The organism is Aquimarina acroporae, assembly GCF_023195925.1.
Taxonomy (GTDB): domain Bacteria; phylum Bacteroidota; class Bacteroidia; order Flavobacteriales; family Flavobacteriaceae; genus Aquimarina; species Aquimarina acroporae.
Genome location: NZ_JALPRE010000003.1, coordinates 172,148 through 229,818, shown reverse-complemented (window position 1 = coordinate 229,818; position 57,671 = coordinate 172,148). Strand labels below are relative to the sequence as shown.

At 34.8% G+C, this 57,671-nt stretch carries 41 protein-coding genes and 1 tRNA gene (2 of these 42 running past the window's edge); 2 read left to right on the top strand and 40 right to left on the bottom strand.

Annotated elements, in window-relative coordinates; translation table 11 throughout:
- The 3 genes from M0D21_RS05620 to M0D21_RS05610 all read right to left on the bottom strand — a co-directional run.
- Window positions 1-164: the 5' end (the start) of a M56 family metallopeptidase gene (locus tag M0D21_RS05620; RefSeq protein ID WP_248327471.1), read on the bottom strand. 1,708 nt of this gene lie to the left of the window's left edge; the window shows 164 of its 1,872 coding nt (coding positions 1-164); its start codon is at window positions 162-164; its stop codon lies off the left edge, out of view.
- A complete protein-coding gene (locus M0D21_RS05615; protein ID WP_248327470.1) occupies window positions 161-532 on the bottom strand; it encodes a BlaI/MecI/CopY family transcriptional regulator in 372 nt (123 codons plus the stop codon). Before M0D21_RS05615 ends, M0D21_RS05620 begins: the two co-directional genes overlap by 4 nt.
- A 115-nt stretch (window positions 533-647) precedes the next feature.
- Window positions 648-2,036 carry a dipeptidase gene (locus M0D21_RS05610; protein ID WP_248327469.1) on the bottom strand — a complete coding sequence of 463 codons (1,389 nt, stop codon included), beginning with the start codon at window positions 2,034-2,036 and terminating at the stop codon, window positions 648-650.
- A gap of 150 nt (window positions 2,037-2,186) precedes the next feature.
- On the opposite strand from M0D21_RS05610, the gene M0D21_RS05605 reads away from it, so the two are divergent.
- Window positions 2,187-2,268: transfer RNA gene (locus M0D21_RS05605), tRNA-Leu, on the top strand.
- Between the two features lie 72 nt (window positions 2,269-2,340).
- On the opposite strand, the gene M0D21_RS05600 is transcribed toward M0D21_RS05605, so the two are convergent.
- The 3 genes from M0D21_RS05600 to M0D21_RS05590 all read right to left on the bottom strand — a co-directional run bounded on the left by M0D21_RS05600 (window position 2,341) and on the right by M0D21_RS05590 (window position 6,903).
- Window positions 2,341-4,005: an alpha/beta fold hydrolase gene (locus M0D21_RS05600; protein WP_248327468.1), complete on the bottom strand. Its 1,665-nt coding sequence runs from the start codon at window positions 4,003-4,005 to the stop codon at window positions 2,341-2,343.
- A gap of 283 nt (window positions 4,006-4,288) precedes the next feature.
- Window positions 4,289-5,959 (bottom strand): tetratricopeptide repeat protein, encoded by a 1,671-nt coding sequence (locus M0D21_RS05595; RefSeq protein ID WP_248327467.1) that lies wholly within the window; start codon window positions 5,957-5,959, stop codon window positions 4,289-4,291.
- Between the two features lie 176 nt (window positions 5,960-6,135).
- On the bottom strand, window positions 6,136-6,903 hold the full coding sequence (locus M0D21_RS05590) for an N-acetylmuramoyl-L-alanine amidase (protein ID WP_248327466.1): 768 nt from the start codon (window positions 6,901-6,903) through the stop codon (window positions 6,136-6,138).
- A gap of 314 nt (window positions 6,904-7,217) precedes the next feature.
- Between M0D21_RS05590 and M0D21_RS05585 the strand changes: the two genes are divergently transcribed.
- Window positions 7,218-7,781, top strand: coding sequence for a hypothetical protein (locus M0D21_RS05585; protein ID WP_248327465.1), 564 nt, complete (start codon window positions 7,218-7,220; stop codon window positions 7,779-7,781).
- Between the two features lie 119 nt (window positions 7,782-7,900).
- On the opposite strand, the gene M0D21_RS05580 is transcribed toward M0D21_RS05585, so the two are convergent.
- The 34 genes from M0D21_RS05580 to M0D21_RS05415 form a co-directional block, all read right to left on the bottom strand.
- Window positions 7,901-9,397 (bottom strand): eCIS core domain-containing protein, encoded by a 1,497-nt coding sequence (locus M0D21_RS05580; protein ID WP_248327464.1) that lies wholly within the window; start codon window positions 9,395-9,397, stop codon window positions 7,901-7,903.
- 97 nt (window positions 9,398-9,494) lie between these two features.
- Complete coding sequence (locus M0D21_RS05575) at window positions 9,495-11,267, bottom strand: eCIS core domain-containing protein (protein ID WP_248327463.1); 1,773 nt, start codon at window positions 11,265-11,267, stop codon at window positions 9,495-9,497.
- A 172-nt stretch (window positions 11,268-11,439) separates the two neighbouring features.
- Complete coding sequence (locus M0D21_RS05570; protein WP_248327462.1) at window positions 11,440-12,843, bottom strand: ATP-binding protein; 1,404 nt, start codon at window positions 12,841-12,843, stop codon at window positions 11,440-11,442.
- A 25-nt stretch (window positions 12,844-12,868) separates the two neighbouring features.
- The gene (locus M0D21_RS05565) at window positions 12,869-14,470 is read right to left on the bottom strand and encodes a contractile injection system tape measure protein (RefSeq protein ID WP_248327461.1); all 1,602 of its coding nucleotides are present in this window, start codon (window positions 14,468-14,470) and stop codon (window positions 12,869-12,871) included.
- A gap of 11 nt (window positions 14,471-14,481) precedes the next feature.
- On the bottom strand, window positions 14,482-16,932 hold the full coding sequence (locus tag M0D21_RS05560) for a hypothetical protein (protein WP_248327460.1): 2,451 nt from the start codon (window positions 16,930-16,932) through the stop codon (window positions 14,482-14,484).
- A gap of 67 nt (window positions 16,933-16,999) precedes the next feature.
- Window positions 17,000-18,112, bottom strand: a complete 1,113-nt coding sequence (locus M0D21_RS05555) for a phage baseplate protein (RefSeq protein WP_248327459.1) — start codon at window positions 18,110-18,112, stop codon at window positions 17,000-17,002.
- Between the two features lie 56 nt (window positions 18,113-18,168).
- Window positions 18,169-19,353 carry a phage baseplate protein gene (locus M0D21_RS05550; protein WP_248327458.1) on the bottom strand — a complete coding sequence of 395 codons (1,185 nt, stop codon included), beginning with the start codon at window positions 19,351-19,353 and terminating at the stop codon, window positions 18,169-18,171.
- Between the two features lie 34 nt (window positions 19,354-19,387).
- On the bottom strand, window positions 19,388-23,587 hold the full coding sequence (locus M0D21_RS05545; protein ID WP_248327457.1) for a baseplate J/gp47 family protein: 4,200 nt from the start codon (window positions 23,585-23,587) through the stop codon (window positions 19,388-19,390).
- A 28-nt stretch (window positions 23,588-23,615) separates the two neighbouring features.
- Window positions 23,616-24,038 carry a hypothetical protein gene (locus M0D21_RS05540; protein ID WP_248327456.1) on the bottom strand — a complete coding sequence of 141 codons (423 nt, stop codon included), beginning with the start codon at window positions 24,036-24,038 and terminating at the stop codon, window positions 23,616-23,618.
- A gap of 30 nt (window positions 24,039-24,068) precedes the next feature.
- On the bottom strand, window positions 24,069-24,485 hold the full coding sequence (locus tag M0D21_RS05535; protein ID WP_248327455.1) for a GPW/gp25 family protein: 417 nt from the start codon (window positions 24,483-24,485) through the stop codon (window positions 24,069-24,071).
- A gap of 5 nt (window positions 24,486-24,490) precedes the next feature.
- Complete coding sequence (gene vgrG / locus M0D21_RS05530; protein WP_248327454.1) at window positions 24,491-26,173, bottom strand: type VI secretion system tip protein VgrG; 1,683 nt, start codon at window positions 26,171-26,173, stop codon at window positions 24,491-24,493.
- Window positions 26,174-26,176: 3 nt separating this feature from the next.
- On the bottom strand, window positions 26,177-26,893 hold the full coding sequence (locus M0D21_RS05525; protein ID WP_248327453.1) for a CIS tube protein: 717 nt from the start codon (window positions 26,891-26,893) through the stop codon (window positions 26,177-26,179).
- 3 nt (window positions 26,894-26,896) lie between these two features.
- Window positions 26,897-27,061, bottom strand: coding sequence for a DUF5908 family protein (locus tag M0D21_RS05520; RefSeq protein ID WP_248327452.1), 165 nt, complete (start codon window positions 27,059-27,061; stop codon window positions 26,897-26,899).
- 2 nt (window positions 27,062-27,063) lie between these two features.
- Window positions 27,064-27,591: a phage tail protein gene (locus M0D21_RS05515; RefSeq protein WP_248327451.1), complete on the bottom strand. Its 528-nt coding sequence runs from the start codon at window positions 27,589-27,591 to the stop codon at window positions 27,064-27,066.
- A gap of 11 nt (window positions 27,592-27,602) precedes the next feature.
- Complete coding sequence (locus M0D21_RS05510) at window positions 27,603-28,046, bottom strand: phage tail protein (RefSeq protein ID WP_248327450.1); 444 nt, start codon at window positions 28,044-28,046, stop codon at window positions 27,603-27,605.
- A gap of 83 nt (window positions 28,047-28,129) precedes the next feature.
- Window positions 28,130-28,603: a phage tail protein gene (locus M0D21_RS05505; RefSeq protein ID WP_108805100.1), complete on the bottom strand. Its 474-nt coding sequence runs from the start codon at window positions 28,601-28,603 to the stop codon at window positions 28,130-28,132.
- Between the two features lie 43 nt (window positions 28,604-28,646).
- Window positions 28,647-30,278: a phage tail sheath family protein gene (locus M0D21_RS05500; RefSeq protein WP_248327449.1), complete on the bottom strand. Its 1,632-nt coding sequence runs from the start codon at window positions 30,276-30,278 to the stop codon at window positions 28,647-28,649.
- A gap of 72 nt (window positions 30,279-30,350) precedes the next feature.
- Complete coding sequence (locus M0D21_RS05495; RefSeq protein ID WP_248327448.1) at window positions 30,351-31,127, bottom strand: hypothetical protein; 777 nt, start codon at window positions 31,125-31,127, stop codon at window positions 30,351-30,353.
- 66 nt (window positions 31,128-31,193) lie between these two features.
- On the bottom strand, window positions 31,194-31,787 hold the full coding sequence (locus tag M0D21_RS05490) for a DUF4255 domain-containing protein (protein ID WP_248327447.1): 594 nt from the start codon (window positions 31,785-31,787) through the stop codon (window positions 31,194-31,196).
- A gap of 338 nt (window positions 31,788-32,125) precedes the next feature.
- The gene (locus M0D21_RS05485) at window positions 32,126-32,743 is read right to left on the bottom strand and encodes a copper homeostasis protein CutC (protein ID WP_248327446.1); all 618 of its coding nucleotides are present in this window, start codon (window positions 32,741-32,743) and stop codon (window positions 32,126-32,128) included.
- Between the two features lie 49 nt (window positions 32,744-32,792).
- Window positions 32,793-33,713, bottom strand: a complete 921-nt coding sequence (locus M0D21_RS05480; RefSeq protein ID WP_248327445.1) for an ROK family protein — start codon at window positions 33,711-33,713, stop codon at window positions 32,793-32,795.
- Between the two features lie 85 nt (window positions 33,714-33,798).
- Complete coding sequence (locus M0D21_RS05475; RefSeq protein ID WP_248327444.1) at window positions 33,799-36,456, bottom strand: glycoside hydrolase family 3 N-terminal domain-containing protein; 2,658 nt, start codon at window positions 36,454-36,456, stop codon at window positions 33,799-33,801.
- Between the two features lie 32 nt (window positions 36,457-36,488).
- Window positions 36,489-37,904 (bottom strand): sugar MFS transporter, encoded by a 1,416-nt coding sequence (locus M0D21_RS05470; protein WP_248327443.1) that lies wholly within the window; start codon window positions 37,902-37,904, stop codon window positions 36,489-36,491.
- A gap of 43 nt (window positions 37,905-37,947) precedes the next feature.
- Complete coding sequence (locus M0D21_RS05465) at window positions 37,948-41,265, bottom strand: VCBS repeat-containing protein (protein ID WP_248327442.1); 3,318 nt, start codon at window positions 41,263-41,265, stop codon at window positions 37,948-37,950.
- Between the two features lie 167 nt (window positions 41,266-41,432).
- A complete protein-coding gene (locus M0D21_RS05460) occupies window positions 41,433-42,956 on the bottom strand; it encodes a SusD/RagB family nutrient-binding outer membrane lipoprotein (protein ID WP_248327441.1) in 1,524 nt (507 codons plus the stop codon).
- A gap of 21 nt (window positions 42,957-42,977) precedes the next feature.
- Entirely contained in the window at window positions 42,978-46,079 is a 3,102-nt protein-coding gene (locus M0D21_RS05455) for a SusC/RagA family TonB-linked outer membrane protein (protein WP_248327440.1), read from the bottom strand.
- A 265-nt stretch (window positions 46,080-46,344) separates the two neighbouring features.
- Window positions 46,345-47,310: an endo-beta-N-acetylglucosaminidase H gene (locus M0D21_RS05450; protein ID WP_248327439.1), complete on the bottom strand. Its 966-nt coding sequence runs from the start codon at window positions 47,308-47,310 to the stop codon at window positions 46,345-46,347.
- 248 nt (window positions 47,311-47,558) lie between these two features.
- Window positions 47,559-49,868, bottom strand: a complete 2,310-nt coding sequence (locus tag M0D21_RS05445; protein ID WP_248327438.1) for a GH92 family glycosyl hydrolase — start codon at window positions 49,866-49,868, stop codon at window positions 47,559-47,561.
- Window positions 49,869-49,874: 6 nt separating this feature from the next.
- Complete coding sequence (locus tag M0D21_RS05440) at window positions 49,875-52,214, bottom strand: GH92 family glycosyl hydrolase (protein ID WP_248327437.1); 2,340 nt, start codon at window positions 52,212-52,214, stop codon at window positions 49,875-49,877.
- 39 nt (window positions 52,215-52,253) lie between these two features.
- Window positions 52,254-53,246 carry a type I phosphomannose isomerase catalytic subunit gene (locus tag M0D21_RS05435; protein ID WP_248327436.1) on the bottom strand — a complete coding sequence of 331 codons (993 nt, stop codon included), beginning with the start codon at window positions 53,244-53,246 and terminating at the stop codon, window positions 52,254-52,256.
- A 7-nt stretch (window positions 53,247-53,253) separates the two neighbouring features.
- Window positions 53,254-55,344, bottom strand: a complete 2,091-nt coding sequence (locus M0D21_RS05430) for a c-type cytochrome domain-containing protein (protein ID WP_248327435.1) — start codon at window positions 55,342-55,344, stop codon at window positions 53,254-53,256.
- Window positions 55,345-55,347: 3 nt separating this feature from the next.
- Window positions 55,348-56,175, bottom strand: coding sequence for a chitobiase/beta-hexosaminidase C-terminal domain-containing protein (locus M0D21_RS05425; RefSeq protein WP_248327434.1), 828 nt, complete (start codon window positions 56,173-56,175; stop codon window positions 55,348-55,350).
- Window positions 56,172-57,215, bottom strand: a complete 1,044-nt coding sequence (locus M0D21_RS05420; protein ID WP_248327433.1) for an NHL repeat-containing protein — start codon at window positions 57,213-57,215, stop codon at window positions 56,172-56,174. Before M0D21_RS05420 ends, M0D21_RS05425 begins: the two co-directional genes overlap by 4 nt.
- 14 nt (window positions 57,216-57,229) lie before the next feature.
- Window positions 57,230-57,671, bottom strand: the end of a protein-coding gene (locus M0D21_RS05415) for a DUF1501 domain-containing protein (protein WP_248327432.1). 1,031 nt of this gene lie beyond the right edge of the window; 442 of the gene's 1,473 nt are visible here — the last part of the coding sequence; its start codon lies off the right edge, out of view — the gene reads right to left on this strand; the stop codon is at window positions 57,230-57,232.

Below are 57,671 nucleotides of genomic sequence, written 5' to 3'. Positions count from 1 at the left end.
TTTTCATAGGTAAAAGTGATAAGAGGAATACTATATGCGAAAACAATACTACATATAAGAAAATACCTCTTGAGATTGTGCACCTTCTCCTTTTCAAGAAATACCTTATAAAAAGATCCCAATAGTAATAGGCAAAGTGATGATTTGATAAGATAGGCTATCATTGTTTTTGCTTTTTTATTTGTTGATCTACAATATTTTTAAGCTCTTCTAATTCTGAAGTTGAAAGATTGGTCTCTGAAGTAAAAAAAGATGCAAATTGTGAAGCCGAATTATTAAAAAAGTTTTTAATCAACCCGTTAACATGTTTAGAAAAATAATCTGTTTTTTTCACCAAAGGATAATATTCTCTTGATTTACCGTAAAGCGTATAATCTACAAAACCTTTATCCTGCATTCTTTTTAACATTGTTGCTACTGTAGTCGTCGCAGGTTTAGGATCAGGAAAAGCATCTAACAAATCTTTCATAAACGCCTTTTCTAATTTCCAAAGGTATTTCATAAGTTGCTCTTCGGCTTTTGATAATTGCATTGCTCTACTTAATTAGAATTAACTCTACAAATGTAGAGTAAAAATTCAGAAATACAAATTCCAAAGGCTTAAAAATAAAAAAACCACTCATTTTGAGTGGTTTATTATTATTTTCCTAAACACTTAATTCGGTAAAATATTTATAAAAATAAGGAATGGTTTCTATTCCTTTTAAATAATTCCACACTCCAAAGTGCTCATTGGGTGAATGAATAGCATCACTATCTAGTCCAAATCCCATCAAAATTGTTTTGCTCTTGAGTTCTTTTTCGAATAGGGATACAATTGGTATGCTACCACCGCTTCGCTGTGGTATTGGAGTTTTACCAAATGTATCTTCATAAGCTTTGCTTGCTGCTTGATATCCAATATTATTGATTGGTGTCACATATCCTTGACCTCCGTGATGAGGAGTTACTTTTACGGTCACAGCTTCTGGAGCTATACTTTCGAAGTGTTTTTTAAAGAGTTCTGTAATTTCTTCCCAATCTTGATTTGGAACCAAACGCATTGAAATTTTGGCAAAAGCCTTGCTTGCAATTACCGTTTTTGCTCCTTCGCCAGTATAACCACCCCAAATACCATTTACATCAAGTGTAGGGCGTATAGAATTTCTTTCATTTGTTGTATAACCTTCTTCTCCGTATACTGCATTAATATCTAATGATTTCTTGTAATTCTCCAAAGAAAAAGGAGCTTTGGCCATCTTTGCCCTTTCATCACTCGATAATTCTTCTACTTTATCATAAAATCCTGGAATTGTTATATGATTATTTTCATCATGTAAAGAGGCGATCATTTTTGTGAGTATGTTTATTGGATTTGCAACAGCTCCCCCGTATAGCCCACTATGTAGATCTCTATTTGGACCTGTAACTTCCACCTCAACATAACTTAAACCACGTAATCCTGTAGTAATAGAAGGTACATCTTTGGCGATCATACCTGTATCACTAATTAAAATAACATCATTCGAAAGTTTTTCCTGATTTCGCTCTACAAACCATCCAAGACTTTCACTCCCTACCTCTTCTTCACCTTCGATCATAAACTTTACATTACAAGGCAATTGATTTGTCTTGGTCATCAGTTCTAATGCTTTCACATGCATATACATCTGACCTTTGTCATCACACGATCCACGGGCAAAAATTGCACCTTCAGGATGAATTTCAGTCTTTTTTATTACAGGCTCAAAAGGAGGACTATCCCATAAATCTAAAGGATCTGGTGGTTGTACATCATAATGACCATAAACTAAAACCGTAGGTAGGTTTGTATCAATTATTTTTTCACCATATACGATTGGGTATCCCGGAGTTTCGCAAATTTCGACCATATCGCATCCTGCATCTTCTAAGCTTTTCTTTATGGCATCAGCTGTTTTGATAACATCATTCTTATAGGCCGAATCGGCACTTATTGAAGGTATTTTGAGTAGTTCTACGAGCTCCTGAATAAATCGATCTTTGTGCTCCTGAACATAGGATTGAATTTGTTGCATGAGATGAGTTAATTTTTATTCAAAAGTAGTAAAAGTTTATATTTTTCGAGAAGGTTGTTTTTATTTTAAAACTATTGTTTATATTTGCACCCGCTTACTAGTAAAAGTGAGCTTGTTTGTACTGAGTCCTAAGTGGTACAAATAATACATGCGGGCGTGGTGGAATTGGTAGACACGCTAGACTTAGGATCTAGTGCCGCGAGGTGTGAGAGTTCGAGTCTCTCCGCCCGCACGACAAAAAACAAAAACCGACTTTAATGAGTCGGTTTTTGTTTTTATTGGGTTTATTCATCTTAGTTTTTTGCTAACAGTGTACTAAAGCAGAGGGACTTACATCAAATTCTTTTTTAAAGCATTTAGAAAAATAAGAAGGACATGAAAAACCTGTTTGAAAAGCAATTTCAGCAATAGTACTCTGCTTACTTATTAATAATTCTTTTGCCTTATGTAAACGAACATAAGCTATCAATTGATTTGGAGATTTATTCGTAATTACTTTCAATTTGCGTTGTAATTGTCGTTCACTCATGCCTATTTCCTTACATAACATTGCAACTCCATAATAATCATTACTCAAATGGTTATTTATATTTTGTATCACTTTTTGTAAGAAGGAGTCTTGCTGGAGGCGTTCAGGCCGAGTAACTTCAATAGTATTCCCGCCTAATTTTGACTTCTGAGAAATCACAAATAAAAGCAATGAAGTTCCCAACTCTGTTTTAAACATTATTTTACTTGGTATAAAGTTCAAAGGCATGCCAACCAATAAATTTTTAACTGTTTGTGTAAGAATAATTTGATTAGGTATCGATTGGTTTTTAATGAGTAGAACAAAGTCTTTTGTATCTTCATAAATATTATCTTTTATAGAGCACTCTTTAACATCAATTCCTACTGAAATTTGCACGTTAATATCCTTAGCTTCTTCAATTAGTCCTGTACTACAATTTACGGCTTTACTAGGCCCTTCAAAAGTAATGACAAACGAGCTCTTATCTTCAAAAACCAGATTTCCATTGTATCGATTTACAAACTTTTTAATTCGTTTTTTTGTATTTAAAATCTCCGGTTCCTTATTATGAATATAAACAACCATAAACGTATATAATTTTTTGTCATATACCGGTTCCAGTTTAGTATCTATACTCTGAATAAAATTCTTTATCTCTTTTAGTATAGTATGAGTATTTCCTATCCAAAACAGATGATCGTCACCTTCAAGTTCAACAAATTTTGATCCTTGTATACAATCAGCTATAAATCGACCTTCTTGAATTTTTACATCTATATCATTTGTACGTTGCATTAATAATGTAGGAACTTTTATAGAACTTAAAATATCAATAATATCTACCTGAGTGTTCATTTTTGTTAATTTCATAGCTGCTTTAGGGCTTGCCCCCGAACGAAAATAATTTGCCAACCATTCCATAAACGCAGGGGAATTAGCTTTTGAAGGTGCCAACGACTTAAGATTCATTACACCACTCCCCCAATTATTCTCTATCATATCATATACCTTCTGACGCTCTTGATCTGTCGGTGCCCAAGGATAGTCATCTGAATATCTTCGTTTTGCAAAAATTCCAAAAGTTATTAATGAAAGTACTCGATCCGGATAAGTAGCACTGAACAATGCTGAAACACTCCCACCTTCAGAATGCCCAAAAAGTGCTGCTTTTTTAGATCCAACAGCCTCCATTACCGCGGTGATATCTTCCATTCTCTCTTCTAGGGTAGCAAACTCTACTACTCTATCTGAAAGCCCGGTTCCTCTTTTATCAAAAAGAATGACTCTGGCAAATTTGCCTAATTCGTTAAAGAAATTCACTAATTCTGGGCATAGCCACATCAAATCGATATTAGATATCCATCCAGGAATATAGACTAAATCTATTACTCCCGAACCGAATACTTGATAGGCTATATTTATATCTTTACTCTTTGCATATTTAGTTTCAGGTTTCATAAAATATCCTGTCCTTTTATTTCATAAAATAATGCTATCGTTGTTTTCAAGTAGAAACTATACATTGAAAAACAACGCTACTCAAAGAAATAAACAACGTATCTAAATATGAAAAAAAAGGGGGTAGCAAAAGAGCCTCAAAGAATTCAAATATCTTATTTTCAAATCTTTAACAAATAACAATCTATTGTATATTATCGATTTTTTTTGATCACACCTTAATATTTATCTCAAAAAAGAAGTTTACACATTCCAAAAAATCGCTAACAAATACTTTAATGCATTATAACATGATATTTTTACTTTCAATAAAAGCAATAATATCCTGTTCAGAACTTAAACCAAGTTTTTTACGAATACGATATCTTAAGGATTTTACAGATGCCACAGAATTGTTTTGAAGTTTACTAATTTCTGTGGTACTGAGCTCCATTTTCATAAGACAAAGTAGTTCCTTTTCTTTTGGTTTTAATTCCGGAAACTGTTGATCAAGTAGTATTTTAAAATCAATATTTACCTCATCTAAAAACTTGTGTACATATAAGGAAGACATTTTAGAATCTTTCTCAGATAATAATGACGCAGATATCGAACGTAACGCAGACTTATGTTCTCTCCCATCTACCAAAGCTGTTACTTGCTTAATATCATCTATTGTGCTATTGAGGACTTCTTCTCTAACAGAACTTTCTACAACTACTTTTTTAAGTTCTTGTTCTCGATTTGCAAGTGCTAAGGCCGTTTTTACTTTTTCCATCTCTACTAATTTGGCCTTATTCGCTATCAACTCTAGTTTCTGTTTATTGTTTTTCCTAATAAAATTGATTAGAAGCAAAGCCGCAAGAGCCGTAATAACGAACAACCCTAAATACAATTTCTTTTTAGTCGATTCATTCTTTAGATTAATAGCACTTAGTTCTTTTTCTCTTTTGTATTGATAGGCAAATTCTAGATTTGCAAATCGTTTTGTTGTACTTTCTTTTACCAAAGAATCCTTGTATTTATCTTGAATCAAAAACGCTTCATACGATTCTGAAAACTTTCTGTTATTATGAGCTATTCCAACTTTGGCATGGTATGCAGATTGTATCAAAAACAAGGCGTTTACCTTTTTTGCACAGAAAATAGCACTGTCGATGTGTGCATTTGCTTTACTATATTCTTGATGTTTGTCATATACTTTTGCCAGATTAGCATGATTATGCGCTAAAATATTATACTCTGTAGGGTCTAACAACTTTAAATTTTCTCTATAAATATTGGCTGCCAGCTCATAATTACCTGCATTTGCATAGGTACTGGCCAAATTCCCTCTTATCTGCAATTTAAGAGCTGTAGCTGTATCTACTTCTATGGCCTTTTTGTAGTAGTACATCGCAGAATCTGCCTTTTCCTGTCTACTTAGAATTCTACCTATTCGATTCAACGTAAGGGCTTGCCCTCGACCTGAATTTGCTTTTTTATGGAATACCAACGCTCGTTTATGAAATCGTTTTGCTTTCTCAAAATCCATTTGTCTCGAGTAAATATTTCCCAAATTACTTATAGCCCTACCAACAATCATATCATACTCGATCTCTGTGGCAATATCTAGGGCCTCATTTGCGTATTGCAAGGCCGAAGCAGTATCTTGTAAATTTAAAAATATGCTAGACATACTATATAATAGTTCAGCTTCCATTTTTTGGTAATAATAGCTATCATATCCTTTGTCCTTAATTTTTTTATGAACATCTAAGAATATTTCTTTTGCAATATTACCATCAAAATAGGCTAATTGACCCGCCAGCTTTAATCTAAGTTTTAAACGTAAAGAATCTGAATCTGCTTTTTCTATTTGTAGTTTTGTAGCTTCAATTTTTTGGGTTCGTGCATCTTTAAACTTATTATCTACTTGTGCGTAAGAAAAAAGATAGCATAGAACTAATGGAATAAATAAAAATTTAGGTTTCAAGGTAGGAGTATTTTGGATAAAATTATTAGTGAAAATTTAATTTTAGCTAAAATACAACATCACAATCTACTTCATAATACATTTAAGTTTTCTAATTGAAAATTTTTGAAAAATTACTTCCTAAGATAATATTACAAAAACAACAAAGCAGGGAGTAATCTAACGACGATCTATATTTACAAAGAACGTATTACTAAATCCCAATCAAAGGCCGAACCAATATCCCATTTACCTGAAGTTCTATAATTAACATGTGAAGTGATTCCCATAAAATTTACTAATTCTTCCTCTGCAACGATTTTATATCGTTTATCTTCTGGTAAAAATGTAGCAGGAATATCATATTCTGCAGTTAAATATCGAAGTAATAACACTAAGCTTTTATATTGCTTTGTCGTGTAAGTAGCAAAGTATTGTTCTCCTCTAAATGGAATATCTAACTTTGTATAAAATTGTCTATCATCAATATGACAATACACATCGTTATCATTATACACAGTCACTAAATTATCGCCAATTCTCTTTAAAAATCCAATATTAGACATTTCGATCGCAATAGTTCTTCTACCTCCATTGGTATTTCCTCCAACCGCTCCCGATCCTAAGTGATATGCCCAAAAAGCAGAGGACCATAGATTAAGAATAGTCCCGTTTCTCGCAATGATAAACGGAACCGATACTCGATGATTTGGCCTAGATAATGCAGCTACATCTCCTTTTAGATATCCAGCTGTATAATGTAATACAATCTGCTTTTTCTTATGTTTTTCTTCTATGTAAAAAGAAGTGTCACCATTTTTTGCACGGCATTGTACATACAGCATCTTTTCTTGACTACCTTTGATAGGAACCGAACTCGGTGTTAAGATGAATTGCTTACCTGCGGTATCTCTTCCGGTATCAAAAAAATTTTTTTCGTGCTTGGCAATACTAGTAGCTTTCATGAAGATTTTGATTTGAATTCATCTTAGTCTTTCAAAAATATTGGGATATTTATAATATGACTAATACTAAACCGTCAAAAGTTAGGAGTTTTGCGACATCAATTGCCCAGATATTACTTCGTTTATTCTAATAGAGGGATAAAGGTGAATAGCAGTTTTATAAAGCAAAAATAAATGCAAATTAACTTAAGAATATAATCCAATCTAGGGTAATTTTTGTTTTAATTATTGAACTTTTCCAATTGTATTTTAGTTTTCGGAATCTCAAAAAAAATTCGTAAATTTAAGTACAATAAATTATAAATCAATAGCTTATGAAAATATTTCTACTTCTTCTATTTTTATTTCCTCTTACTCTTTTTGCCCAAACCAATTACTCGCAAGAGGATATTATTGCAGCAGCAACACATGACAAACAGTGGTTATTGACCAATACGACTAGTGATCAAGTAAATTACTCGTACGGAATTTTACAAATGGTGCAACCTTTTATTGAACATAAAACAAAGTGGAAAGCCGAATCGAAAGCATGCGGAACCAATTGTTTACAGTGGATACATCAAAGTAAATCTTCTGATCTTTTAACAAAGAGGAAAATTTCTTATAAGTTGTATTATGAAAAATTACCCACAGGTAAGCGAATCAGCACCAAAGTAGTTTTTGAAGGGAATAAGGATCTTATTGTTGACTTTTTTATGAATTACTGGACAGAAGATCTCGAATTCAACACAGGTCAAAAAAGCAAAGACTACCTCGCTACGGTGCGTTTTTTAACAGATATTGCCATATTAAAAATCAATGATAATGGCGATGCTTCTATAACAGTTACTACAGGTACTGCAAAAGATTCATATACTACTATGATATCTCAGAATTAGGAGTATTATATAGTACTACATAAAGTAAAAAGACGTTCTGTAGAACGTCTTTTATTCCTATTGCTTATGATTTTGCCAACTTTATAGAACAAAATAATCTGAGAACTAGAGTTATATACTCACGTATTTTCTATAAAATCATCTAAACTTTCCATTATTGATGCCGTATGCTCTGCATTTCCTTGTCTTAAATCATCATCTCCCATACCCCCTTGAACTGCATAAAATGCCCTTTTTACAAATTCTTCTTTTGAGATTTCTCTTGTCTTTTCCAGTCCAAGATTTGCAATAAACTTGACCAAGCTATCCGTCCTGTTTCCTGTAAAGGAAGTCCCTCCTCCTAATTCTTCACCAACACCAATTCCTCTTTCCAATTTATTATAAAATCCTGAAAGGCTATTGTTTCTATCATTTTCTGGTACATATTGCTTAACCCCATTATATATTTGTCCTTGAAATCTTTTATCATAATACAATACTACTTTATCGTATTTTATGAATTTTTGGAGCCTTTCTGTAGCATAGAACTTACCAGATACTACATGCTTCCTCCAATCATTAGCCTTTTCATCCCATCCATCTGCTATATGTTTAATGAGTTCTCCTGCTTTTTGTATCGAATTTATGTTTACAATAAGTCTTTCATTTACCTTTTCATTTTTCTTTTTTCGTCTACCAATGTGAAAATAATTTCCTTGCTCATAAGACAATTCACTAATTCGCTCTTTATCTTCATCTTCTATTTCATAATATTTTAGATTTTTAACTCTTTCAAACGTTTCTTTTGCTACCTCCATTTTTTCTGTATCTCCACTTTTTTTCGCCTTGTGATAACTTCTTACTAATATATCGGTACTTTTACCCTGTGGTTTTAAACGTAGATCTTTCACTAATTCTCTATCACTTTCTTTATTTGTATAAATAGAGTTTTCTTGATATCCTAGTATATTATATATCTTACCTTCTAAATCATCAAATTCAAATCCACCTTCTACGATCAAATCATAAATATCTTCTAATTTGTAACTATCTTTTGTACTATCAAATCGTAATTGATATGTCGAAGAATTCCCAATTATGCTTTTATTACTTAATTTGGACACCGATTGGCTAGCTTCTGAAGTATCAAGAGAACGAGCACCCATAATATCTGCTTCTTTTTCCAACCGAGTATCGTCATTGATATTTACTTTGCCTTTAAACTGCATGGTAGGTTTTACACGTCCCTGTTTTTGTTGTACTACATGCCAAGCTTCATGTGGCAGATGTTTTTCTTGCCCAGGTGCCAAATGAATATCTGTACCTTGTGCATAAGCATGTGCCCGAAGTTGTGCCGGTTTGCTGGAGTTATAATTTACTTTTACATCATCCATACTATACCCAGATAAGTTTTCAATACCTGATTTTAGGTTATCTGGTAAACCTGTATTGTTTTTCCGTTGGATAAGGTTTTTGCCATTAGTAAAACCATCAATTCCTAATTGTAGTTTACGTTGTATTGAACTAGAAGGGCGATTATCTCTTATGTTCGATTCTCCTCCAGTACTAAGCTCTTGTTCTACACGATGTACCGTTTCTCGTTGTGGTTCTTGAGTGTTTTCTATAGATTCTTTCATTTTGTATAATACATTTAGTACTAATTTGAACTTTTTCAGCTTCTTATTGACGACACCATTTATAGGCTAGTGACAACAAGAGTAAACTTACAAGGTTTTACCAGTTATTAACTGTATTTCTTAACCTTGTTAAAATTCCAACAGGGCCTGGATCTACATAATTAATTATTAATAAAGTAATTTGCCATAAAATCCTATCGGTTATCGTTCTTTTTCTCGCTGCCCGAAACTGATTAATGATAGGATTAATATAATTATTGACTATATTACTTATTCTGGTTAAATCAATGTTGTCCCAATTCTGTAACCGCGTTTGAGTCGCTATTTCCTGATCAATATTATCTAAAAAATGGCCGATCGACTTGTACATTAAATTTAGGTTATTTGTAGTATCCGTAAGTCCGTTTCTCCCATCTAAGTAAAGATTCTTGTCTAAGTTTCGATCTTGCCTATTCGCTTGTTGATTGTTTGTATGCTGGGTTACTCCATTTACCCATCCATTATTTGCAATATATTGCCACCTGTTTGCTACAGCCTGGTTTACCAAAGGCATAAGGACTTGAGGAATTGGCGAGCCTGCTCTTGGAGGGGTTATATCTCCAGCGATAAACACATTATCATACATATTCCGAACTGGTTCGTTTTTTTCAGCTGCAAAAGGGTGTTCGTGGTTCGCCACATTATGATGTTCCAACAAGTTTCTAAAGTTCTGCCCTCCTTGAAATTCAAAATTAGATGTGGCATACAAACTTATATTGGTGTTTGCTCCACTTGTAATGTTATCGAAACCTTGTGTATCATCTATGTGCTGACATACATGTCCAAATTCGTGTAAGAGCACTGCTGCAGGAGACATCGTACCTACTGTAGCACCCAATGTGGGAGGTGCACCTTGAAGAATGTAATCTTCATTCCAGACGGCAAATGTCATAAGCGGGTTCCAAGGTATTTCAACATCAGTACTAATTACACGAGCGGCTGCATCAGGGATCAGTGCTTCAGTTGCTAAGTTATATCCTATTTTTATAGTAACTCTATTGGACCATAGTCGGATTTTATCTAAAATAGAACTACCGATTACGGTCTGGTCAATATACCTCAATGCTGCTCTATACATTCGATCAAGGTCATTTGTATCTAATAACAATGCATCCATTGTTATTTGTAAATGTTGGGGGTTTTGCAGATCCAAAGAGTTCGTCAGCATATTAAAGAATTCATTCCGAAAATTTGGATTAATATCTGGTTGAGCAAGCACCCGTTGTACTATTGATCCATGAGATGTTGTTGTTATAGAATGGTTTAACCCGTTATTTTCTTTGTCACCTTTGTTCTCGCTTGACATTCTTGATTCATTTAACTGGTAATTAAGGTTTTTGGCTTGGTCACCCATCACATCTGCCTCTTTCTCTAATCTTACATCATCATTAATGTTAACCTTACTTTTTAACTGCATTGTAGGTTTTACGCGTCCTTGTTTTTGCTGCACCACATGCCACGCTTCATGTGGTAAGTGTTTTTCTTGTCCAGGCGCAAGATGGATGTCTGTCCCTTGTGCATAAGCGTGCGCCTGTAGTTGTGCTGGTTTACTAGAATTGTAATGTACCTTTACATCATCCATGTTATAACCAGAGAGGTTTTCGATACCAGATTTGAGTGTATCGGGTAAACCTGTATTGTTCTTTTTTCGCTGGATCGGACGCACCTTACTTGTTGTGCTAGTACGCATCTTTTCTTGTAACGTTTGTCGATCGGTAGTAGAGGTACGGTTGTCCATAAGTTGTGCCGTACCTCTGTTACTAGATTCACTAGCAACTCTTGGGGTAACCGAGTGCTGTTGCTGTTGAGTTTTATCTGTTTGTGTTTTCATATGCTCACAATATTGTTTTAGAGATCACTAGAACTCCCAAATTCATCATACTTAGGTGTATCAAAATTCTTTTTATGGTCTGTTTTATACTTTTAAGTCTCTTTAATACATACGATACAAACCTATTTTGGTATGTTATTCCTTCGTCGAAACAATCAAATTGACGATTATATTAACTCAAAATAACCCCTTCCTTTTGTAACTCCTGTCTTATGGCAGTTTCAAGGTTTTGTTGGGAAATCTTTGTTTTTTCATTGGTTACTGCTTGCAATGTGCATTTACGGATTACATTCATCATCAATCCACCAGAAATATTATAATTTTCTGCTATCTTCCATAAGTCTGTTTTATCATCTAGGGGTAGTTTTTTTGCAAAAGATTGCTGCCATAAGTGATATCGTTCTTCTACTCCAGGCATTTTAAATTCGATCATAGATTGGAACCTTCGAGTAAAGGCTTCATCTATATTATCTTTTAGATTTGAGGCTAAGAGAACTACTCCTGGAAAATCCTCGATTCGCTGCAGTAAATACCCTATTTCCTGATTTCCGTATCTATCATTAGCACTGCTTACTTGGGTACGTTGTCCAAATAAAGAATCGGCTTCATCGAAGAACAAGATCCAATTATGTTGCTGTGCCTGATCAAATACCTTAGCCAGGTTTTTTTCGGTTTCGCCAATATACTTAGAGACCGTCATACTGAGATCTATTTTATATACCTGCATACCGGTACTTTTACCCAATAAAGCAGCAGCCATACTTTTACCTGTACCTGGAGGACCATAAAACAAGCTTTTATACCCAGGTTTTAATCGTTTCCTTAGTTCTAGAGTTTCTAAAACCGTTTGCCCATGCATCAACCAATCCCTGATTTCCTGCAGGCTTCGTGCAGTAGATCTAGAGACGATAAGATCCTGCCAAGATAACCTGGTATGTAACCGTTGTGCAGGAAAATCAGGGCTGTATATTGCTTGATAAGGTATACCTGTTACCATGGAAGCTACATATTCATTGGCGATCATCCATATACCACTTAGCAAAGGGGCATTTCCCTTAGATTGGGGCATATTAATCATTCCGTGTCGAATGGCAATAAAATCTTGAGAAACTAAGGCCTGGTATAGTAATCGCTTTTGAAGATCATCGCCAGCTAATAAAAACATGGCTGTCTCTGCAGTAGGAACTAATCCTAAATGCCCTTCTAATATCAATCCTCCAAATTCGCTAAACCTTCGATCGTAGTCTTTGTTTTTGGTCAATAATATATCCAAAACTTCAGGTTTGATATGAGGAACCAGAGCCAGAATTAGTAACAGTCGTTCTTCAAAGTTGAGTTTGTGTTTATTGATAAAGTTAGCATAGCTACCTTCTTTACCCACTACGATTGGTGGTACTAATTCATCGATTGAATCATATAAAGTTTCTTGTTGAAAATGTAGTTCTAAACGGGTTTGCAGTACAGTACTTAGCCAAGCAAGTTCTTCCTGTAAAACTGTAGCATTGGCAGTGCTGGTGGTATTCGCGCCATATCGTTTGATATGGTTATCTTCTATGATCTCTGATTGTTTTTCCATAGTGCTTTTTTTGTCTTATTTCCATTTACAACCACTCTACCATAAGAATATCTTTCATCCATGGTAATTTTACGGTATGAAATCCCCAGGGTAGTTTTTCTAAAGTAATATCATGTGTTTCTCTTTGTACCTGCAACAACCAATGACCATCTCGGGTTCGTAATGATCCTTGACGACATAAATAAGAAGCTCTAAATCCATTTGGAGACAAGTTTTTCCATTTTGGGCCTCTCCCAATTACAGCGGTTAATAATCCTTCAGCAATTTCCTTTTCATCTTCTGATAATTCATCGGGAGATACTACCGCATCAATATCAAAACCACATAATAGTTTATTCAGAGGTAATCCCCCTTCAAACAACTCTTTATCATCTGTGTCACATAGATACTGTAAAGCACAAATTGCCCTAATAATAGCGGTTTCATCAACAAAATTCTTATCTTTCATCACTCCTAAATTTTCAAAAAAGCGTTCTAAAAATGGCCAGAACAATACCAATCCGGCATTTTGTATAGATATAAAATCTGTATCTTCGAAAGGTGAAGAAAATTGTTCTATCACCATAGATTTAGGCTTCAATCCTATGCGTTTTAATTCTTGTCGCAATCCCCCTAAACTAATTGCTAAAGGATTCAATATATTATTGACATCTATTTCTTGTATTGATTCTTTTGAAGCGCTATTTAGGTCGGTCAGTAATTGTGTAATTTGCTTTAAATTTTCTGCCGATAACTCATTAAAAAAAGGATGGGTGATTACAACTGATAATTCCTTAAAAAATGTTTTCCAAATAGCATTGTTATGAAATAAATTTTTACAAGAAGCTACCAAACTTTTGATATTATGAAGGTACTGACTATTTACTATTACCATATCTCCTTTAACATCAATTCCTAAATCCAAAAGTATTTCGTTTGTACACTCCAGTTCGAATACAGCATCGGTACTAGCTTTATGATATTTTAGAAAAACGGTTTTCCAAAAACTACTTTGAATCTTCCTATCTTCTTTGGCATATTTTTTTTGAATCTTATACCGAATACTTTGTTTGACGTTTAGAATCTGCTTTAACGAAAGCTCGGTGATCAATTCAAAAGAACTCAGTAATTGATGCTCTGTACTTGCATTTACGAAGCGTTCAAGATGCTTAACATTCCATTGTAAATCTTTTAGTAACTTTATAAAAGTTCCATTAGGTTTTTGTATTAATTGTTCTAACTGTTGCTGAAAATCAGTTTTGTTCCCTTGTTTTGTCCACCAAGGTAATACTCCTGTTTTTAGATAATGAACTATTGCTCTTAACGGTGTCTCTTCATAAGTCTCACTATTTTTTTGTATTTCTAAAACTTCTTCGACCTGTTGGTATTCAATAAGTTTCTCTTGTATTTTTTCAGTGAAAACAGCTTCAAAATTTTCTAAGGACACACTTCCTAAATCGAGTGTTAGCTGATCGATTTGTAGCGGTAACCCTGATGGATTTACTTGGCTAAATATACGATCCATCACAGCAGTTAATTGATTTCGACATATCGAGCTCAATTCTTGCTGTACCTTAAACGTATCTGCAGTTTTAGGTAGTTTAATTTCTAAAATTTGCTTATTGATAATGTGTTTTTGCAGAGTCATAGAACCTTTGTTTATCCATTGCTAATTTGGGCAAGAAATCGTCGATATGCATGATCAAATTCTTTCATCTGTTCCTGATCTAACCACTGGATATTTGTTCTGATATGTACAGGCGTTTCTTCTCGGATCGTTAATGCGATGAATTTTTTGAAATCACTATCCCGATATTGTTCTACCCACGTCGGAAGCACAAAAGTTAACTGTAAAGAATAAGGATCTTTAGTATCAGTAGGCATCCATCTACCAGGTTTCTCTTCTTCATTAAAAGGTATCGAAATTTCAAAACCAGTATTGAAAACAGAAACAATTTTATGTATTCCTTTATAACTGGTTGTTTGTGTAATCTCAACCGTATCACCAACTTGCAGGGAATGTGCTCCTATATGACAAAAAGTGTGGTTAGCATTTGTTGATGCCGTAAAATTCTCAATAGATCTTGATCTCAAGTAATACCTTATGTCATGAGTACGTTTCCAAGCTCCTCCAGATTCAGATTCTTGAAACGGAGCCTTAATCTCAAAAAAGTCATCTCCAACCGCAAGAACGATATAGATACCTTTATATTCAGTATTGTTCGTAATTTCAACTTCTTCACCCGGTAGTAAATCGTGATCTCCAATGATACATCTCGTAAACTCTTCGGTAATGGCTATTTCAAATTTTGTAATAGAGGCAGAACGATAACTAGCGACAAAAGGATAGGGATAGGATTTTCTGGGTCTAAGTAAAATATGTTCTATCATATGTAATCCTGGCGTTTCCCCCTTCCCCAGGTTTCTTCGACCATAATCCTCAATCCCTATCTTTAAGGCTATTCTTTTTTCTAGTCCTGATATATTCTTAGTATTCCAAACATCACTTCTGATATCATACGCTTTCGCCTTACAACCGCTAACCGCAGGATACTCCTTTAAAAATCGAGCTTTGTCAACAATCAACTTTTTATCAGAAGTATCTTCATTATCGATACTATCTTTTAACACCATCCCGTAAGAGGTAAACTTCTCTGCAAATCGAGCCAATAAATGGTTGAGAAACTTATTTTTTCGTAATAATCTCGTAGAGGTATCAGCTGTCATCTCTTGAATATAGGATTCATAACTTTCAGTGCTACCCACCAATTCGGTCATTCCCGGAACACAATTCAATAAGTTCTGATTAAAATATGTACAAGTATCTTCACTATCAAAACTCATGATTTTTTTAAAATTTGCTAACTGCGAAAAGTAATTGGCAACTACTTGTTCAAAAAACAATAAATACCCACTTAACTGTTTTGCGCGTGCTTTTCTTGTAGCAGAAGCACTATCAGGCAACCCTATTTCTCCAATACCATAATTCATTGGGAGCTGGTTCTGAATAGGGTAATATTGTTCTAATTTTGCGGTTTGAGTTTCAGGTAAAATAATATCCTTTTCCTGAAGTGATAAAGGTCTAGATCCTTCTTCTGTTCGTTTTTGATTGTAAATATTTTTAATTCGATCTATGTCAATACGTACTGTAAGCCCTTTGGATGTAAATGATAACTGAGATAATGTTCCATCTATATCTAAAATAGGTGTTTTAGAAGGGTCTAATGGTAACAACCAATTCTTTACAGTATTGGTTCCTGTGGCAAGAGCAAGCTTATCGATAACCAATATTCCTGGTTGATCCATTATTTCTTTAATCACATCAGAAGTTTGTATTTCCTCTTTTCGATAGGCCAGTGCTACATCTTTATCTTCTATAAAACCATGATGTAATCTAGGGCCATCAAAAATTTCATCTGTAGTTTTTCCCTTTTCCAATTGTTGCTGCAAAGTATAGAAAGGAATACGTGGAGAGAAATGAGTTCCCACACGATGTAACATACTCGCTACTAGCTCATTGACATCATCAACCGTATCTGATATTTCAATAGTCCCAAGCAAACGTACTCCTTGAGTATCCAATAATTTTATTTCATCAAAATCTTCGCAGATCGAACGACATGCATATAATTTCTCTCGAACCGAGGTGACAATCTTACTACCTGGAATATCAAATAATCCATCTTTTTCTATAAAGACCCTAAACAACCCTTTGGGTATGATAATTCCAGACTCATTTATATTTTTAGGAGCTATCTTTTCTACCCATGCATTTTTAACCCCTTCTACATCAATAACCATCTTGCGAATATCCATAAGTGTTACAGGATTAGTAGTCAAAATAGTGGCTGGGCTATACAAACTGTCATAGTTACTTTTACTATCACTTCCTAACAAATCTTGAATATCAAACTCCATGCGATAGGCTAGATCTGTAATTGCATAACATACTTGTTCTAAAATAGTAATACCGGGATCATGCATATTATGATCGGTCCAGGTATCTCCTGCCATTTTTTGAATTAATCGCATCCCTTCTGCTCTAAGGAATTCGTAGCTCAACGCACTGTCTTGAGGTACTTCTCTGGGTATTGTTATTGTAGCTGTCATTGTAAAAGTAATTCGTGTTTTTAGTACATTCTATGGTATGCGTTTCTTTATATCAATATTGAAAGAGTTATAATTTCATAATGTATGCTAATACAAAATATGGAGGACGGTTCTCATGAGGTTGATTACCCCCTGTTGATTCTAAATTTGCTTTAGCTATATTAATAGAAACACCTGTTTTGATAGGTTTTATTTTTTTGGACACCAAAACATTAGGTTCTTTTCCACTATTCCCAGAATCTACTCCATTAGGAGTGACTCGCTCCCCTGGCTGAGAGTGTTTAAGTAACCTATCAAAAGAGCCGTCATTATGGTTATGACCAGGATCTGCAATGTTGTGTTTGTGACCTTTATCTAAATGCGTATGAGAAGGCATTTCTGCCGAGGTAAGAGTTACTTCTTTTTTTCCTCCCGTATTTCCGGTTTGATACTCTGGATTATTTTTATCCATCCCTACAATAAATCTCCCCGATAAATCTGGAGTGTTATTATTTCCATCACACAACACCCATCCTTTTGGAATATCTTCACCAGACCACATAGAAATTAATCCTTTTGGTAAACGTGTATCCACATAAGTTTTTACCGCTTTTTGTGTGGCGAGTTTATCATGACTGGTAGCTGTGTTATCTAGTTCTTCGTTATCGGAAATATTGGATGCTTTTAAGTTTCCCTCTACTTGCAACATACCTTTTACAGAAACTCCTTCTTTTTTAGAAACTTTAAAAATAGTAGTAGGAGTACTCGTACTATCAATTATTGATACTAGTGGAGATGCATCGTTTCCTTCTACTGTTAATTTGGAGTTAGGTTCTATGGTTCCTATACCCACCTTACCTTCTCCAGATTTAATGAACAATTTACTCTGACCAGTAGCATCTTTAATATTAAATCCAGGTTGATTACTCGATGGTTCTTCGGAATTCACTCTAGGATTTAGGTTGACAGACCACTGTGGATTATCATCGGTAAAGCTCTCATATAGATCTAACACCTCTTGTGTGCCTACTCGTTCTCCATCTGCTTGTATAGACAATGGATTTCCTTGCAACTTTGCAATTCCATCTTCTGCCTGGTTCAATCCCGCCTCTATAAAATCTGCAAATTCCTCCTGGGTGGGTTTATCATTAATTTTAAAGTACTCTTTAAGTTCTGTTCTGTTTTTCTTATTAATTTCCACGTCTTCTCATTATTAGGATATTCACTTTTTAAATCACTTAGATTTTTTCTATTCACTTATAATTTCATGATATATGCCAATGCGAAATAAGGAGGACGATTTTCATGCGGTTGATTTCCTCCAGTCTTATTGGTATCAAAAGAGTGCTTATGATTACCGGCAGCTTGTGTCGTTCTGTTAAATGCCTTATAATAGTCATTAGAACTTCCGGTTCCTGATCCATCTCCTCTTTTAGCAGCACCCGTAAAATTATGAGTATGATTCCCTGCTTCTTTCGTAGTGCCAGAGTGACTATGAGAGGGCAATTGGTTAGTTGTAAGCGTTATTTGCTCTTTTCCACCTGTTTCCCCAATTTGATATTGTGGATTTTCTTTATCGAAACCAACGACAAACCTCCCCGATAAATCTGGAGTACCTTGTTTACCATCACACAATACCCATCCTACAGGAATACTACTGCTATTTCCCGACCACATTACAATCACTCCTTTTGGCATACGTGTATCTACATAGGTTTTTACGGCCATTTGGGTTGGGATTCTTTCATGGCTAGCGCTTTCTTTATCTAAATCCACGCTAGAAGAGATATTCTCTGCCTTTAAGTTCTTTGCAGTAATATCACCTTCTACCGATACTGTTCCCTGAATACGAGCTCCTCCTTCAGCAAGGATATCTACTTTTCTTGTAGTTGGGTCGTTATTACTTGATTTTCCAAATATCCTAAGTGTAGTCGTACCAACTTCGATTTTTGAAGAATCCTTATGTTCATTAGTATTTTTACCACCAAACAGAATACTATCTTCGGTAATTTGCATAGCTCCGATTGGTTTATCCAATATTTTATTTCCTTTTATCGTTAAAGGTGCAATAGGTTCTATGGTTCCAATTCCAACGGCACCTTCTCCAGATTTGATAAACAATCGGCTTTGCCCTGTGGCATCTTTGATATTAAACCCTGGTTGATTACTCGATGGTTCTTCGGCATTTACTCGTGGGTTCAAATTGATCGACCATTGTGGATTATCATCAGAGAAATTTTCATACAGATCAACTATCTCTTGAGTACCTATCCGTTCTCCATTTGCCTGTATAGACAAGGGATTCCCTTGCACTTTTGCAATTCCATCTTCTGCTTGATTGAGACCTGCTTCTATAAAATCTGCAAACTCTTCCTGACTAGGTTTATCATTAATCTTAAAGTATTCTTTGAGTTCTGTTCGGTTTCTTTTATTAATTTCCATAAGGCTGTTTTTTTATTACTTCATTCTTAAGATTCTATTTTACAATGAAGTCTTTATTTATTTCCATATAATTAATTCCCTCAAAGCTGTCCTCTTCAAACCCATTTTCGTTTACCACATAGACTTCATGCAGTTGAGCCGCCACCATGATCATATCTGGTTTTGATGGAGTTACTATAGATTTTCCATTATTTAAACTTCGTACATCGGTAAACGTCTTTCCGTCTTCACTCTGAAATAATTTGAGATTTGCTACATAATCTATATAAGGTCTTTCTGCAATGAAATTGATAATCACACTGGCATGAAGTGATCCTCCGATTTGAATATCACTATCTTCTCCATATGCCCAAGGTGACATGAATCGTTTGATTTCTTCTATTAACTTGTTTTTGTAAAAGACCTCATCATATCCGGGATAAAATTTCACAATACATTCTGTAGAAACTTGTAAATAACGAGGATTCGAAACCAATACTTCTGCATAAGTAGGAGCAAGTTGTTCTATATAAGAATTTATCTCAAAAAGTGTATCTGCTCCTACTTTTGGAGCAAAAGGATTAAATGGTAATTTTCCTTTTATATCGGGAACAACAATTACAGATACTCCTCCTATGCAATCAGGAGATGGAAGGCATTTTACTTTATAGATTTGAGGAAATTGATTTAATATCATATGCTCATAATCCCACATTGTCAATGCTCGGTTTTTATGTCTTAGTCGTTCACTGATTCGTTTGTATAAAGCCTCTCCCTTTTCTTTTGATTTTCCCTTACTAGAAGTAAATGGTTGTGTAATTTTTACAACCCCAGGTATCTGATTTAGCTCTTCTGTAATAGTGTCTATTGGTAAAGGATTCTCAAAATGTGCTGGTGCCACTGTTTTATTAGCAAGGGTAGCACTAATAACCTGAGTGCATATATCAATAGTATCAGACACTCCTTCAATATTTCTAAAGGCACAAATCTTAATCCAATGCAAATTTGATGGCATTATAGTACCTCCTTGAATCGCATCTTCTGGTATTCTTATTTTTACAATTCCGGTATTAACGAGTCCATTGGTCCTATCTTGCAATAGATCGGAAGGTGCTAATTCTACCCATTCGTTATTATGAAGATAACTCCATTTCAAAACAGGTTTTTCTACCTCGGGATCTGCACTACCTTCGGCCATTTGAAACAAAATCGATAATATTTGTGGTGTATCTAATTGCTCTATTCCCAGATATAATGAACCTTCATCTTTGTATACCGGAATCAATGTGGTTTGGTTTCCAGGCTGTATAGATTCATAGCCGAAAGGGTGTAAATGAAAAATTTTATTTGCATTATCGCTATTTCCAATATCTGTCGTGATATTTTCACAAGCCGTATATGAAACTCCAAGGCTTTTTATCTTTGGTTGATAAGGCGGATTGATCTTAAGTTTTTTTATTTCTGCCTTTTCCGATATTGCTTGTTGTAACGACAGACTATTAAATATCGCATGCTGAAAGTTTATAGGGGTTAGTTCTACTCTAAAATACCGATCCCAAAGTAATGCTTCATCTTCATCGGTTTGTATTCCAAACCGTTCCTTATATTTATAATCTGGGTTTGTCTCTTTTATTCTGGACGGTATATTGTTGATCGATATAATATTCTCCTGATCAAAAAGCGGAAATCCTTTTGTAATTTTGTTACCAGTTTCATCTTCAATTTTTTCAGAAAGTAGTAACTCTGCATTGCGATCTTGTAAAAAAATATCAGCTTTAAAATCATGATCATCTTCAATAATAGCAGCATCAAACCCTAACTTCTGATCAATAAGTTCGGCAAGTTCTTCTTCATTTAATGCAGCGAGTTCCTCTTCGGTACGATCTGCTTGAATCAACCAATAATTTTTGTAATGATCTACTAGGGATTTTGGAAGTTTGCTCCACTCTAAATGTAATTGTAAATCTTGTAATTGCTTTTGAGATATTTCTTCATTGGCAATATAAAAACTTGTTCCAATTTCAGGTTGAAAACCAAAAGGTTCAAAAGGTTTATTTGTATCTATTACACCTTGATCATTCTCTATAATGTTATGCTGCATCTGCTGAACATCTACTCGAATATGAACTTTTTGTAATGCTAAATTCACTAAATGCCTATAGTTACTTCGCATATGGTGTTGACCATTGTGCTCTTCTGGAGAAGAGTTTAAAGTACATACTAGGGTGGGTTGATCATATGTTATAAAACGTGAAGAAGGGGACTGGAATACTGTAACTGGCAGTTCATTATCTTGAAGCTGTATCTTAATTTTTAAAGCATTTAGATATACTTGATCCTTAGCATATCTCTGAACATTCTTTATAGGAGTTTCTACAAAACCTACTTCTTGAACCTCTACAACTTTAACATCGTTAAGGCCTATAATTTCATAAATTTTCTGGGTCTTATCTATTATATAATCTCCAATATCTGTGATACTAAAACTTGTTGTATCAGTGCTTGTAATAGTTTGATCCTTTATTTCAATATCTATATTAGTTTCTGATGCAACTCCCACATAATTCCCTAAGGAGTATTGTATATTATCCGTAGTAAACCATTGTTCTTCACTACTTAAATACGTTTGAAAAGGGATATTTTTATCAAAAACAGATTGTAGATCTTTAATTTTTTGCTTGTTCAGATTCAAATCTAGGAGAACTTCAATAGTACGTTTTCCATCTTTAAGCAATAAAACAGGTGCTCCAATCGCAAAACCAATTTCCGATGGTTTCAAAGAATGATCTGCGATCGAAGATTTTCTGTTGCCAAAGGTTTTAAACCTTTTACTTTCAGATTCTTCATCATATTGGCTAAAAAGAAAATCTTTGGAATTGGGAGTATCATAAATATCAGATAATAGTTCAATTTCTGGAGCAGGAATCTCCACTGAACGTAGCTGTCTTTCTGAAAATTCTAAAATACGATATACCTTGTTTTTATCTTCGTCAGAAGCTGTAGTATTCTCATGAGTTTGCATGACATGGATAAAGTCTTGTTTTCTTAACAACAACTCAACCTCAACATATTCTAGAGCTTGTTCTGCACTATTATCTATGGCTTGTAAATCTTCGAACACTTTTTCTAAAGATGCAGTTTCGCCTTTGTATAGAGGTAATGTATCTCCCGGATTGGGGTTTCCATACACTTTTTTTAGCATCAAATCGAATCCTTCGTTATTGTGTAATTCCTTTAAATTTTCCTGTCTTTGATGGATATTTTTTTTGGTATACGCCTGATTTAACAATTTATAAACCGGATTCCAATCTGTCGGAACTCCCTCTTTTTCTTCTTGATGCTTTAAAAAGATCAGATCAAATTGTTCTCTTTCTAAAAAAAGAGTTTTGTTGACATAAGCGATTGCAGCAGCATTTTCTTTTTTTACGGCTTCGTTTAATTGAAAAATATCTTCAATGTTTTCTGCAGGAAAATCTGGAAGTGTATCTCCAGGGTTCGGGTGCCCCAGAGCCATTTCAATCATATCTACAAAAGCGGTATCTTTTGTTTTTGCTTTATCCTGATGTACCTTCTTAATGGTCAAAGATTCCTTTGCAACAAAAACACTTTTTAATTGTGTTATTTTAGCTTTACTTATTACTGTATCTTCCTTGGTGATATACTCGAGTTCATTTCCTTCTTCATCTTCTCCAGCTTGTAGTTTTGTTCCCTTTTTTATTTCAAAATACTCGGTACTATCTTCTAACTCTAACAGTACATTTACCACATCTGGCACGGCTTCTTTTGGTTTTAATCCTAAACTTTGCCTGAAATAAAAATCAAGATGCTTTTGGGTAAGCCTATTTATTTTAGATTTTATATGATTCATTAACTTAAGGAAAGTCATGAACAGCACTACGTGGGGTTTTGATAATTTCGCCTTCTTTTCGGCATTGTTATAAAACAATTCTGGGTTTTCAACATATGCTGCTAGTTCCTTTGCCCAATGTTTTTGTTGTATTCTTCTACCTTCTGGTGAGTTTTGATTAAAAACATGCGGGTCATCCACCAGAAATGACTCCCAAGTACCTGTTGGTTTATTTTGTACATCAAAAAATTGGAGTTCTTTGGCTAAGCGCTGTGCTTCTATAACCAATTCTTCTATACTTCGTCCTTCGATAGCCACATAATCTGTATGCAAGGCATCAGAATTGCGATCTTTTTGACTGGTCCCATCTCTAAGGAGTATGGTATCTGAATTTTGAATAGTATTCATCACTTTCTACAACTTTACTTTATAGGTTTTAAGTAGCTTTAATTTTCACATTTGAAGGAACTAATTCTCCTTGTCCCGGATACATTGGCAAAGGATCTGGCGAATTTGCCGGAGGTGGTTGCTTTGCAGGAGATGTAACTTTAAACTCTGCTATAAAAACGCTCCCCTTTACGATTATACCTTTGTTTCCACTTTTACTTTTGGTCGTTAGTTGATCTGGACCCAACGCTTTTATTGTCAATGTTCCTAAACCTGGAATCACAAAAGGAGGTGCTACATACGAACAGTTTTTAACCTCTACCTTTGATTCATCTCCTTCAATACATACTTTCTTACCATTGATAGTGGTCTTTCCAGATGCGGTTATCTTCCCAGGTTGCACACTGACAACAGCATTTCCAAAAGCAGGTAAAAAATTAACCTGATCCCCATCTATAAGTATTAAATCCATGTCTCTTTTTTACTTAGTTCACTATGTGTATTAAAGGTCAAATGCAACTGCCGAAGCTTCATTAATATAAAATGGATATATCAGATTAAATCGATTGTTTGTGGCTCTTACTACATACTCAATACTGATATGTAACACCCCATTTTCAGGATCTATGTCGGTAACCGATACATCATCTAGTTCAATTCTAGATTCATATATTAACAAAGCTCTAGATACCACACTACTAAGTTCATTGGCTAATTGCTGATCTAATTCTGAAAATAAAAACTGAGTAAGGTCACATCCAAAATCGGGATGCATCATCCGCTCTTTTAAAGAAGTCGACAATAAAATCTGAAGGCTTTGTTTAATATCTTCTTCTCCTGAGGTTAGCTCTACTTCTGCTCCTCCAACTCCAAAAGCAGGAGGAAATGACCAACCGTTTCCTAAAAATTTATTATTCATATGTCTTATATTAAATCCACCTTTTTTCCTTTTACTTTTACTTTTCCTTTTGAACTGATATCAAAATTTCCTGCTGCCTCTATTAAAAAATCCTTAGCACTTATAATTTTAATACCATCCTTATCCATCTTAATACTATTACCATGGGCATCCTCCAGTCTGATTGTCTTTTCTTTCTGATCAATGACTAATATTTGCTCATTAGATTGATCAGCATCTGCTGTAGATAGCGTTACAGTTTCTTTTTCTTCGTCAAACAGTAATTGATAATTAGATTTGGTAAAAATGCCTTTGTATGTGTTCTTTTTCTTTACAGTATGTGGTGCTTTATTACTGTGCATAGCCCCTAAAATAATGGCTTGCCTTGGGTCATCATTTAAAAATCCGACTACCACACGATCTCCTTTTTCTGGAGGAAAGAAGACTCCATGATCTATACCCGCATCTAAGGTGGTATACATAGCCAGAACCTCTGCTGCTTTGGTTTCTCCATGAAAGGCTGGGATATGCACTTTGATTCGAAATCCGTGATTAGTATCTTCTACATCTCCGAGAACTGTTCCTAGCTGCAATCCGTTTATACCTGGTAATAATCCTGCAGCTGGTGTATTAATAATATCAGATTGTGCACTAAACCAATTCGCATCCATCCCAATTTGTATGTAAGTATACCAACCAGACCCCATAATAAACCCATGCCGAACTCCTGTGATGATATATTCTCCATCAAACCGACTTATATTTTCTATTTTTAGCGTTTGTCCTACATGTATTTTTCCATTCCCATTAATTCTAATCGTTCCTTGTACTAGAGAGAGTCTGGATTTTACAAGCTGTGCATCAGACCAAGACTGTAACTCTGATGGATCTGTTGGTACTGCATGTATCAAATTTGCTTCTTTGCCACCTATAGCTTCAGATAACTGTGATGTTTTATAATCAATAATATTAAGTACTTGTTCTTTTCCTTTTTTAGGAACACTCAATTCTAATTGATCTTTTTTTGTCTCCAAACCAAATGAATGTACTTTTTCATATTGATGACGACTATTAATTTTTAAATCAAAATGTGCTAAATCTATCCCAAAGGTTAATGTATGATCTGTACTTCCAATTTGTGGGGAAGAAACAGATACTACTCCATTATCTACTTTCACTAATTGCCCATTAGCTTCTGCTCGTGACACTATAAAATCCCAATCTGAAACATAGTACTGTACCATCTGAGGGTGCATAAAAGAGGTACTTTGAATTTTTCCCACCTTTGAATCTTCGTAAGTATCAATTAGACCTTTTATAATATTACTATCTGTTTGATTCTTAAATACTCTGTTTTTTCGTAACGTGGTCATTTGTATACTCGAATCACAAAGCTCGATAGTTAATACAGACTGATATTGCGTGCGTTCTATTTCCTGATTGATAACTACACCCTCAAAAATCCTAGTTTCATTCGTGTTATTTCCCTCATAGCGCATAAAAATCTCAATCAACGCTCCTGGTATAAACGCATTACTTTCTAAAGTGGTGAACTTTTGATTCGCTACACAACCGTCTGATAATTTGAGTTCTGCCACCGGTATTTTGTTAAACTCATTACTCGTATCTATAGACAATAATTCATACGATCCTAATGGAAGGATCTTGCCGTTGCTTTTGATCGTACTGGTTACTACTGTTGATGACATCTTTTATTTTTCTATTGGTGGAAAGTAAATTTCTTGTCCCGGGGTAAGATTTCTAAAGTCTTTTAGTTTATTCGCTCTAGCTACTAATGGATAATACAAAGGAGAACCATATATTTCTTGGCACATCAATGGTAATCGATCACCCGACTTTACGATGCGATAATGGGTAAGGTCTGGAGATTCTAACCCCAACTCTGCTACTTGCTCCTCGGGAGCATGATCTTCCATAAAAGAGACATTCAGTTCAGCTCGTAATGGGTCCCCATTTCTATCGAATAGGGTATAGTTAATATCTAAACTTGTTAATCTACAACTAAAATTCAATGTCTTACCCCAACTTAAAATTAGGAATCGAGGTTCGTGAATTTTACCCTTTATCTTGGTAGTATTCTTTAAAAAATCATCTATTCGATCAGTAACACTTTTTCGAGTACCTCGTAATTGTCTAAAGGCAATCTCAGCACCAAATTGATCTACATCAGTTCCATCAAAAATCAAACTCATACTAACCCTGGAAGAGTCGCTGTACATGAATTTGGCATTGCTCTGGTTTTGAGGATTGCTAGCGTCGTTGGTAAACTTATTTACAAAGCTTCGCTTAACTGACTCAGGATTAAACATCACTTCAAACTTGTCCTTTTCATTTGTTCTTTTTTGGTCATCAAAAGAAATGATAGTAAGTTTTTGCAGTTTAAAACCTAATTGACTTAATAATGCCATAATTTATCTAAGGTTTTTCTTTTTCAATATTTTTAATACATGATGCACACATTCCTGAACAATTTCCTGTTGTTCTTTTCTCATATCGGTGGATTGATCCATTTCGTTTGTCTGTGAAGCATCTGAAACAATTGCCCGAATGACAATTTCTTTGATCTCTACCGCCATTTTTATATCCTTAAAATTTGAAATCGAGTATATGCCAATTCCATAGTATCAATAGCTACAGAATTAGATTGTGCATCAAGGTCAGACACAGACCATTTTACAGGATATGCTTTTAGAAACAACCATCCTCCAATTGGAACACCTTCTTCATTGAATAATGTCACCAATACATTTGAAGGATTAAACTTAAACAAGGAAAATGTTGTATTAAATTCAATATTTAATGGAGAACCTATCTGACCTATAGCCGAAAAACCGTCTATACCATCGGTTAGACTGCTAGCAACGTAACCTCGTTCTAGTACCAAATTATTGTAATTTATCCTTTTGGGTATTCTATGTGAATGTAGGTTTTCTCCACCTTCATTTATGGTATCCAATTGTACTTCGGTACTAATCCCACTTACTTTTTGGAACCTAAGATCTATCGGATTAGGAATTACACCTCCAGATAGAAAGAATACTCCAAATCTGTGTGATAATGTTGGTTCTCGGTCTGCAAAATTGATTGCTCTTAAAACATCTAACATATGGTAATTTCTTAATTATGTTTCACTCGTAAATCATGAGCTATTAAATCCAAACTCTCTATTGCTATATCGCTAGTACTAGCGCTAAACGATGGAGCATCTAATTTGAAAGGTAATGCTCTAGAAACCTCCCAAACAACGATGCCCATCCCAGCTTCATCAAATAGTTCTATTCGAATGTCTTTCTTTTCACCAGACTTAATCCAATCATATAAATCACTGCGACGTTTGACCAATCCCCTTTTTAAAGTGACATTAATAGGTTTTCTTTGGCCACGAATTAAATGGTCGCCTATGGCCCAGCTAAAACCGTTTCGATACAATACATGATCGTGATCAATTTCTAAACCCGAAATCTCTGAGAAAGACATGATTTCTATTCCATTAATCGTTACCTGATAGTTATATACCGGTAACGGATAGGTTTGACTAATTTGCTGTTTATCGATTGCCACTGTACCTCGGTTTTTTAGATTTATATTGACTTACAATTCTGGTTTTATTATGTAGAATAGTACCTGCTTTGTTTACTTGAATTTTATGCTTCTTCCATGGTTACTCGAAACGCCATTAAATCCATAGATTCTATAGCCACATCATTAGAGCTTGCATCAAAAGAAGGAGCCGTTAATTTGGTTGGAAAAGCATCAATAACTTTCCAGCTAACCACTGTACTACCAGTCTCATCTAAAAGATGAACTACGATATCTCTTTTATCTACTTGGTTTAATTGTATGTCATTGATCCAATCATAAAAAACAGGAATACTCTTTCCTTTTACCAATCCCTTTTTCATAGATATGTTTACCGGTTGAATCTGTCCTGGCATATACATAATATTAGGTCCTACTTTTCCTCCGGTAGCAAAGCTTTCTTTATATGTAGTTGTTTCGAAGGATAATTCTAAACCTGATACCTCTGAAAAACTTATAGACACTCCATTTATATCTACTCTATAATTATAGGTTACCAAAGGGTAATCTGTTTTTATTTGTTCTTTAGTTAAAGCCATTGTTTTTTACTTTTTACTTATTCATTATATTTTTAAGTGCCAATTATGCTTCTTGTAGCTTATGAGAGAATTTTAGTATGATAAATTCCGCAGGGCGTACTGCGGCCAATCCTATTTCTACAATCATCTTACCTTCAAGAATATCCTGTTGTGTCATGGTCTTACCCAATCCAATATTTACAAAATATGCTTGTTCTTCGGTAGCACCTGCCAAACCTCCTTGTTGCCAAATTCCATACAAAAAGCTTTCGATCATGGCTTTCATCTTTAGCCAGGTTACTGCGTCATTAGACTCAAATACAGCAAACTGAGACGCTTTTTTGGTAGATTCTTCTATCATATTGAATAATCTTCTAACCGATACGTATCGCCATTCATTATCATTACCTGCTAATGTACGAGCCCCCCAAACCATGGTTCCTTTTCCAACAAAACTTCTTATGGCATTAATTGATTTACCGCTGGTAGTATCTACATTAAGTCTTTCCTGATCTTTAGAAGTAATTTTCTTTACTGGTCCTATGACAGCGTTTAAGCTTACATTTGCTGGAGCTTTCCATACTCCTCGTTCTCTATCTGTAGTTGCATATGCTCCTGCTACTGCAGCACTTGGAGGCAAAGTGATACGTTGTTTAGTTACTTCACTGACTACTCTACTATATAATTCAGATTGAGATTCTTTTATTGATGATAAACTAACAGATACCTGATCTCCACCAGTACTTGTAAGGTCACTTGTTCCTGCAGAAGACTCTACTACGGTGGCTCCGTTTAACAAAACAATATCAAAATCGCCCTTGTTTGTGAATGTATTCCATTCATTTATAATTTCATTGGCTGGAGTTCCGTCTCCGACATTCATTGTCAACGTTGCGTCTGAAATACTAAAAGAAGGTATGCTCCCTGATCCTTTATTAATTTTCACTTTTGGAGCATCTTGTGCCGCCCCATTATATACGATTCTTATTGCTCCTGCTATTTCTAATTGAAGAGCTTCATTGGCTGAAGAACCTGAGATTAAAACATCATCCTCATCGTAACGATAGGTAAGTGATGTTTGTAAATATGGCATGTACGCAGCACCATATTTTAAATTATTGGTACCTATTCCATTTCTGAAAGATGTTACATCTTCATCATCTTTCTGAATATCGAAAATGCAAAATCTATCTTTTAAGTCTTGACATTGCGTCAATGCACTCTGGCAAACCTCATGATAATCAACAGCGTCTAATCTAACCGCTTCACCAAGCATAATCAATGTAGGTTCATCTTCTTTACTCAATGTTTCCAGTCCTTTCAAAAATGAAGCTTTGTTGTAATCATCTTTGTAACTTCCAACAGAAATGATATAACAATCACCCCCACCATTTTTAAAGTATAAATCTACAGCGTGATACAAAGTGTGTTGGGGAGCTGTTACTTCAACATCTCCTATAAGATCATCTTCTGTAATCTTTACATTAAAAGATGCTGTTTGAGCTCCTCCAAACGCTTCTTTAAATTCTAAAAGCGTAGCTATTCTAATAGCTGTATTTCGAATATCTTTTCCGTTTTTTACCGCTTTTTCAGTATATCCTATAAAAGCGGGTACAGCAGTAGAAACCTCTGCTACAGATTGTGGTAAAAGAGGGACTTCTTCTGTGTACACATCTGGTGTTAAAAATCTAGACATATTTTAATAGTTTTAAATATTTATATTGGGCATTTCCAAAAAAACAATACGATTCTCCAGACATGCCTTTTCTTACTTAATTTTAATAATTTGAACTCCTTGTTGTTCTATTCTGGGGTTTGGTAAATGGCTGATGAGGACATCACCATCTTGAAGTAGTTTGATATTTTTAATGGGGACACTACTATAGGGAACTAAATCTTTAGACTCGAAAACCTTTATTTGGGTATCGGGAAAATTTAACTGAATAGAATTTATTATCTGATCTGTTGTATTTTCACCTACTACAATTTCATTGAAACTAATTTGATTATCTCTTGACTCTAAATTTATATCTGTCTCTTTTGTATTCGAAACAAAGTAATATTTCCATTTTACAGATTTTGCACCAAATATGGCTTTAAACTTCACAAATGCATTAGGAGAAGAAGTATCAATCAAATTTGCTTTTATAACAATATTCGCTAATGCAGAATACCCATTAAAAACTCCTTCTTGTATGGCTTGACCTACTATTAATTCCTTAATGTTTTCCCGTGAATCTTGATTAGAGAAAGAGATCATATTTCCTTCATCTATTTCAGAAAAGTCTGTAATTTCCTGGGTGTCATACGATGTTGGATACACATAAAAAGTAAAGTTATCATCTTCATTTAAAGGTAAAATACTTTCATTTCCTTTAGAAATAGGAGCCAAAACCCTTATCCCTTTTTCTGTTTTCTTAAATATGAATCCAAGAGCATTCAGGTGTTTTCTTGTTTCATTTTTTGGAACAAGCACTATATCTTTAGCTATCTCAGAAAGACAAGGATGAATAATTTCTATGTCAAAAAAATTGCGATATTGCATTTTACAATTTGTTTAATTGGGTATATGACTTATTTACAAACATCTTTTTATGCTGGTGGAGTAAGATTAAAAGTTAGATGAAGTTTTCTGATGGATGTTTAATTCTGTATTGGATATTGGTAATCCCACAAACTCCATACTTTGATCATCGATAAATGATAGCAAACGTACTTTATACAGCACCGAAGGCAGGTACGATGTATTTAGCGAATGCCATACCTGATTTTGCTCTTCTAGAGGGAGTGATATTAGTTCTAATACAAGCTTTTCAATATTTTCTTCAGATAATTGAGGAGCATTCAAAGGATCAAAATTTCTATTGACCTGAAAAAATTTAATCACATGTGATAAGAACTTAAGCGCTTGATCATATTTATTAAACTTAGACACGAACAAAATCAACAACTCGATTCTTATTTCCGGATTCGCTTGCGTTTTGATACCATTTCTTACGATTCCGGCAAATTGGTCTGCATTTCTAAATTTCCTATCCTCAGAAATATTAATCAGAAAAGGAGTTATTTTATCATTTGTAAAAGAAACCGGATCATTATTATTGGTACTTATAAAATCTATAATATTTGATTCTGTAGTACCTACAATATTCTTAAAATACTCATTGAGTTTATCCTTTAAAACCGTTAATACAACATCAACCATATTCGCTCAAATTTTATTGAATTTTTGATATCTTAAAATTAGTTCGGAAGGTAGTATCTGTTATAGTAGAAGTCCGGCAAATACGTAGATATTTCCGACAACACATATTGTATAAAATCGACATGCTATGATTTTTCCGACAATGGTAATTAATGATTGACCTTAACGTAAAAGAAGTCTAACCAAAACAACACACATGTCCTTATATGTATTACTATATAATTATGATATGCATGTCAATCTATCTTGTTAAAGATGCAGAAAACCCAACTTATATAAATTGGGTTTTCACTTGAATTTACTTAAATGAAATATAAAAACTAAATAATTAAATTTTATCAGAAAACTATCTTTCTACCATGATAATAACCTGAATTAATATACTCATGGAGTTCATGAACATTTTTACTGGTAATAGACCCTGCGGCAACTATTTCTATCTCACCTTTAGCTAGATTTACCATTTTCTTGAGAACTACTTTACCTTCTTGGGCAGTGTGTTTACCACCAGAAGTTAACACAGCTGTAATTCCATCTATTTTTAATACTTTTTTGAGAGCTTTCAGAATATCTGGGGTATCATCGATAGCTTTATGAATGACTACTTTCATTGGTAATGCTAATTTTACCAATGTTTTAATTCGCTTTATATCTAACGTATTGTTTTTAGTTAAAATTCCAAATACTACACCTTCAACACTAAACATATGACAATATTGAATCTGTTTTTTCATCAACTCAAACTCATCATCAGAATACACAAAATCTCCTCCGCGAGGTCGAATCATAACTCGTATAGGAATGTCTAATTCGTGTTTAACTCTTTGTATTACCTCCAAAGAAGGGGTAATTCCTCCAAGGCTTAAATCTCCACAAAGTTCAATTCTATCTGCACCATTTTGCTCTGCAATTTGTGCTTGTTTTATCCCTTCTACACAGGCCTCTTTTATAACCATAATTATTCATCTTACAGATTGAATCTTCTAATCTACAGTTTTAATAATTTTAGTAGTTCTCTTCGGCATCAATAAGTAGGTCATATATCTTATCATCTATAATTCTTGCACTTCCTATTAATGCAGCATTTTCTAATAGTTTACTTTTATATATTGGAGTATTAATTTGAAATTCGTTCAGGCTATCTTTTAAATCCTTCTCAAAGAAATGCCAAGCATTTGATATATTACCTCCAACAACCAGGGCTTCGGCTCCAAATTCTGAAAGCCAAGGGGCTAAAAAACCAGCTAAATTTTGAGAAAACTCTCTAAAAATGAATTTAGCGGTATCTAAATTCTCGCTATTCATGATAAGCTCTTTAACTCCTTTAATTTTATTTCCTGAAATCTCTTCGTAACGACGTTGAAACCATTGTGTAGAGAAATAGCTGTCTGCTATATCTTCTTTAAATTGCAAATGATATAATTCACCGTATTTCGGTACGCCAACGCCATGTTTTAAGGATATACCTTCATTTAAGAATGTTGCACCCAAGCCTGTCCCCAGAGTAATTGCTACACATTTTTTAAACGAAGACACCTCACCGATCCAAGCTTCTCCAATACCAAAGCATGCAGCATCATTATAAAACCTAATCGATGTTTCTGCATTAAGGTTAAGTTCTTCTTTGATATATTTTCGAAGATCGACATTGTATAATTCTTCAAATTTTCCCTCTCCCTTATTTGGGAAAATTCCATTGTAATAATCAAACGGTCCAGGAATTGCTATTCCAATTCCATTTAACTTCTCACCCTTAAGATTATCTATAGCAATTCCCAATACTGAAATCCAACTGTTTAATATGGTATCTCGAGAATCGTTACATCCAACTTCCATTTTATATATATGCTGGGTCTTATCGGGAGATCTCTCGTCTATGGTTGCTGCCATGATATGGCTTCCTCCTATGTCTACACCTATCGTCATTATTATTTAAACTTTTACAGTAGTTTTTTATCGTTTATCTAAGACATCCTAATAGTCTCAATGCTTTATCTACAAAAACTTTCTTTTACTTTACATTGAAATAAGATGCTAACCTAATATCATCAGAGGCTGCTCCAATCTTTATTTTGAACTCCCCAGGTTCTACTATTCGTTTCATATCTTTATTCCATAATGCTAAATCATCGGGATATAAGACAAAATTCACTTCTTTTTCTTCGCCTGCCTCCAGGTCAACACGTTGAAACCCTCTTAACTGAATTCCTGGTGTTACCACAGAACTATACACATCAGAAATATATAATTGCACTATTTCTGATCCTTTTCGGTCTGAGGTATTTTTGATTTTCACTTTTACGAATTGATTTTCATCTTTGGTTATCTCAGGTTTCTCAATCTGTAAATCTGAGTATTCAAATTTGCTATAACTTAAACCATGTCCAAAGGCAAATAAAGGTTTATTACTACCATCGACATAACCTCCTTTAGAAGATTTTTTAAGATTATAGTATAACGGTAATTGACCTGTATGTTTTGGAAAAGTAACCGGTAATTTACCCGATGGATTAACTTTTCCGGTAATAATATCTACTGTAGCCTTTCCTCCAAATTCTCCTGCATACCAGGTTTCCAAAATCGCATCTACTTGTATACTTTCATCTTCTAATGCCAAAGGTCTTCCATTTTGAAGCACTAGTATTATAGGTTTATTAAGCTTAGACACTTCTTGTATCAACTTTTTACCATAATTATTGAGTTCGAGACTTATTTTATCTTTTCCTTCTCCTGATTCTTCATCTTTTTCTCCTAATACCAAAACAACCACATCAGAATTTTTAGCAGCTTCTAATGCCTTTTCTATAGCTGAGAATTGACTTTTGGTATCGGGTTTAACTTTCCAGAAAAGTTTCATCCCGGCAAACTGTTCATACTCTGCAAATTCTAATTTAAACGGGTATTTCTTGTCTTTTTCTAGACGTATTTTATAATTTGACCAAACATTCATTTGTTCTCTTTTCCAATTATCGAGTACCAGCTCTCCATCAATATATAAACGAGCCACATCATCTGCGATCAATGAAAATTCATATACTCCGGTATACTCTGGCACCACATATCCTTTCCATCGAATTGAAAAATTATTATCAGAAATTCCTGGCGCAGGGCTTAAATTATGCCAGTATTTATTCAAATTAGATTCGATTTGTGTTACCTCTGGTTCTCCAGAGAGTTCAACATTGTTAAAATATTCTGCTGTCAAGCCTTTTTCTCCTTTTTCAGTTTGAAAAAATCGTTCGTCAATTTGTTCCATACTATTTGCGGGAACTCCTACCTCTACAAAGTCGACCTTGTAATCGGTTTCCTTAAATGCATCCAAAATTGAAATGCCATCTACATTTTTAGGTGAGTAACCTCCAAGCAAGAATTTATTAGCTAATTCTCCTATAACTGCTATATTTTTCACCTTATCTTCTAAAGGGAGTAAATTATTTCTATTTTGAAGAAGTGTTATTGATTTATTTGCAGATTCTAATGCTAATTCTTGATGAGCTTTTGAATGATATCTCTTACCTTTTAATGAAGTATCGATATATGGATTTTCAAAAAGCCCTAGTTTAAACTTTACATACAAAACACTACTAACCGCTCTATCCAAATCTTCAATATTTAATGTCTTATCATTTATACTTTCTATAATTGATTGCTGAAACAACTCATGGCTATAATCATAAAATTGCATGTCTAAACCTGCCCTAATCGATTTATTTATAGCCTCCTTTGGGGTCGATGCGGTAAAATGAGAATTGTTTTGTTTGGCGATAGCTCCTAAGTCTGAAAGGACCATTCCTTTGAAACCCCATTCTTCTCTTAATACTTTTTTCAACAGCCATGAATCAGCTGCTGCAGGAACTCCATCCCATTCATGATATGCGGCCATTGCTCCCAAGGCTTTTGCTTCGGTAAATGCCTTTTCAAAAACATATAAAAAATTGGATCTTGCTTCGCGTTCTCCTATAAAAACTGGAGCAGTATTTTTTCCTCCCTCAGGAATACTATGAATTCCAAAATGCTTTGGCTCAGCAATAATAGCGTTATCTGCGGTTAAGTCTTCACCTTGCATACCTTGTATTATTGCCACACCATTTCGTGCGGCCAAGTAAGGGTCTTCACCATAAGTTTCCTGAATTCGACCCCATCGAGGTTCTCGTCCAATACCTAAAACCGGTGAAAGAACCATATGAACTCCTACAGAACGTGCCTCGGCACCTATGGCTTTTCCAATTTTTTCCATGAGTTCTACGTCCCACATGCTACCCATGCCTATAGGTACCGGAAAAGCGGTACTCTTATTACCTTGATAACCGTGTAAGGCTTCTTCAATAAATAGTGCAGGTATCCCCAATCGTGTGTGTTCTAAGACATATTTTTGAAGTTCATTGGAGACCTCGGCAGATTCTGGATAGTAATCATGGATCGATCCAATAGTGGTTTTTTCCAGAATCTTATCTGTTTTTTCTTTAGACAATTTACCATTATACACTAGGTCATTTGCAGAATACATATCTAGTTGTCCCACTTTTTCTTCCAAAGTCATTCGGGATACCAAATCTGACACTCGTACTTCAATAGCCTCATCCTTATCTAAATATATCGGTGTTCTAGATTCATTCTTGCATCCTAGCAAGCTTACAATTGTGAAAAAACTAATTAAAAAGTGCTTCATGTTTCTGATTACTTTAGAACTCTTTTTAAACTTTAAGTGTTATCAGATACTTTTTTTATTCGATATCCTTCTATTCCGTAAAATACCAGATACGAATAGCAAATTATAGGAATAAAGAAAGATAATTGAATCCCTATACCATCTGCTACAGCTCCTTGTAACAATGGAATTAAGGCTCCCCCTACAATCATCATCACCAATAATGATGATGCCTGACTTGTATATTTTCCTAAATCTTTAATCGCTAATGTGAATATATTTGACCATAATATAGAATTGAACGCTCCTATTGCTATGGCGCTCCAGAAAGCTATTTCACCCTGACTCAAGATCATTACCAACAATAAAACAATAATAATTGATGCAAAAAGTGTTAGTACTTTAGATGGCTTTGACCCTCCAACAAGAAAAGCTAGGTAATTAATAATCAAGAATACTATAAACAGCCATATTTTTGAAAATGGTAGTAATTGAAGCGAAAATTCGGCTCCTTCTACTTTTATGGCAGTAATAAAATACAAAACTATAAAGAACAATACCGACAACCCGGCCATAATACTATATTTCTTAGTAGTATTTGTAATACTCCCCATAGAAACAGAGCCTAAAAACCTTCCTATCATCGCTCCCCCCCAATAGTAGGAAAGAAACACCCCTCCTTCGGCTTCGTCCATTCCCATCACCGATTCTAAACCAAAAAAATTGATTAGAAAGCTACCAATAGAGACTTCTCCTCCTACATAGAAGAAAATCGCAAACATCCCTAAAACTACATGTCGAAACTTTAAAACTCCAAGACCCTTTTCTATCTTTTCATTATTTACAAATGAAGGCAATTCTATAAATTTTATAATAATAGCCAGAGCGAGAAAAAGCCCACCATAAATAAGATAGGGCATCTTTAAAGAGTCTACGGTAATTTCACCATTTGAAAAAACTTTATATAATAATATAGCCCCAATTATTGGTGCTAGGGTAGTTCCAAACGAATTAAAACCTTGTGCCAAATTGAGTCTGCTCGAAGCTGTTTTAGAGTCTCCCAATATAGCTGCATAAGGGTTTGCTGTTATCTGCAAAATAGTAACCCCAGATGCCAATACGAACAAAGCTCCAAGAAAAATACCATATCGTTGGTAGTTCGCTGCAGGATAAAATAGGCAACATCCTATTCCGCATAGGATCAAACCCACGATAATCCCATTTTTATAACCTATTTTAGAAATAGGATCTCCCTGACTCACTGAGATCAAAAAGTAAATTAGAGAAATCACGAAGAATGCCCCAAAAAATGCAAATTGTATCAAAGCCGCCTGGAAATAAGAGAGTTCGAATACAGCCTTTAGATGTGGTATTAACACATCATTCATCACTGTTATAAACCCCCACATGAAAAATAAAAAAGTGATTGTTATAAACGGTTTTTTGTAATTCATTTTTTGTTTATCCATAGTGTTTGAACTTTGATTTTTGGTTTATTGATTGGTGTTGGTTTTATTTTTTGTATTCAAAAATTTGTAGTTTATCATTATTATTAGCTACCAGGATCAAATTCTGATTTTCAATAATTCTCATCTTTCTCACATCTTTATTGGTAAAAAAACCACTATTCACCACTGTTTCTGGGCTAAATCCTCCTTTCCCATTTCCATAAAGAAGTACACCTGTACCCGCATCGTTACGCATAGTTTCTATTTCTGATACATATAGATTTCCTGCAAGCAGAACATCTAAATTACCATCGGCATTAAAATCCTTAATAACCATATCATTTACGTTAGAAAATTGTGCCCTGTTTGGCAAGGGAGATATTCTAAATCCGTCTTTCCCTAAATTCTCTATATAAGAATTGGCAAAAGTTTGTGTCTCGTAATGAAGGGCCTCTTGTAAATTATCATTCCCATAAACTTCATTTATTTCTAAGGATGCAAAAAGATCATATTTTTTGATCTTTTGTTTAAGCTGCGGAATTTGTTGTGCTGAGCATGAAAAGCCTCTTAACGGGTAATGTTTACCATAATTGTAATATCCCAAAACGATATCGTTATTTCCGTTATTGTCAAAGTCTTCATAATACACATCAAAGGGAGTATCTGGAGAAGTTTTATATTTATAATTGAGCCCTAGATTTCCGGCAATAAAATCGATATCACCGTCATTGTCAAAATCTCCTTTTTCTATACTAAACCACCATCCAGATGATTGTTCTAATCCCAGAGGTTTAATTTTTCTAAAGTTTCCGTTATCATTTTCAAAAACTGTTATTGGCATCCATTCTCCAACAAGGATTAGGTCAGAGTCTCCATCGCTGTCATAATCCTCCCAGACACCATCGGTAACCATACCTATATTTTGTAGTTGAGGAGCTATCTGAGCAGTAACATCTACTAAGTTTCCATTTTTGTTCTCTAAAATATAGCTTGACGTAGGTTCGGGATACGATTTTGGAGTTAATCTACCTCCAACAAATACATCAAGATCTCCGTCTTTATCAAAATCGTTGGAGATTACGTTGGCTCCACTAACTGCTGGTAATTTTACTTCAGTATTTTTAATAAAATTACCACTTCCATTATTGATATATAAGCGATCAGTATATTCTTTAGCACCCGGCTTATATTCATACCCTCCGCTCACTACATATAAATCCTGATCACCATCATTATCGACATCAAAAAAAGTAGCATCTACATCTTCATTAAAACGATCATCTTCGAAAGGTTTCTGATAGGCTTCTGTAAAAGAGCCCAAAGTATTTTGTACATATATTGAGGCAGCCTGATCTTTTGCTGCCCCAATATAAACGTCTAACAGGGTATCTCCATTAATATCTCCAATGGCCAAAGCAGGCCCAAATTGAGATAATTTATGAGGTAATAAAATTTGATCTCCATAATCATCAAAGTAGTTCTCTTTATGACTGTGCTTTAATTTTTGAAGTTTTGTAATATCTTTAAAAATGGTCTCTAATGCCCCTTCTTTTATTGTATTTGTAGAAATTTGTTCATTCATAAAAAGAGTAATTTCCTGATTTGCCTGTACATCATTTAAAATGGTTTGCTTACCATTTGGCCAATCTATAAGTACCTTATGCACTTTTAAAAGATCATTTAATCCAAAATGAGCAATCTGTTCACTAGTTGAATAAATCCCTCTAACGTTTGTTGTCTCTGCAAACTGTTTCTGGTCTTCATACAATAGTGTAACTTTGGTTCCTAAGGTCGACGCATTGGTTTTATCTAATAGTTTAAATATCAAATAATTACAATTTGCATTTTCGCTGGTGTTATTTTTATATACATATGCTCTTTCATTGATATTGTTTACCACAATTTCAAGATCACCATCATTATCTAAGTCTGCATAGGCTGCACCGTTTGAGAATGTTTTCTGATCTAAACCCCAATCTTCTATAACCTTAGAAAAGGTATAATCTCCATTATTCTTAAAAGCATAATTTTTAAGTTTTTCGGAAGGTAAAATTTGGACCGTTTCTTCTAAATTTAAAATATCCCATATACTTACATCGCCGGCGTTAGGGTTATTTTTCACAAATGTATTGGCCACATCTACTACATAATCTGCCAGTCTTTTATTGGCATCTGTATTACGTATATCTCTCAATAAACCGTTGGTTACGTAAATATCTTTTAATCCATCATTATCAAAATCTGCGATTAGATTAGACCAACTCCAATCGGTAGAAGCAATGTTTGCCAATTCTGCAATTTCGCTGTAAGTACCATTTCCATTATTGAGTTGAAGGGTATTGAACATATACTGATAGTGGCCTCCATTATTGACTACTTTCCAGAAAGCCTCGGGATTCATCCCACTCATATTGGACTTTAATCGTACATTATCTTCTGCAGCCATATCGGCTACCATAATGTCAAGTAGTCCATCATTATTAATATCTGCAGCATCTACTCCCATACTAAAATATGACATGTGGTTTAACGCAGTGTTTGCGACATTCGTAAATGTCCCATCCTGATTATTTAGATAAAAGAAATCGGGTAAATAAAAGTCATTTGCGATATAAAGGTCTGTGAAACCATCATTGTTGAAATCACCTGCAGATACACTATTTGCATTACTAGTGCGTAAAACTCCTGCTTCTTCACTAACATCTACAAAACGGGTATTATTGACATTTTTATAAAGTTTGGATGCATACTTTAAGTCATTTTTAAGGTTGATACCAAAAAACTTAGAGTAGCTTCCAGGGTTTGGGGGTTGATTCAATAAAAAAAGATCTAAAAATCCATCGTTATTATAATCTAAAAACGTCGCATGTCTGGTACGTTGATTATTATCTAATCCAAATTTGGCAGACCGTTCCGAAAATGTGAGATCGCCGTTATTGATATATAATTTATTTCTTCGAAGTTCATCATCATCGTCATAAAGTTCTCTGCAGATATAAATATCGGTATAACCATCTCCATTTACATCGGCCAAGACGATTCCTGAGGACCATCCTCCATCATCCAAAATACCAGCTTTTTCAGTAATATTTTCAAAGTTCAAATTGCCTTTATTCAGATATAATTGATCTCCAACAAGATTTCCTCCAAAGAAAATATCTTGTAACCCATCATTATTGAAATCTGCAATACCCACACCAGCCCCTCCATAATAATTAGAATATAATAGAATATTCTTATCCTTGAGATCTACCACATCATTTGAAAAAGATATTCCTGTTTTGTCTGAAGAGAGCAATGTAAAAGTTTTCTTTTCTTGGGCGTTTAAACGTACACCCAAGAAAAGAAAAAGGCTAACCCAAAAAACCCATACTAGTTTCATCTGTTTATATTTATTGTTTTTTAATTGCCAGATGGAATAACCATGTAATCATTTTTACTTATTCACTGAATTATTACGGCTTATTTCGTGAACTCTAAGATAAAAAGAAGGGAAAACAATCCCTTCTTTTTGGTTAAATCAAATCTATATTCTTGGCTAATGCCAAATTATTCAACATCCCACCATATTCTGGTGGTAAATTGATCTGGTCCTTGTCTAGATATAGCCGCTTGATAATTCTGAGGGTTTGTAGTTTGCTCTCTTTCAAAGTAACGAAGTCTTCTTGGGATCATCCCATTAGACTCATTTCCAGGATAATCTACAGAAATCAGTACCGGAAAACCTGTTCTTCTCCAATTTGCAAAAGATTCTATATCATTTAAAAAAGTAACTATCCAATATTGTGTATTTACCTGTTCAAGACCATTGACTGCATTATAAGGATTTGCAGTTAAAAAATCCTGAATCTCAGTATCTGTTACGCTTTGGTCACCAACATCATACAAGTCTAATTGTCTCATTGCGGCTGTAACCCCTGCATCATAATGTGCGGCTGGATCACCTCCTGCAATTCCCCATCTAATATCTGCTTCGGCTAGCATAAATTCTACTTCTGCATAGGTTTGGAAAAAATAAGGTTCGTCTTCTGCTGTAATCAAATTTCTATTAGGTTCTGAAAAATTGTTGATATCATCTCCTCCAGGTATATCAAGAACTGTGGTAGCATCAAGCCCATTAGGTAGCCCTATTTGCATAGCAGGATCATTACTGCCACTTGTATTTCTATCACCATCACCGTCTGGTAAAGCTGCATAAATTCGCAATCTTGGATCTCCGGCCAAAGCATTGATGAACGTATCGCTTAAACGCATATCATCATCTGCACTAAATACCTGACCGTTACCATTTCTATTGATTCCTTCTGGGCCATCAGTATGTTCTACATAAGAAGTATCATCATTAGACTGCATTACACCACCGTCTATTGCTCTTTGTGCCCATTGTTGTGCTCCCGAGGGATCAACCTTTATAAGACGTAATCCTAAACGCAACATCATAGAATATCCAAAACGTTTCCATTTGTCTTGATCTCCATCAAAAAGAATATCTGCAGTACCGAATTGCGAAGTTCCTGTCCCTAAGGCGGCTGTTGCTTCTGCCAACTCATTTAGCATATCTGCATAAATTTCACTTTGAGGATCATAAGCAGGTCTAAAATTCCCATCGGTAAAACCTCTTCCTGCTTCACTATAAGGTACATCTCCATAAAGATCGGTGATTTTATGATAAATAAACACCCTAAGTATTCTGGCGATGGCCAACATTTCTTCGGAGTATTGATCTTCGGTATCTGTTTCTAATTGAGTGACTATATCTTCGATAATTTTCACTTGATCATTATACCCTCTTTCAAACCAGGCGCCAGACCATTGTGCATTGTAAAAGTATTTATCTCCAGCCCAAACACCACCTATTGAAGCCATGTGTTGTATCATCATCGAAGAATAAATTAAATTTCCTCTCCAATTCTCAAAACGATCTCCGGCGGTTCTCAAAATTGCATTAGTGAACTTTGGTCCTGGTTCTAGTTCTGTTGCTGTATTTGGATTAACATTTAGGTCTTCAAAACCACTATCACAAGAAGTAGTACCTAAAAAGATGACCAAAATTGCTATGATTATTTTTTTCATCGTTGAAATATTTTTAAATTCTTAAAATTTCAAATTAACAGTAAGTCCGTAACTCGCGATAGGCGGTAATCCAAAGTATTCTAACCCTTGAGCGTTACCTCCATTAAATCCTGCTTCTGGGTCAATATTCTCAGATTCTCTCATGATAAAGAACAGGTTTCTTCCAACGAGTGAAATACTTGCAGTATCTATGAAAATTTTCTCCAATAATTTTGATGGAAACGTATACCCCAAACTTAATTGACGTAATTTAATAAAATCTGCATCTTCAATAACCTCTTCTGCAATTCCTGAAATTCGTCCATAATACGCTTGTAATGTAGAATTATCGTGGGTAAAGGTGAATGGATTTCCTGCTTCATCAACTCCGCTTACGGTTAATCCTCCTTCTCTACCTTCTAAGGTACGCTTATCTAAACCTGTTGACAGTGCTATGGCATTGGTACCGGCATAAACCTGACCACCAAACTTCGCATCTATTAAGAAACTTAAATCAAAGTTTTTATATCGGAAGGTATTGGTAAGTCCCATGGTCCATGGTGGCACTCCTTCTCCTAAAATTTTACGTTCTGCGCTTTCAATAGGTAATCCATCTGCACCAAATACAATTTGCCCTGCAGCATTTCTTTCATAAGCAGTACCATAAATAACTCCGAATGGCTCCCCAACAATTTGGCTTATGCTAGCATCAAAAGTTCTAACATTACCTACGGTAAGAATATTACTTTGATCATCTGTTGCAACTATTTCACTTTCGTTGAAACCTAAATTATAAGTAACATCCCAACTAAAATTAGAAGTTCGTATAGGTGTTCCTCGAACTAACAATTCAAGCCCATTGTTTTCAAGGATTCCTATATTAGACAATACGTTGGAAAAACCAGAAGTATTAGAAATGTCTACAGGTAAAATATCTCTTTCGGTCTCATTACGATAGTACGCTACATCTATTCCCAATCTACTATTAAAGAAACTAAGATCCAACCCAACTTCGAATTCGCTTTTGCTAAAAGGAGTTAAAGACGTATTAGGTAATGTACCAGTAGCAATTTCTCCTAGAGGTTGCCCCAAATGTCCCTGTCCAAAAATACGATATGGCAGGCTTAATTGGTAAGGCGTTTCGGTACCTCCTGCTACCTCTGAGTAATTTGCCCTAACTCTACCAAAGGTTAACCAAGATGGCATATCCCAGGCACTAGAAAAAACAAAACTACCACTAACCGAAGGATAAAAATCATTGTTTGGTGATGACTTACCGGCCGCAGATAAGGTAGAAAACCAATCATTACGCCCTGTAACGGTCAAATACAAGAAGTCTTTATATCCAAGTTCGACAGAACCATAAATCCCTGAAAACGCTAACTCAGTAAGAGTTCTTTCATTACTTGTGTTTTCTACATTACCTAAAATTTCTAAAAAGGGCACTACAAATCGCTCTCCCCTTAACCTAAGAAAATCTCTTCTTTGTGTATTTTTGTTGGCCCCAAGAAAAGCCTTAATCCCTAAATTTTCAGTAACTTGTTTATTAAACCCTAAGATCAAGTCTGCATCTACCTGGGTTATATTATTTTCTCTTTCTTCGATACTTCCAAGTGGAGTAAACGCAGTACCATACCCCTCAATTTGAGTGGTTCGTGTGGTACCATGATCAATTCCGGCTCTGGCAGTAATATCTAACCAATCAAAAATTTGATACTTAACTGTTGCTGAACTCAATATTCTATTTCTTCTATCAAATGTTCTGAATCGCTCTGCTGCCCAATATGGATTTTGAACAAAAGGGTTTCCTGAAATTTGTTGCTCTACACCATCTTCATTAAATCCTGGAGCTAAATCTTCTATATTCACATTGGCTGGCAATAATCCCGCTGAGAAATTTGCATTTCCAGGCGCATCAGATACCCTAGGTCTGTTAGTTACCTTTTCTACAATATATCTTGCGCTTAAGTTTAATGAGAGTTTATCTGCTGCAACCGATCCTAAATTAAGTGAAAAGGATTTCCTATTTAATTCAGAATTAGGAAGTACATCATCGTTATCAAAATCTGTGGCTGCAAATCTATAATTAAAATTATCACTATTCTTTGACACTGCAACGGTGTTAATTATGGTAACCCCAGTATCATAGAACTTATCCAAATTATTACCTCTATCTACATAAGGTCTAGAAACACCATCAAATTGTACCGAAGAAGGTATACTCCCTAATCTTGGTCCCCAGGAAGAAAATGCAGTTTGCAACCCTTCTTGTGCTGTCGTTGGTGCTACACCTTGAGATCCCTGACCATAGGTTCTTTGAAAATCTCTTACGTTTGTTAATATATCTTCAAAAGTTATTTGAGTACTGTATTCTACACCAAACCCTTGTTCTCTCTTACCATTCTTTGTTTTTATAATGATCACTCCATTTGATGCTCGGGATCCATATAATGCCCCTGCTGCACCTCCTTTTAACACACTTACCGATTCGATATCATCTGGATTAATACTTGAAATTCCATCACCAAAATCTGAACCTCCCCATTCACTTGCCGCTCCTAACTGAGTATTGTCTATGGTAACTCCATCAACAACATATAATGGTTGATTTGTACCCGAAATACTTGAAGCCCCTCTAATAATAACTCTACTTGACCCTGCGGCTCCAGTAGATGGTGGTGTAATATTTACCCCTGCAACTTTACCTTGTAATGCGTTGAGAGCATTGGGTGTTTTTACTTCTGATATCGATTCACCTTCCAACTGGGTAACTGAATATCCAAGTGTTTTTCGGTCACGTTCAATACCTAAGGCTGTTACAATAACCTCATCTAATTGTTCTGTTTCTACGGTTAGCGATACATTAATTGTAGTTTGCCCGTTTACCGCTAATTCTTGGGTCGCATACCCCAAAGTAGAAAAAACTAAGACCGCATTTTGCTTTGGCAAATTAATCGAATAATTTCCATCGAAATCGGTTAAAACACCGACTGATGTGCCCTTGACTATTACGTTTACTCCCGGAAGAGGATTACCTTCCTTAGCATCTGTTACCTTACCTGTTACTGTTGAACCTTGTGCGAAAATAGATTCAAAACATGTAAAAGACATAAACAGCATAAATACTAGTAACTTCTTACACATATTTGTTTATTTAATTGTTAATTTGATATTTGTTTCCCTTAGGGTAATCATTAATTATTAACATAAATATTATAATATCATTAACTTTTCAAAAAGTTTTTCGATCAATAACGACGCTGAAAAGTTAAAAAGCAGAACAACGAAAACGTTTGAAGTTTCTAATATTTTAAAAAAATCTAATTTATTTCCACAGATAACCAACAAAAAGAGGTTATCTATATCCAGATAACCTCTATATTTTCAAACAGTTATTCTATTGTTATTATCATTGTAGGGTTCCTGTTAATTTAGTTTGTTTCCCATACAGTCCTTGAGAAATTCCATTCAAATAACTTTCTCTATTTACCCCATCTAAATTATACATTACAAAGGCACCATATCGATCTCTCTTTGTTCTATTTGCAAAATCTCTAGCTGTTGAGGCCGCAGTTCTCGTCACGTCAACAGCTGCAGCTGCCTTTTTCCTCTTTCCCAACCCTGGAACATTTATATTGGCATATGATCCATAAAATGGTTGAAATGCAAAATCTAAAAACTGCCCAGCTCTCTTTCCTTGTGATTGCATTTGACTCGTAGATTCACCTATACGATAATATGTAATGATCTTATTACTTGGCATAGCAGCTCTTAGCTCTTGAAGTAACCAAATAAACGAATTTCTATTAATTGCTGGTCTTCCCGGTATGGAACCATACTTAGCAAATTCGTCATCCAAATCTACCCCATCAAGACCATTATTCTTTACAACATTGGCCACTTCTTTAGCAAATCTTCTGGCCTCCGCCCTAGTCGGAAAGTTTGCAATACCAACTGCCTGATGATTTCCTAAAATCGACAATAGTACTTTTATTCCTTTTCTTTGTAATGGTTTGATCGTATTATTTCTGTTATTAAGGACTCTCCTAACATTAGGATTCATGCTCAATTTATGAGTCCTTCCGTTCTGAGTATGGTAATTGATATTCGCTGCAAAAATCACCGCGATATCTATCATTGGTTTCCCATTGGGTAAAGTATATGCACCCGCATTTTGCATCTTTTGGTTATTTACTTCTATATACATAACAGAAGCTGGGCTTTTTAATCCGTGCGCTTTTTCCTGTGCTTCGGTAAACTCTTCTAAATTGACAGGTTCTTCTTCACTAATATCATCCTTACTACAGGATATACCTAACATCATTAGGAGTGAGATAAATGTTGCAATTTTGATTTTTCTGATTTGTGTGTACATAATATATTTATTAAAATGGTTAATACTCGGAAGTTTAGGAAAGCTAAAAAGCTATCTTAAAGGTATTTAGAGCTTCTCTTTTACCCTAAAAAAAAAGATGAATAACCACTCAAATAGGTTGAACGAATCTAAAACCTATGTTTGTCAAAAAGAAGAAGTCTTCACAGTACGTCTAAATACTTTTGCGTTTAGGTTTTAGCCGTAAAAAGAAAATTTGATCCTAATAAATTTTAACGAAAGAAAGATCGCTACTGTAATGTAAAGTGAATGTTTTTAGCATTTAAAAGCTCCTTATGGGAGATAAAAAAATTGTCAAATGATACATTATCTATTTCAATTGTTTTTATCATTTTTTTACCTGTGGTTTTTTGAGAAGTGATAGTTAATGTATCTGAATTGTAATATTCTCTATCTAAATGAATACTAATTTTTTCAAATTTTGGAGTGCAAAAAGTGTAGAGAGGTGTTGCAGGTTCAACCGGATATATCCCCATCATTGAAAACACTACCCAAGCAGACATCGTTCCTGTATCATCGTTACCGGGTAATCCATCAGGTGTGTTTTTATAATACTTATCTAATAAGGAATTCACCGTTTTTTGAGTTCTCCACTCTTCTCCTTCGATATAATTAAATAGAAAAGGATATCCTATGTCGGGTTCATTTGCCATATCGAACTGTTGGTTATCAAAAACTTTCTGCAATTGTTCAAGAAAAACCTGATCTCCTCCCATCAAAGCTTTTAACCCGTCAATATCATGGGGTACCATAAATGTATATTGCCATGCATTCCCTTCGATAAAACCTAAATTTTTCACAAAGTTTGCACCTGTTTCGGGACGGTACGGAGTTAACCATGTTCCATCATTATTTTTAGGGCGTAGTAAATTAAATTCAGGATCAAAAAGACCTTTATAAGATAATGATCTTTTTGAAAAACGTTTGTAGTCTTGTTCTCTACCTAGCTCTTTAGCTAATTGCGCTATTGCATAGTCTGCAATATTATATTCTTGTGTTATTGATACCGAACCACTGTTAGTGGTTGCCGTGGTAAGATATCCCTTTTCTAGATAATCTTTTAGCCCAGGACGCAGAGGATTGTTTTCGATATGGTCTGCACTCTTTACCATTGCCTCATACGCTTTTTGAATATCAAAATCTTTTATCCCTCTTAAATAGGTATCGGCGATAATAATTCCCGCTGGATCTCCAACCATTGTAGTTGTTTCTGTAGCGTTTAGTTCCCACTTCGGAAGCCAACCCGACTCCTCGTAAATTTGCAACATACTTTTTATCATATTAGATTGTTGCTTGGGATATACAAGACTCATCAATTGATGTAAGTTCCTATAGGTATCCCAAAGAGAAAATACTGTATACCTAGTCCCATGGGTCTTTAATGTTTCTCTTGTTTTCATTTTCGGGTACTCCCCATTTACGTCATTCAATGTACTGGGGTGTATAAGTGTATGATACAGTGCTGTGTAAAATTTAATTTTATCATCTTCTTCACCTCCCTCAACTTCTATTTTAGATAAATATTGGTTCCACTCTTCATTAGTTTCTTTCCTAATCTGCTCAAAGGTTTTTAACCCTGTTTCTTTTTCAAGATTCTCCCTGGCATTTTTTATGCTCACATACGAGATCCCTACTTTTACTTCGACCTGGCCGGGAGCATCGAAATGATATTTCATATAGCCACCAATACTATCTCCTACAACCTCTTTGGTATATTGTTTCTTTAGTATAGTACTGTCATTGTATGCTTTCATCCATTCAGATTCTACCCCTTTGTATTTATTCCGGTTTTGCCAAACTCCAAATTCAACAGCCGGTTTTGAAAACTTAGCCACAAAATAAACAGGATATGTTTCATCGGGTTTATAGTAGCAAAAAGAACCTACCGTACGAAACCCTTCAATTTCGGTTGAAGAAACCATTTTTATCATTCCTCCTTGTTCATTGGTCAATCCCAATCCCAGATTAAGTAGAATATTTGCTTCTCCTTTTGGAAAAGAATATTTACTTACTCCAGATCGAGTGGTAGCAGTAGTTTCTACTTTGATATTATATTTATCCAAAGTGTTTGAATAATAACCTACTTTAGAAATTTCGTCTGAATATGTAGAACCATACTTTAAATGATTGGTTTGTAAGGTTCCTGTTGTTGGCATGGTAATAATTACTCCCAAGTCTGGGCAACCTACTCCACTTAAGTTGACATGACTAAAACCTGTTAAAAATGTATTTTCTTTTACATATGGGGTAGATAGCCATCGACTATCTTTTTCTAAAGGTAAATTTTGAGAACCTGCTACATTAAAAGGAGATACATTTACCATTCCTCTTACGGCTATCGGGCCAGGGTTAGTAGTTCCAAAATTAGATGTTCCTATAAATGGATTTACATATTTGGCAACCTCTTTTATTGGTATTTGCTCAGATTCTTGGTCTACAATAGCACCTTGTTTAAGTTCTTCTTGCTTACATGCCCCAAAAATAATACTAGCAAGGACTAAGAAAATCTGAAGAAATGTCTTTTGTTGAAAGGTTACCATAAAAGTTTATTGTTTATTACTTAAAGAGTAAGGTACAGCTTCGCTAGTATTTGCCCAATTTTTATTGGGGTCACTTCCTAATAGAAAATTTAATTCTCCTCCTTGTTGAATATCTTCAAATCTTAAATAACCTTTATCATACTCTTTTTGGTTTAAAGTAAGAGATTGAATATACATATTAGCATCTGAATTTTCAGGAGCTTTGATTTCAAAAGTTTTCCCGTTTTCCAAATGTAAAGTTGCTTTCTTGAATAACGGACTTCCAATAACATACTGGTTTACCCCTGGTGTTACAGGATAGAATCCTAACGAACTAAACACATACCACGCAGAAGTTTGTCCGTTATCTTCGTCTCCGCAATACCCATCAGGAGTAGCTGCATATAGTTTGGTCAATACATCTCGAATTTTTTCTTGGGCTTTATATGCCGCATTCGCATAGTTATATAAATAAATCATATGCTGAATGGGTTGATTGCCATGGGCGTAATTCCCCATATTTACGATTTGCATTTCTCTTATTTCATGAATCGTAAAACCATAATAAGAGGCATCAAAATCTGGAGGCATCGTAAATACCTCATCCAATTTTTTTTCGAACTCTGATTTTCCTCCCATTAATTGAATTAATCCCTCAACATCATGAAAAACAGACCAAGTATAATGCAAGCTGTTTCCTTCGGTAAAGGCATCTCCCCATTTTAATGGATTAAAAGGCTTTTGAAAACTACCATCTTCATTTTTACCTCTCATTAATTTGGTAGAAGAATCAAATAGATTCTTGTAATTTTGAGATCTTTCGTAGAAAGAATTAGCAACCTCTTGCTTGCCTAGTTTTTCTGCCATTTTTGCTATGGTAAAATCTGCATACGCATACTCTAACGTACGAGCGGCATTTTCATTAATCTTTACATCATATGGCACATACCCAAGTTCATTATAGTATTCTACCCCTTCTCTTCCAACTGATCTAATTGGGTTTCCGTTTGATAGGGGTCTACCTTCAGAAGTTGTTGCATTTTTAAGAATTGCTTCAAACAAAACCTCTGTATCCATGTTGGGTACTCCTTTCAGAAAAGCATCTACAATAATAGGTGCAGAGTTAGAGCCAATCATACAATCTCTGTGTCCTGGACTAGCCCATTCTGGTAACCAACCCGATTCTTTATAGGTATTTGTCAAGCCTTCCATAATATGCCCATTTAATTCTGGATACATCATATTGAAAAAAGGAAATACAGCTCTAAACGTATCCCAAAAACCATTGTCGGTAAACATATATCCCGGTAGCACTTTACCGTTGTACGGGCTGTAATGGACGATCTCGTTGTTCTCGTTAAACTCATAAAACTTCCTTGGGAAAAGAAGCACTCTATACAAACAGGAGTAAAAAGTTTTAATGCGCTCTGTGTTACTGTCTTCCAACTGAATCCTTCCTAATTCTTTTTCCCATTCTTTTTTTGCATTTTCTTTGGTTTGCTCAAAAGTATGATCACCAATTTCCCTGTCTAAATTTAACTGTGCTTGCTTTGGGCTTATAAAAGAAGAAGCCACTTTAACGTGCACAACTTCTCCTTTTTTGGTTTTAAACCCAACAATTGCACCTACATGTTCTCCTTCATTATCTTTAGAATTTTCAACCAATTTCCAACCATCTCCCCAGGTATGGCTTACTTCAAAATCTTTATCAAATTCAGCTACGAAATAGTTATGAAAATTATCTGGAACCCCGCCGCTATTATTTCGACAATATCCAATAATCTTTCTTTCTTCGGGGATAATCTTAACCATAGATCCTTTAAAAAAAGCATCTAGAATAATATAGGACTGCTCTCTCTCTGGGAATGTAAACTTAAAATGTGCTGCTCGCTCTGTAGGAGAAACCTCTACAGTGGCATCATGATCTGCTAAGTAGGTTTTGTAATAATGAGGTTTCACGACTTCGGCTTTATGAGAAAACCATGAGGCTCTTTCTTCTTCTTTATATTTAAGATCTCCAGTAACCGCCATTAACGAAAAAGCGGCGTAATCATTAATCCACGGACTCGGTTGGTGGGTTTGCTTTATTCCTCTTATCTTATTTTCATCATATTTATACGTCCAACCATCACCCATTTTTGATGTCATTGGTGTCCAGAAATTCATCCCCCATGGAGTTGCAATTGCGGGGTAGGTGTTTCCATTAGACAAATCGAAAGCAGAATCTGTTCCCATTAATGGATTTACCAAATCGGTAAGATTTTCTAACTTTTCAACGGGTTCTACAGCAGATTGCACTTCCTGGTTTTGTTGGCAGGAAAAGAATAAACACGAGATTAATAATATGGTTATATACTGGTTTTTCATTGCTTAAATTCTCTTAATAATTTACTAGTGCCGTGATTTTTATTTAATGTATACTTCAAGTAGTTTCACTTCAGATTTGGAATAAATAGAATACTTTTTCAAAATAGCAGGAAGTAACACAGTCTGTCCAACTTCTAAATCTACTTCTAAATCATTATCATATTGAATACTACATCCTCCACTTACACATATATAAATGACAAATGAATCCTTAAGGTTATCTGCTTCATAAGTATCATTATTTATCAGTAATTGATTAGTGGTAAAATACTCACAACTCACTAATTCTGTCGGTATGTTTTGCTTAGTTTCATAGGATGATTTATATATTTTTTCGGCCTTATAATCAATAGCATCCAATGCTAAGTCTGTATGCAATTCTCTATAATTACCATACTGGTCTGGCCTATCCCAATCATAAATACGATATGTAATATCACTAGTTTGCTGAATCTCTGCCAATAATACTCCCGCTCCTATGGCATGTACTCTACCAGTGGGAATAAAATATACATCTCCTTCCTGTACTTTGTCCTCGTTGAGGATGTTCATCAAGGTTTTATTATTGAGATGTTCCAGATATTCATCTTGATCAGAATCATTTTTAAACCCGACCACTAAATTTCCATTTTTTTCGGCATCCATAATATACCACATCTCAGTTTTACCAAAAGAGTTATGTCGTTCTTGCGCCAATTCATTATTAGGATGTACCTGAATACTTAGAGGTTCTTTTGCATCGATAAACTTAATAAGCAAAGGAAATTTGTTTTCAAAAAGTTCATACACATGTTTCCCAACTAACAAGTCTTTATATTCTGCTAAGATTTCGGGTAATGTTTTACCTGCCAAAGAACCATTAGATACTACCGACACATCACCATCGACATCAGATACTTCCCAACTTTCTCCAATATTATCTTTTATCGATTTTTTGTTAAAACGGGCACTCAGTTTATTCCCACCCCATACCTTTTCTTTTAATATTGGGTAAAATTTTAACGGATACAAAATTTTATCTGTAGCTGCCATTTTTGATTTACTGTATTAATATTTCATCAACAAAAAGCCATCCTTTTTGACCTACTCCCTGATGCCAACTAGGAAGTTTCCCTACATTATGCACTACTATCCTAATTTGTTTCGTATGTATAGTAGGAAACTCGATTTTAAAACGTTTTTTCTTTATTTCGGTCGCTTTGTTTTCATTTGTTGCGTCATAATTTATGGTTTCTATTTTCTCAAAAGGAGTATTTTCACTTTTGGCATAAATTTCAATCTTCTTTGGAAAAAAGATCCAGGATCCGGTGTCTTGCAGTGAACTTACTGAAACACTATTTATCGTTTGAGGTTCTTCAAAATTAATCTTAGTTACTAAATCATCACCTTCAAAACCGGCCCATTTCCCATCTGAAAAAGTAGTACTCGCTTCTACGAAATCAAATACTTTATACGATCCTGGGTATTTTACTGATGGTTTGTGTAGCATATCAAAATTTTCTACCCTATGTTTTATCTTAAAAAATTCTTCTTGCATCGTAGGGCTTGGTAACCATTCTTTTTGATACATTTTAGCTTTTAAGCTCACCGAATTGGTAATTTTAATCGGTTCAATATATCGAGAAGAAGTACTATCTGGTTCAGACCCATCCAGCGTATAATACAACCTAGCTTTTCGTAAAGGTTCATTAAAAACAATCTCTAAACTATCTTTAAAAATTGTTTGTTGTGTAACCAGCTTCGGGGGTTTTAAAGGTTTAATTTCTGCAAACCCTTCAAAAATTCCATGATGTATTACCGTTTGATCCTTTTGTATCATTTCAGCAGCATATTGCTCATCTACTTTGGTATTCCAAACATAAATATCTTTGGGAGAAATCTCATTAACAATCATAGAAAGTCCCTCGTTATCTACCAAAGTATTATGCAAGTTAAGAACCTTGATACCTTCTAAATCGACCAGATAATTTAATGTTTTGTTAGAGATTTTGTTATTGTCTAAGCGGAGATGCTCTAGTTTTTTTAATCTTTTTAAACCTTCGGACATATCATCTGTCAAATTGGTATTGTTCAAATCTAATTGCACCAATTGTTTTGCAATTCCTTTCAGGGTTGATATTGCTTCTTCAGAAATAGAATCTTTATCAAATTTCGCACTTAATTGGGGTTGATCTGTTGCTACTCTGTGTAAAGAAAAACCTGCTTTCACCACTTTATTTATAGCACTAATAGAAGCTTCTGGCACTATTTCTAGATCTTTTTCTAAATAATTAACCAGTAGATTAACCAAGGTATCATTATTCTCAAAAGCAAGGGCTTTATCTTTAAAACTTGCTCCATTATTGATCCAGTGTTTTAACAACCATAATTCGTTTGAGGTTATTTGATTTTTACCTGCTGGAGGCATATGATTTTCATCTTCTACAGGAAGTACAATTCTCTTTACAATGTTGCTGGCAATAGCGTTTCCTGGAAGAAGTCCTTTACCTTCGTCGCCTCCCTGTAAAATCATCATTTCTGAAATTAGGGACAACCCCCCTTTTTGTTTTGTAGCATTATGACACTGGATGCATTTGTCTTCAAGAATTGGGAATATTACATCTGAAAAATACTGAAGGCTATCTACAACTTTAGGTTTTTCTTTTTTTGTGGTTAAGGGTGAATATTGGGTTAGAAAAGTATCTCCATGCGTTAAAACACTTCCATAATGCCCTGTTATACTTATTAAAATTATAGTTAGTACAAACAAAGGGAAGTATAGCTTTTCTTTTGATGATTTTTTGAGCAAAAATAATATTGTAATTAGTATTGCTGTCCCTATTCCCGTATACATATGAATATTCGTAATTCCTTCTTCATAACCACCTTCAAGGGATAAAAAGTAACCCAATATACAGGCCAATATGGCAAAAACAGCACTAAAGCCTAATCCATTTTTAATAAGATTGTCTGAGTATTTTTTCTGAATACGACCTACTATTTCAAAATAAAACACCAATAGCAATCCCCCAATAGGAAGATGCAAAATTAACGGGTGAAAACGCCCTAGGAATAATAAAAACTCTGGTGTGTTATTTGTCGATTCCAAATAAAGTAATTCTGCCAAAAACATATCTAATAGTCCCAACATACATCAATTATTTTTGGTGTTAAAAATCCATTCATCCATAAAAAGCCATGCAGGGTTATCTCTACCTTGATGCCACTCAGGAATTGATGAAGTATTCGATATCTCGATTCGTATTTTATTCAATTCTTTTAACACTGGAATGTGAATATTCTCAAGGCTTATGCTACCTTGAGTTATTTTGTTATCAGAAATATCAACCGATAAAGATTCAAAACCACCTCCATCAGTAGAAATTTTGATAGTAATATCTTCTATAGGAAAGATCCATGCATCGGTATTTACCAAATACCCTATATCCAACGATTCTAAAACTATGTTCTTCTTAAAATCAATTTCGGCTATAAAAGGTTCTGTCACTCCAATCCATTGACCATCTCTAAAATTCAAACTTCCTTTTTTATGATTTACCAATGTACGGGTTCCTTGCCCAGGGTATTGCTCATTCAACGTAGAGATGATCGAAAGACGATCTACATCAATCCCTTTTTTATAAAAAATCACTGTTTCAGTTTCACTTGGTTTAAAATCTTCGTGAAAAGCCCTAAATGTATATTTCTCGGGTGTTGAGACTACAATAGTTTCTTTATATTGTTTCGATTCTTGAGTAGGCTCACTTCCATCAACAGTGTAAAATATATCTGCATTATCTAGCCTTAAAGAAGCGGTCATCAAAGAAGAACCATCTATAATTACATGATCTACTTCAATTTTCGGATTCGCTAGCTGTATTTCTTTTGCTTGTACAAAAGATTTCGATGCCAAACTATCCTTTTTATCGGTGTTACACGAATAAAAAAACACCACTCCTATTATAACTATTAAAACTCTCATATTCTGGTTAGTTTTATAGGATATGTTTGACCAGAGTTCCATTGAGCAACATATACATTATCATCTTCATCGATACATACATCATGAGGATGTTGAAATAATTTTATAGTTTGATACAATTCTGATAGTTTATCATTTTTGTATATCGGTTTTGTAGCACCAGGACAGGAAACAACTTCGTTTTTATTATTCATAATTAATAGAAAACCAGAAGCATCATGGGTCGATCCTTTAGATTTAAGCACCGCAAAATAAATTTCATCTTTATGAATGACTGGCCTGCATATTAAAGCTCCTGGAACCGCTATAGAAGATAGAAATTCACCTTGGAGAGAAAATCTTTTTAAAACATTTTGCTCTCTAGCAGTGATCAGTAATACAGGGTTATCTTTATCTCTTTGATCTAGGCAGATGCCATGAGCATTCAAAAACTGATCATTCTCGGTTCCTTTGCCTCCAAAAACGTTTAATAATTCTCCTTTATGATTGTAATGGGAAATAAATTGATTTCCATAGCCATCTGCTACATAGAAATCTCCGTTTTCAAGCACTGTAGTCTCGGTAGGTTTAAACTCTCCTTTGTTTTTGTATTTACCTGAATCTGCCGGATAATCTAACGTCATTACCACCTTACCATCTATAGTGGTTTTAATCACCTGATGACGCTCATAATCGGTAATAAAAAGAAAATCTTCTCCATTTTCGACAGAAAGTGTTAGACCATGTGCTCCGGGATAGTCCGTCCCCCAAGTCTCTATTAACTTCCCTGATTTGTCATAAATAATGATGTTGTTTTTTATATGATTTGTGAGCAGTACAATTCGCCCTTTAGAATCCTGAATAATTTCATGGCAATCGTTAACAGGAACTTCAGAAGCATTCAAATTCCCCCAGCTCATATCTACCTTATACTGGTGAGTATTATGACCAATGATCAAATCTTTGGAAGTATCAAACCTGTATGCTCCAGAGTACATAGGTAAAGTGAGCATTCCTGCCGAAACACAAACCGATTTATGGAGAAAATTTCTTCTATTCATACTTATCCCAGGTATTAAGCGATAATATCATTGATAACATGACCATGCACATCTGTTAATCTAAACCTTCTTCCCTGGTGTTTGAACGTAAACTTGGTATGATCAATTCCCATAAGGTGCATTAATGTTGCCTGAAAGTCATGAATATGCACAGGATCTTTTACTACGTTATACCCCAACTCATCGGTTTCTCCATAGGTGAATCCCGGTTTCACACCTCCTCCCGCCATAAAAATGGTGAAAGATCTCGGGTGATGGTCACGACCATAATTGGTATCTGTAAGTGTTCCCTGGCTATAATTGGTTCTTCCAAACTCGCCTCCCCATATTACCAGGGTTTCTTCAAGTAATCCTCTTTGTTTCAAATCTAAAATAAGCGCGGCAGATGCCTGATCTACATCTTTGGCCTGTTTCTCAATTTGAGTGGGAAGATTATCATGCTGATCCCAACCCATA

Coding starts and splice junctions, on each gene's coding strand:
- M0D21_RS05615 (WP_248327470.1), bottom strand. CDS start 532: ATGCAATTATCAAAAGCCGAAGAGCAACTTATGAAATACCTTTGGAAA.
- M0D21_RS05610 (WP_248327469.1), bottom strand. CDS start 2,036: ATGCAACAAATTCAATCCTATGTTCAGGAGCACAAAGATCGATTTATT.
- M0D21_RS05600 (WP_248327468.1), bottom strand. CDS start 4,005: ATGAAACCTGAAACTAAATATGCAAAGAGTAAAGATATAAATATAGCC.
- M0D21_RS05590 (WP_248327466.1), bottom strand. CDS start 6,903: ATGAAAGCTACTAGTATTGCCAAGCACGAAAAAAATTTTTTTGATACC.
- M0D21_RS05585 (WP_248327465.1), top strand. CDS start 7,218: ATGAAAATATTTCTACTTCTTCTATTTTTATTTCCTCTTACTCTTTTT.
- M0D21_RS05580 (WP_248327464.1), bottom strand. CDS start 9,397: ATGAAAGAATCTATAGAAAACACTCAAGAACCACAACGAGAAACGGTA.
- M0D21_RS05575 (WP_248327463.1), bottom strand. CDS start 11,267: ATGAAAACACAAACAGATAAAACTCAACAGCAACAGCACTCGGTTACC.
- M0D21_RS05570 (WP_248327462.1), bottom strand. CDS start 12,843: ATGGAAAAACAATCAGAGATCATAGAAGATAACCATATCAAACGATAT.
- M0D21_RS05565 (WP_248327461.1), bottom strand. CDS start 14,470: ATGACTCTGCAAAAACACATTATCAATAAGCAAATTTTAGAAATTAAA.
- M0D21_RS05560 (WP_248327460.1), bottom strand. CDS start 16,932: ATGACAGCTACAATAACAATACCCAGAGAAGTACCTCAAGACAGTGCG.
- M0D21_RS05550 (WP_248327458.1), bottom strand. CDS start 19,353: ATGGAAATTAATAAAAGAAACCGAACAGAACTCAAAGAATACTTTAAG.
- M0D21_RS05545 (WP_248327457.1), bottom strand. CDS start 23,587: ATGAATACTATTCAAAATTCAGATACCATACTCCTTAGAGATGGGACC.
- M0D21_RS05540 (WP_248327456.1), bottom strand. CDS start 24,038: ATGGATTTAATACTTATAGATGGGGATCAGGTTAATTTTTTACCTGCT.
- M0D21_RS05535 (WP_248327455.1), bottom strand. CDS start 24,485: ATGAATAATAAATTTTTAGGAAACGGTTGGTCATTTCCTCCTGCTTTT.
- vgrG (WP_248327454.1), bottom strand. CDS start 26,173: ATGTCATCAACAGTAGTAACCAGTACGATCAAAAGCAACGGCAAGATC.
- M0D21_RS05525 (WP_248327453.1), bottom strand. CDS start 26,893: ATGGCATTATTAAGTCAATTAGGTTTTAAACTGCAAAAACTTACTATC.
- M0D21_RS05520 (WP_248327452.1), bottom strand. CDS start 27,061: ATGGCGGTAGAGATCAAAGAAATTGTCATTCGGGCAATTGTTTCAGAT.
- M0D21_RS05515 (WP_248327451.1), bottom strand. CDS start 27,591: ATGTTAGATGTTTTAAGAGCAATCAATTTTGCAGACCGAGAACCAACA.
- M0D21_RS05505 (WP_108805100.1), bottom strand. CDS start 28,603: ATGGCTTTAACTAAAGAACAAATAAAAACAGATTACCCTTTGGTAACC.
- M0D21_RS05500 (WP_248327449.1), bottom strand. CDS start 30,278: ATGTCTAGATTTTTAACACCAGATGTGTACACAGAAGAAGTCCCTCTT.
- M0D21_RS05495 (WP_248327448.1), bottom strand. CDS start 31,127: ATGCAATATCGCAATTTTTTTGACATAGAAATTATTCATCCTTGTCTT.
- M0D21_RS05490 (WP_248327447.1), bottom strand. CDS start 31,787: ATGGTTGATGTTGTATTAACGGTTTTAAAGGATAAACTCAATGAGTAT.
- M0D21_RS05485 (WP_248327446.1), bottom strand. CDS start 32,743: ATGGTTATAAAAGAGGCCTGTGTAGAAGGGATAAAACAAGCACAAATT.
- M0D21_RS05480 (WP_248327445.1), bottom strand. CDS start 33,713: ATGACGATAGGTGTAGACATAGGAGGAAGCCATATCATGGCAGCAACC.
- M0D21_RS05475 (WP_248327444.1), bottom strand. CDS start 36,456: ATGAAGCACTTTTTAATTAGTTTTTTCACAATTGTAAGCTTGCTAGGA.
- M0D21_RS05470 (WP_248327443.1), bottom strand. CDS start 37,904: ATGGATAAACAAAAAATGAATTACAAAAAACCGTTTATAACAATCACT.
- M0D21_RS05465 (WP_248327442.1), bottom strand. CDS start 41,265: ATGAAACTAGTATGGGTTTTTTGGGTTAGCCTTTTTCTTTTCTTGGGT.
- M0D21_RS05460 (WP_248327441.1), bottom strand. CDS start 42,956: ATGAAAAAAATAATCATAGCAATTTTGGTCATCTTTTTAGGTACTACT.
- M0D21_RS05455 (WP_248327440.1), bottom strand. CDS start 46,079: ATGTGTAAGAAGTTACTAGTATTTATGCTGTTTATGTCTTTTACATGT.
- M0D21_RS05450 (WP_248327439.1), bottom strand. CDS start 47,310: ATGTACACACAAATCAGAAAAATCAAAATTGCAACATTTATCTCACTC.
- M0D21_RS05445 (WP_248327438.1), bottom strand. CDS start 49,868: ATGGTAACCTTTCAACAAAAGACATTTCTTCAGATTTTCTTAGTCCTT.
- M0D21_RS05440 (WP_248327437.1), bottom strand. CDS start 52,214: ATGAAAAACCAGTATATAACCATATTATTAATCTCGTGTTTATTCTTT.
- M0D21_RS05435 (WP_248327436.1), bottom strand. CDS start 53,246: ATGGCAGCTACAGATAAAATTTTGTATCCGTTAAAATTTTACCCAATA.
- M0D21_RS05430 (WP_248327435.1), bottom strand. CDS start 55,344: ATGTTGGGACTATTAGATATGTTTTTGGCAGAATTACTTTATTTGGAA.
- M0D21_RS05425 (WP_248327434.1), bottom strand. CDS start 56,175: ATGAGAGTTTTAATAGTTATAATAGGAGTGGTGTTTTTTTATTCGTGT.
- M0D21_RS05420 (WP_248327433.1), bottom strand. CDS start 57,215: ATGAATAGAAGAAATTTTCTCCATAAATCGGTTTGTGTTTCGGCAGGA.